Here is a 56,061-nt window from a genome sequence, read left to right on the forward strand (position 1 = left end):
CGACCGAGCGCGCCCCCGAGAGCTGGGCCAGGGCCCGGGCGGCGACCTGCGGCCCCAGCAGCACCTCGCCGTTGGCCACGGCCCGGACGGCCCGTTCGATCTCGGCGGGCGTGGCCGACTTCAGCAGGTAGCCCCGCGCCCCGGCCCGGACGGCCGCGATCACCGACTCGTCGTCCTCGAGCATGGTCACCACGAGGATGCGCAGGTCCGGGCGGCTGCGCAGCAGGTCCCGGGTCGTCTCGATGCCCGAGTCCTCACCCAGGTGCAGGTCCATGAGCACGACGTCCACGGTGTCGTCGATCCGCGCGTGGGCCTCCGCCGCCGAGGCCGCCTGGGTGACGACCTCGATCCCCGGCAGCGTCCCCAGCATCGCCGCCACCCCCAGCCGGAACAGCGGGTGGTCGTCGACGATCGCGACCCGGATGCCCGGGGCGACCTCCCCCGCGGTCACTCCTGCCCGCCCGTGGGGAGGACCGCCACGACGACGGTGCCACCCCCCTCGCGCGGGAACCGGTCGAGGCGGCCGCCCTGCTCCTCCGCGCGTTCGCGCATGGAGCGGGTACCGACCCCGTCCGGGGCCCCGGCGCGGACTCCGCGTCCGTCGTCGGCGACCTCGACGCGCACCCGGTCCGGCCCCACCACGACCTCGACCCCCACCTGCGTCGGCGACCCGTGCCGCACGGCGTTCAGCACGGCCTCGCCGATGATGCCGTAGGCCGCGGTCCGGACCGGGGCGGGCAGGTCGCTCGCCTCCGGGCAGCGGACGCGCACCGCGCAGCCGGGGGAGCTGAGCTTCTCGGCGAGCTCGCGCACGGCGGCCCCCAGGCCGAGATCCTCCAGGGTCGGCGGCAGCAGGGTCCGGGACAGGTTCCGGACGTCGTCGATCCGCAGGTCCAGCTCGTCCTGCAGGGCGTCGAGGATGGCGCCCGCGCCGTCCGGATCGGTCCCGACCAGGTTGCGGGCCCCCTGGATCCCCAGCCGCAGCCCGGCCAGCGACGGCCCCAGACCGTCGTGGATCTCCCGGCGCAGCGCCCGGCGCTCGGCCAGCCGGGCCCGGGTGACCCGGTCCCGTTCGCGTTCCAGGTCGGCCCCCGCGTGCACGAGGGCGAGCGCGGCCGCGAGGATGCCGCCGAGGTCGTCGAGCTGTCGTCGCCCGCGGGCGCCCAGCGACTCGCCGGGTCGGGCGGTCACCCGCAGTTCCCCCACCTCCCGGCCCCCGTGGAGCAGGGGGACGACGAGCGCGGGCCCGGTCGGGTGCCCCTCCCGCACCGGCGCGCGACCCGCGCCGTGCACCTCGACCGACTCCAGCCGCAACCCCTCACGGATGCGGGCGGTCAGGCCGCCGAGCAGGTCCTCGGCCGTCGCGGACCGCGTGAACTGCTCGCCGAGGCGTTGCGAGGCGGCGCGATCGGCGGCCTCGCCGTGGACGAGCCGGGACACCCGGCGGCGCACCCAGGTGCGCGAGGGCTGCACGGTGAGGGCCACGACCGCCGCGGCGAGGACCTGACCCGGCACCGGCGAGGGCTCGGGCAGCAACGCCGTCGTGACGCTGGCGACCAGCACGTAGACGCCGAGCAGGGCCAGGGTCAGCACGCCGGCCGTCACGGTGCGGCTGACCGCCAGGTCGATCCCCCAGAGCCGTTGCCGGAGGACCACCCCGAGCACGGCCGCCGGGAACACCGCCTGCACGGCCAGGTGCAGCAGCGGCACGACGACGGGTGGGATCCACCCGGCCAGGGCGGGCGCGGTCAGCGGCAGGAAGGAGACCGTCATCATCCCGGTGCCCCAGGCCAACCAGACCATCCCGACCCGGTCCTCGGGGATCCCGCGTCGGGACCGGTGGACGGCGTCGGCGGTCGCGGCCGCCCCCACGAGACAGGCGGCGACGGCCCACCAGTACCCGGCGACGTCGCGCAGGAACACCTGGTGGACGGTGGCGCCGACGCTCACCAGCGATCCGGCGACCACCCCGGCGGTGCCGACCCGGCCCAGCGGTCCGTTGCGGACCAGCCAGGGCACCACGGTGAAGAGGGCGAGGATGCCGGGGACCCAGGCCACGCCGAACAGGAACCCCCACGGGGCCACCGACTCCCAGCCCGGGCGGCCGAGGGCCAGCAGCATCGCCCCGCCGCCGACGACCGCCAGCCCGTCCCCGAGCGCGGTGAGGGCCAGGATCCAGGGCACCGGGTGCCGACGGCGGGCGAGCACGATCGCGCCGAGCGCCCCGTAGACGACGGCGACCATCGCGTCGACGAACAGGAAGACCGACTCCCCGCCCAGCGGGACTCCGCTGGCGAGGGCCGCGACCAACCCCACCCCGGCCAGGGTCCAGGCGGTTACGGCGACCACGAGGGCGAGACGCGGGCGGCCCCCGTCGGGTCCCGCCGCCGTCCCTTCCGCGGCGGTGGAACCCTCCGGGGGCGCCTGCTGCACCGGCATCGTCGGAACCTACCGGCGCCGGCCGTCGGCGAGAAGGAAGCCGAGCGAGACCACGAGGAGCCACACCGGACCGGTCATCCCGGCCATGTACTGCAGGGGGGAGAGACCCAGCAGCAGGGTCAGCCCGCCGAGGACGAGGCTGACGACACCGATCCAGACGGGCACGGCGCGGTGCCGGAACGCGGCGAGCGCGAGGCAGACGCCGGTGACACCGGCCCCGACCCACAGCCAGGCGATGGTGCCCGTCCAGTAGCCCATGAAGACCAGGGGAGCCGGGACCACGACCTCCGGGTGCATGAGGGCGAACAGCAGCTCCGTGGTCAGACCGGTGCCGAGCAGGCCGGCCACCGAGACGAGTCCGAGCCCGGAGGCGGCCACCGCGGGCAGCAGGGACCCCTCGGGCAACCGGGACCGCAGGCGTCGCGTCAGACCGGCGGCGACGACGAGCAGGAGCAGGGCGGCGACCAGGTTGGCGACGTGGTGCCCGATCAACCAGAACTTCTGCTCCGCCATCCGTCCGACGATGACGGCGGGGTCGGTCCCCCCGCCGTAGACCGCGTCGAGGTGGCCGGAGACGACGGTGACGGAGGCGACCCCCGCGAGGGCCGCGACGACGCCGGCGGCGGCCCACGAGCGGGACCGGTCGAGCCGGGTCCCGTCGGTGGGGACGGGGGTGGGAGCGGGGGAGGTGATGAGCGAGGACAACGGGGACTCCTGGGTTCGGGACGGGGCGAGGGTTCCGCCCGGCTCCCGGTGGGGAGCCGTGACCGAGCCTGCTGGGCCCGGCGTCCCGAGCGGCAGGGGCGCCGCGCCCGACTTCCCGGGCCCGCGCCCGGGACGTCCGGCCGCCTCAGCGGGGACGGACCGCCGTCCCCAGCTCGGTCGCGGTGATCGAGGTCCCGAAGGGCGGTTCGGTCAACGCCTCGACCCCGGGACCCTCGACGGGCAGGGCGAGGGTGGCCGACCAGCCCTGCGCCCCCCACCGGGTGTCCTCCACGGCGCGATCACCGAACCGGTTGCGCAGCAACGACTCCACCCGTCCACCCGCGGCCGGCGAGGCTTCCAGGGCGAACAACCGCACCTCGTGCCGGGCCACGACCACGGCCTCCTCGAGCGCCGCGCCCACCGCCGCGGAGTAGGCGCGGACCAGTCCGCCGCTGCCCAGCAGGATGCCGCCGAACCAGCGGGTCACGACGGCGAGCACGTCGGTCAGTCCGGACCCGGTGAGCGTGCTCAGCATGGGAGCGCCCGCCGTGCCCGAGGGTTCCCCGTCGTCGGAGGAGCGCACGACCTCCCCGTGCGCGCCGAGGACGAGCGCGCTGCAGTGGTGCCGGGCGTCGTGGAACTCGCGGTGGATCCCGCTCAGCGCGTCGGCGGCGGCCCCCTCGTCGGCGACCGCGCGCAGGTCGCAGACGAACCGGGACCGGTCGACCACGATCTCGCTGCGCACCGGCCCGCCCAGCACCGGCCGGACCGGGGTCACGAGCGACCGCGCGCCCGCCGCCGGCGCACCGCGTGGACGACGGGGGCGACGATCGAGAACAGGATGGCCGTGCCGGCGATGGTGTAGGCGACGGGCCGGATCCAGGGCAGCGAGTGCGCCCCGTAACCGGCCAGGACCAGCAGGGCGCCCCAGCTCAACGCCCCGACCACGTTGGCCGAGGCGAACTTGGCGTAGGGCATCGCGGCCGTGCCGGCGATGATCGGGGTGAAGGCCCGCAGCCAGGGGATGTAGCGGCACGCGACCACGGCGAACCAGCCGTACCGCTCGTAGAACGCCTCGGCCTTGGGCAGGTGCTTGGCCGCCTTGCCCGCCCGACGCACCACCCACGGCCGCCCGAAGCGGCGGCCGGTCCAGTACCCGACCGTGTCCCCGGCGATCGCGGCCAGGGTCACCCCGATCATCAGGACCCACACCGAGACGGGGCTGTCGTCGCGCCCGGCGACGAGACCGGCGGTGAACAGGACGCTGCTGCCGGGGAGCCAGAACCCGATGAGGGTCCCGGTCTCGGCGAAGACGATGCCGAACACCAGGGCGTAGAGGCCCAGCGCGCCCAGACCTTCCAGGTCGGGGTCGGCGAGCTGCGCCAGCCAGTCGGACACCCGGCGATCCTCTCAGGCGCCCAGCGCGGCCAGTCGGCCCCGTTCGTCGTCGCGCAGCCGCCGGGGTCGTCCGGCGGAGAAGTCGTAGGCGACGCACGTGGTGCTCGCCCGGACGTAGGTCCGCAGCTCGCCGACCGCCTCGGCGTCCGGTTCGAGGATCTCGTACCCCACGGTGAAGCTCGCCCCGCCCACCCGCTCGACCCACAGGTCGACCGCGACCGGGGCGATCCGGTAGTCCAGGGGCGCGAGGTAGTCGACGGTGTGGCCGGCCACGACCATGCCGGTGGCGAGCATCGCCGCGCTGCCGTCGGGCGCGGCCAGGCCGAAGGCCCGCACGCGGGCCTCCTCCAGCAACCGCATGATCTGGACGTTGTTGACGTGCTGGTAGGCGTCCATGTCGCCCCAGCGGAGCTCGAGCAGGATGCGTCGGCGGGCCACGGTGCTCGCGGGGTCGTTCAGGACGCGACGTCGTCGGTGGTGCGGGGGGCGACGGGGGCCGCCGGGCCGCCCGTGACCTCGCGCCGGGCCTTGGCCCGCGCCCGCAGCACCTCGACCACGATCGGGATCAATGAGACGCCGACCAGGGCCAGCAGGCCCACCTCGATGTTGTCCCGCACGAGCGCGACCCCGCCGAGCAGGTAGCCGAGGACGGTCACGCCCGTCCCCCAGGCCAGCGCGCCGATGGCCGAGAACGTGAAGAACGTGCGGCGGGGCATCGCACCGGCGCCCGCGGCCACCGTGATGAAGGTCCGCACGATCGGCACGAACCGGGCCAGGATGATCGCCCGCGGGCCGTACTTCTCGAAGAACTCGTGCGTCTTGTCGATGTGCGAGCGACGGAAGAACCGCGAGTCGGGTCGGTCGAAGATCGCCGGACCGGCCTTGCGCCCGATCTCGTACCCGGTCACGTTGCCCACGAAGGCCGCGGTCGAGAGGACCACGCAGCACAGCCACAGCGCGTGCGGCACGATCCCCTGGTGGGAGAACAGCCCCACCGAGAAGAGCAGCGAGTCCCCCGGCAGGAAGAAGCCGATCAGCAGCCCGCACTCGGCGAACACGATCGCGGCCGCGCCCCACAGGGCGGCGTCACCGAGGGTGCTCAGCAGCGAGGTCGGCTCGAGCCACCCGGGCAGGAGGGCGGGGGCGGCGGCGGGCACGGCGGCCGAGAACTCGGCGAGGAACGACACGTGCTTCAGGGTAAGTGCCCCGGGGGTGGCCACAGGCCTCCTTCAGGGTGAAGGTTCGCTGTGAAGCGAGGAGGCTCGGGGTGGGGCGGGCGCGGGATCGCGCGACGATCGGGGCGTGACCGACGAGCTGACCCCGGACGAACTCGACTACCTGCACGACACCTTCGACCGGGCCCGCGAGGGTGACACCGCGGCGCTCGCGGCCCGCGTCGACGCGGGCGTCCCCGTGGACCTGACCACCGCCCAGGGCGACACCCTGCTCATCCTCGCCGCCTACCACCAGCACGAGGACACCGTCCGGGCCCTGCTGGCCCGCTCGGCCGACCACGCCCGGGTCAACGACAAGGGGCAGACGGCGCTGTCCGCCGCGGTGTTCCGGCGGGCCGCCCCCGTCGTCACCGCCCTGCTCGACGCCGGCGCCGACCCGGACCTGGGTCGGCAGTCGGGCCGGGCGGTCGCGGCCTTCTTCGAGCTGCCCGACATGGCCGACCTCATCGAGCGGCACCGCGCCACCCCCGTCGACCCCGACGGCCCGCAGCTGCGGCGCTAACCTGCCCTCCGTGCCGCACTACCGGATCCGTGAGGTCGCCGAGCTGCTCGGCGTCTCCGACGACACCGCCCGCCGCTGGACCGAGTCGGGGGCCCTGCCGGCCGGCCCCGACGACGCGGGCCGCCTCGTCGTGGAGGGGGCCGACCTCGCCGCCTTCGCCGTCGCCCGCACGACCTCGCGCGGCGGACCCGCCGACCCGACCGGGGTGGCCCGGTCGGCCCGCAACCGTTTCGTCGGCCTGGTCACCCGGGTCGTCGCTGACGGGGTGATGGCGCAGGTCGAGATGCAGTGCGGACCGCACCGCGTCGTCTCGCTGATGAGCCGCGAGGCGGCCGAGGAGCTCGACCTCGCCCCCGGTCGCCGGGCCGTGGCCGTCGTCAAGGCCACCACGGTCGTGGTCGAGACCGAGGGTCGGCTCGCGTGAGGCCGGCCTTCGGGTGAGCCGAGCCCGGGTCGAGCGACCCGCCGTCGCGCTGCCCCGCTGGGTCCTGCTGCCGGCCGCGCTCGGGCTGCTGCTGTTCTCGACCCCGTTGGTGGCTGTCCTCGTCCGGGTCCCGTGGCCCCGGGTGGGTCCGCTGCTGACCTCCGCCGCCTCGCTCGACGCGCTGCGACTGTCCCTGCTGACCGCGGGGGCGAGCACCCTGTGCTGCCTGCTGCTCGGCGGGCCGCTGGCCCTGGTGCTGGCCCGTTCCCGGGGGCGCGGACTGCCCCTGCTGCGTGCGGTCGTCCTGCTGCCGTTGGTCCTGCCCCCGGTCGTCGGCGGGCTCGCGCTGCTCTTCACCGTCGGTCGGCAGGGGTTGCTGGGACCGGTGCTGGAGGCGCTCGGCGTCCGGGTCGCCTTCACCACGGTCGCGGTCGTGCTGGCCCAGACGTTCGTGTCGATGCCGTTCCTGGTGCTGAGCCTGGAGGGGGCGCTGCGCAGCGCCGCGCAGGGCTACGAGGAGGTCGCCGCGACGCTCGGGGCCGGGCCCGGCCGTGTCCTGCTGCGGATCACCCTGCCCCTGGTGGCTCCCGGGCTGCTGGCCGGCGCGGTGCTGGCCTTCGCGCGATCCCTGGGGGAGTTCGGCGCCACGCTGATCCTGGCCGGCTCGGTGCAGGGCCGCACCCGCACGCTGCCGCTGGAGATCTACCTGCAGCGCGAGGTCGACCCGGACGCCGCGGTCACCCTGTCGCTGCTGCTGGTCGCCGTCTCGCTCGTCGTGGTCGTCGCCCTCCGGGGGCGCCTCGCCGGGGGCGTGCGATGAGCGGGCCGACGCCGGTGCTGCGGCTGGACGTCCGCCGTGCCGACCGCGACCTCGACGTCCGGCTGAGCCTCGCCCCGGGCGAGGTGGTGGCCCTGCTCGGTCCCAACGGCGCGGGCAAGTCCTCGGTGCTGTCGTTGGTCGCCGGGTTGCTGGCCCCCGGCGGGGGACGGATCGAGCTGGCCGGTGAGCTGGTCGACGACCCCGCGGCCGGCGTGCGGGTCCCGGTGCACCGCCGGCGGGCGGGGCTGCTGGCTCAGGACGCCCGGCTCTTCCCGCACCTCACGCTGCTCGAGAACGTGGCCTTCGGCCCCCGCAGCGCCGGGGTCGGCCGTCGCGAGGCCCACCGGACGGCCCGCCGACGGCTGGCGGAGGTGGGGCTGGACGGGCTCGGCGAGCGCCGCCCCGCCCAGGTCTCCGGGGGGCAGGCCCAACGGGCGGCCGTCGCCCGCGCCCTGGCCGCCGACCCGCGGGTGCTGCTGCTCGACGAACCCCTGGCCGCCCTCGACGTCGCGGCCGCCCCCGAGGTCCGCCACGTCCTGCGCCGGATCCTGCGCGGGGACGAGGGGCGGGCCGGGCTGCTGGTCACCCACGACCCGTTGGACGCCCTGGCCCTGGCCGACCGGGCCGTCGTCCTCGAGGCCGGTCGCGTCGTCGAGGAGGGCCCGGTCACCGAGGTCCTGTCCCGGCCCCGCAGCGGGTTCGGGGCCCGGCTGGCCGGGCTGGACCTGGTGCGCGGCGCCGCAACCGAGGACGGGCTGGTGGCGCCGGACGGGTTCCGCATCGCCGGCCGACGCGACCCGGACTGCCCGCCCGGGGTCGAGGCGGTGGCGATCTTCGCCCCCTCGGCGGTGGCCGTGCACGTCACCGACCCGGGGGGCAGCCCCCGCAACCGGTGGCCGGCGACGGTCGTCGAGCTCGAACCGCGCGGCGACGTCGTGCGCGTGCGCACCCGGGTCCTCGGCCACGACGTCCTGGCCGACGTCACCCCGGCCGCGGCGGCCGCCCTGGACCTCGTCCCGGGCGCGGAGGTGGTCGTCGTCGTCAAGGCGACCGCGGTCGGGGTGCACGCGGTCGGAGGTGACAGGGCGGGTGCGTCAGGATCGGGGACGTGAACGACGAGGAACCGACGGCCGCCACCACCCCGGAACGGGTGGTCGGGGTCGGGCCGTGGGTGGGCCCCTGGCCCGAGGATCCCCGCTACGACCCCGAGCTCCTGCGCGAGGGGGACCGCCGCAACGTCGAGGACCGGTTTCGCTACTTCAGCAACGCGGCCGTCGTCGCCGAGCTGGACACCCGTCGCAACCCGTTGCACGTGGCCGTCGAGAACTGGCAGCACGACCTCAACATCGGTTCGGTCGTCCGGACCGCGAACGCCGTGAACGTCGCCGGGGTGCACATCGTGGGGCAGCGGCGGTGGAACCGTCGCGGCGCGATGGTGACCGACCGCTACCTCGACGTGAGCCACCACGAGGACGTGGCCGCCCTGGTCGCCTGGGCCGGTGCGCGCAAACTTCCGGTGGTGGGCATCGACAACGTCGAGGGGTCGGTCCCGCTGGAGACCTACGACCTGCCCCGGGAGTGCGTGATGCTCTTCGGCCAGGAGGGTCCGGGGCTCTCCGAGGAGGCGGTCGCGGCCTGCGTCGCGGTCCTCGCCATCTCCCAGTTCGGTTCGACCCGTTCGATCAACGTGGGTGCGGCCGCCGCCGTCGCCATGCACGCCTGGGTCCGTCGGCACGTCTTCGACCAGCGGGTCGACGGATCCTGACGACCTCCCCCCACCTCCGGAACCTCCCACCACCCTCCGCCTGTCCCGACCGGCCCCCCACCCCTCCGTGATCAAGGAATCAGGCGCCGCCGGATTCCTTGATCACGGAGGGGTGGGTGCGATCGGGGTGGGGTCCCCGCGGTGTAGCCGCCGTCGGCGAGGCCGGCCCAGCGCTCGAACAGGTTGCGGTGCGGGCGGTTGCGGGTGACTGCGGCGTTCAGGCCGTACAGGGCGAGGAAGGGGAGGGTGCCGAGCAGCGCGTACTGGTCGGCGTGCCGCAGTTCGTGCCGCCGGCGTCGGTCCCCGCCCAGGTCGCCGTACAACCAGGCGTTGCCCACGGTCGTCCCCCCGCGCCCGAAGGTCCGCGGCGGCATCCCCGAGCACTCGACGAACAGGTCGGGACCGAGCGTGAAGGTGGCGCCGTGACGACGGGCCCAGAGCACCGCGAGCGTCGTGACCGGCAGGTTCCGCCAGGCGCGGAAGACGGTCCAGGCGGTCCCCATCGCCGCAGCGTAGGAGAATCGTCGCCATGATCGGCAGGACGCCCCGACCGCGGCGCGGTCCCCTGCCGTCGGAGGTGGGCGCCGCCGTGGTGGGCCGGCTGATGCTGGCCGGGGGAGCGGGCGGTCTCGTGGTCGGCGGGCTGACCGGGGCGGCCGCCATCACGTTCTCGGATCCCGGTGTCGCCGGGTTGCGGCAGATCGCCACCATCTACGGGGCCGCCGCCGGCACGCTCGCGGGGATCGCGCTGGCCCTGGTCGTGGCCCTGCTGCTGCACATGGCGGCGCGGTTCCGGCAGCTCGGCCCCACCGGGCGGTACCGGCTGGTGACGGTCCCGGTCGGGGCGGTGGCGGTGCTCGGGTCCTACGCCGTCGTGACGATCACCGACCGACCCGTTCAGCGGGTCCTCGTGGCTGCGGCGATCGGGCTGCTGGCCGCCGGCCTGGCCCGCCTCGCCGCCCCCTGGTGCCTGTCCCCCGAGCAGGCACCAGGGCGCTGAGCGAGCGTACGTCCGTCAGGACGCTCAGGGCAGGACGAGGACCTGGCCGACGTGGATGCGCGAGGGGTCGTTGCCGATGACGGCCCGGTTCGCGTCGTGCAGGGCGCGGAAGCCGCCCGGGACCCGGTTGTTGACCGCGATCCGGTACAGCGTGTCGCCCGGGGCGACGGTGACGGTCCGGGCCGCAGGGGCGGGGGCCGGAGCGGGGGCGGCGAGCTCGACCGGCGCGGGGGCCGGGGCCGGCGCGGGCGCGGGGGCCGGGGCCGGGGCCAGCAGGCGCTGCTCGGCGCCGACCGGGTCGGCCGCACCGCGGAGGCCCAGCTTGCGCGAGCAGGACGGCCACGCGTTCCAGCCCTGCCGGGCGAGCGTGCGCTCGGCCACGACGATCTGCTGCTCGCGGGTGGCGAGGTCGGCGCGGGGCGCGTACTGCCCGCCGCCGAACGCGAGCCAGGTGCTGCGGCTGAACTGCACGCCGCCGTAGTAGCCGTTGCCGGTGTTGATGTGCCAGTTGCCGGTGGACTCGCACTGGGCCAGGCGGTCCCACTCGGAGACCGGGGCGGCGGAGGCCGAGCCGGAGGTGGCGACGAGGGCGGCGGAGGCGGTACCGGTGGCGGCGGCCACGAGCACGACCTTGCGCAGCAGACGCGCGGACCGACGGGCAGGCTGGATCGGGGCAGCAGACATCGAGGTGACCTCCAACGCCTACGAGGTGAGCTGTCGGGTTCGGGTCGAAGGTGGATTGACCCGGCCGCCCGCAGGCGGCTTCACCCCGAGGACCGGGCACCGCGGAGGTGCTGGTCCGGAGAACGTGTGGGTCCCCCGCTCCTGCCCGCGTGAAGCGCAGTTCCGGTCGAGGTGGGCAGGACTCGGCGTGTCCGCGACCGTGCCCCCGGTGGCCCGGGAGCGGACCGACCGTAACAAGCCCGAGCGTTCACGTACACCGTTTCGTGACCCACCCGTCACCGGGGGCGTCCGGACGGGGACCGGACGTGGTGCGCTGCCGCCGATCCGAGCCTCGGGGTGTGACCAGGGTCACCGCCCCGGGCAGTCGCTCAGGAGTCGGCGAGGAGCTTCGCGACGGCGTCGGCGATGCGCGGGGTGAAGTCGCCCGCCCGTTCCCCGGGCAACCCGTGCAGCGGCTGGCCGAAGGTGACCTGCACCCGGGGCCGTCCCGGGGCGGGCCAGTTGCGCTTCTTGGGCGGCATGGCCTCGTGGGTCCCGCGCAGCGCGACCGGGACGACCGGCACCCCGGCCTCCAGGGCCAGGTAGGCCGCGCCCTTCTTGAACGGGCGCAGCGACCCGTCGTAGCTGCGCCCTCCCTCGGGGAAGATCACCAGGCTCCACCCGTCGGCCAGCAGTCGGGAGGACGCGTTGGCCCCGGGCGCGCCCCGGCGGTCCAGCGGGAAGGTGCCGATGACGAGCCCCGAGGGGGCCGCCCGCCACCACACGTCGAAGAAGTAGTCCGCGGCCGCGGCGACGGCGATCTTCTTGCGCCGCTTGGCTCCCAGGGCCGTCAGCAGCACGGGGGTGTCGAGGTGGGAGGAGTGGTTGGAGACGATGACGGCGGGTCCGCCGAGCTGGTCCAGCACCTCGACGCCCGTGACCCGGACGTCCAGCTCCGCCTTCATCAACGGCGTGAGCAGGACCCGCTGCAGCACCGAACGGACCGCGGTCGCCGGGCCGGAGCGCACCCAGTCGTTGCGGTGCACCCGACGCGGGTGACGGGCGGGGTGCTGGCTCACTGGTCCTCCTGGGGGGCCGGTTTCTGGCGGGGCCGAGGGGGCGGGTCAGTCCGTCCCGACCAGCACCTGCTGCGGCAGGCGCAGGCGCCGCGTCGGCGAGGACACGGCCCAGTCCGCCACCGGCCAGCGTGCGGCCCGGGCGGCCCGGAACAGCGGCACGTCGGGCGAGACGGCGGTGGGGTTGCCGACCGCCCTGAGCAGCGGGAGGTCGGAGTGGGAGTCGGCGTAGGCGTAGCTCGCCGCGAGGTTGGCCCCGTTGACCTCCGCGTAGCGCCGCAGCCAGGCGGCCCGGGACTCCCCGACCAGGGGCGGGGAGGTGAGGAAGCCGGTCGCGCGACGGGTGCCGTCGGGCGCGTCCTCCTCCTCCAGCTCGGTGCAGACGATCTCGTCGAACAGCGCGGCCAGCGGACGGGTGACCGGGCGCACGTCGCCGGTCATCAGGATGGTGCGGTGCCCGGCGTCGCGGTGGGCCTGGATGCGCTTGAGCGCGTCGGAGGAGGTCTCCCGCAGCATCCGGGGGGCCCATACGTCGTCGATGAACGATTCGAGACGACCGAGGTCGGTGTCGGCGTACCCGCGGAACAGCGAGCGCAGGAAGCTCCCGCGGTCGCGACGTTCGGCGGCGATCCAGCCCGGCAGGTTGCGCATGATCCGGCTGAACTCCTGCACCCGGGCGGGGGCGTTCAGCGCCGAGAGCCGCAGGGTGAGGTAGGTGTCGACGACGGTGCCGGGCAGCAGCGTCCCCGCGAGGTCGAAGACGGCCAGGACGGGCGCGTCGGCGGGGTCCACCGGGGTCAGCGCGCGCGGGCCGGTGCTCTCCAGCTGCTTGCGCCGGCGACGGATCTCCTCGTACTTGCGCATCTGCCCGGTGACCGAGGGGCAGTGGGTCTTCTCGAAGTACTGCTCCCAGTCGATGACCGAGGTGTCGAACCCGAACAGCTCGACGTCGGCCGGGTCCAGGGAACGGTGCAGCGCCAGGGTGTTGTCGTCGGTGAACCGCAGCTCGGCCTCGGTGTAGGCCTTGTACAGGTCCATGTAGCGCCGGGCGAAGTCCACCCGGCCGCGCGCGGTGTCGATCTTGCGCGCCGCCTCGCGGACCCGCTCCGAGCGGGGGGCGAAGGCCAGCAGCCGGTCGGCGACGGTGGTCAGCCGCTCGCCCATGGCGACCTTGCGCTCGACCTTGTCGACCCCGGGGAAGTCCCAGGTGGGCAGGATCTCGGGCGAGGAGTCGAAGGGGAAGTCGGTGAAGTACGAGCGCACGTGCTCGTAGAGCCCGCGGAACGTGACCGGGTTGCGGGCCCCGGAGGAGACGTGGAAGTAGCGCGGCTCCGAGAGCGGCGGCGGGGTCGCGGCGACGGCGATGATCGCGTTGACCACGTGGTCGATCGGGACGATGTCGACCACCGAGTCCGGCGCGGCCGGGAACTCGGTCAGCTCCCCGCGGCCGTAGGCCAGGATGATCGGCTCGGCCATCTTGAAGCCTTCGATCCAGCCCGGGTAGGGGTGCACGAGGCTGGACTCGATGATGCTGGGTCGCACGATCGAGGTCGGCACGACGGGGGCCGCGACCTCCTCGACGTAGCGCTCGCCCATCGCCTTGGTGAACGTGTAGCAGTCGGTCCAGCCCAGGGTCCGGCCGCGCTCCTTGCCCGCGGCCTTCTGCTGGTCGCGCACCCAGGTGGCGCGCCGTTCCTCGGCCCCGGCGGCCACCGACAGCGGTCCGGCCCGGCCGTGGTCGCGCTCGGCCTCGCGCAGGAAGCGGCGCAGCATCGCCTCGGTGCGCGAGTCCTCCTCGATGCGCTCGGCGACCCGGGCACCGGCGGCCGCCTCGGAGCGCCAGTCGACGGTGTGGTCGACGGCCCGCTCGGGGACCGACCCGCGGCGGCGACCGCCGACGTAGGCGGTCGAGACGTGCACGTAGTGCGGGGTGCGCTCCCCGCGCGCGTTCACCTCGAGCAGGCGCTCCACCAGGCGGCGGGTGCCGTGCACGTTGGTCTCGAACGCCTCCTGGATGAGGGGGTCGAACGAGACGTCGCCCGCGCAGTGCACGACGACGTCGATGTCGTCGGGCAGCTCGGGCACGTCGGCGAGGTCGCCCTCGATCACCTCGACGCGGGAGGGGACGAGGTCCTCCACCGACCCGGCGGCCCGGAAGATCGGCTTGCGCAGCAGCCCGCGCATCCGGTCCTCCCCGCTCTGACCGGGCTTCGGGCGCACGAGGGCCAGGACGCGGGTGCCGGGCAGGTCGACGAGGAGCCGCTGCAGCAGGGCCTCTCCGACGAAGCCGGTCACCCCCGTGAGCAGGAGTCGCTTGCCGTCGAGGGAGTCCACCAGTCGCACCCGCGAATCCAACCACGATTCGATCCCGGCCCCTTCACGCGCCCGAAACGTGACCGTGACCCGGGCGCGTTGCCCCCGCCCCGCCATGAGTCTCCTGTGATGATTCCGTGCAGGTCGTCGCGGCGACCCCCCACGAACCGGTGACCGCGAGGAGGCGGAGCATGAGCACGAGTGTCACGAACCCGGACGTCGCACCCCGATCACGGACCCGGACGGCGGTGGTCTGGACCCTGGTGGCCCTGGTCGGCGCCGTCTGCTGGACGTTCCTGGCGCTGGCCCGCGGCGAGGAGGTCAACGCGCTGTGGATCCTCTTCGCCGCCCTGGCCTCCTACGCCATCGCCTACCGCTTCTACGCGCGCTTCATCACCTACCGCGTGCTGCGCGCCGACGACTCCCGGGCCACCCCGGCCGAGCGTCTGCACAACGGCGTCGACTTCGAGGTCACCGACCGCCGGGTGCTCTTCGGCCACCACTTCGCCGCGATCGCCGGGGCGGGACCGCTCGTCGGGCCGGTGCTCGCCGCCCAGATGGGCTACCTGCCCGGCACGATCTGGATCGTCGTGGGCGTGATCTTCGCCGGGGCGGTGCAGGACCTCGTCGTCCTGTTCTTCTCGATGCGACGCAACGGCAAGAGCCTCGGGCAGATGGTCCGCGAGGAGATCGGTCTCGTCGGCGGCGTCGCCGCGCTCATCGCGGTGTTCGCCATCATGATCATCATCCTGGCGGTCCTCTCCCTCATCGTCGTGAACGCGCTGGCCGAGTCGCCGTGGGGCGTGTTCTCGATCGCGCTGACCATCCCCATCGCCCTGTTCATGGGCGTCTACCTGCGCTACCTGCGTCCCGGCCGGGTCCTCGAGGCCACCGGCATCGGGGTCGTGCTGCTGCTGGCCGCGATCGTCGGCGGCGGCTACGTCGACCAGCTCGGCATCGCCGACTCGCTGACCCTGACCAAGGAGACGCTGGTCGTCGCGCTGGTCGTCTACGGGTTCGTCGCCTCGGTGCTGCCGGTCTGGTTGCTGCTGACCCCGCGCGACTACCTCTCGACCTTCATGAAGGTCGGCGTCATCGTGCTGCTCGCGCTCAGCCTGCTCATCGCCCGTCCGGTGCTGGCCAACGACGCGGTGACGAGTTTCGCCCGCGAGGGCAACGGGCCGGTGTTCGCCGGGGAACTGTTCCCGTTCGTCTTCATCACCATCGCCTGCGGGGCGCTCTCGGGGTTCCACGCGCTCATCTCCTCGGGGACGACCCCGAAGATGCTCGCCAAGGAGCGCCAGGTCCGGCTGATCGGCTACGGCGGGATGCTCATGGAGAGCTTCGTCGCGATCAGCGCGCTCATCGCCGCCTCGGTCATCGACCAGGGGATCTACTACGCGATGAACTCCCCGGCGGGGGCGACGGGCGGTGAACCGGGATCGGCCGCCCAGTTCGTCGCCGGTCTCGGGTTCGCGGTCAGCCCGGAGACGCTCTCCGGTGCGGCGCAGGCGGTCGGGGAGGAGAGCATCATCTCCCGCACGGGGGGTGCCCCGGCTCTCGCCCTCGGCATCTCGCAGATCTTCCACGAGGCCTTCGGGGGGAACCTGCAGGCGTTCTGGTACCACTTCGCGATCATGTTCGAGGCGCTGTTCATCCTCACCGCCGTCGACGCCGGGACCCGGGTGGGCCGGTTCATGCTGCAGGACACCGTCGGCAACGTCTGGAAGAAGTTCGGCGACCTGTCCTGGCGTCCCGGCAACGTCATGGCCAGCGCCGCCGTCGTGGCCGCCTGGGGGTACTTCCTCTACGTCGGGGTCACCGACCCTCTCGGCGGGATCAACCAGCTGTTCCCGTTGTTCGGCATCGCCAACCAGCTGCTCGCGGCGATCGCCCTGACGCTGGCGACCACCCTGCTGATCAAGCACGGCAAGCTGAAGTACGCCTGGGTCCCGGGGATCCCGCTCGTCTGGGACCTGGTGGTCACGATGACCGCCAGCTACCAGAAGGTGTTCTCCGACGTCCCGGCCATCGGGTACTTCGCCCAGGCCTCCCGCTACCGCGACGCCCTGGCCGCCGACGAGCTGCTGGCGCCGGCGCGGACCCCGGAGCAGATGCAGCAGATCATCACGAACTCCACGACCAACGGGGTGCTGCAGTCGGTCTTCGCCCTGCTGGTGCTGGTCGTGGTGGCCAACGCCGCGGTGGTCATCGTCAAGGCCGTCCGGGCCGGGTCCCTGCCGACCACCGAGGTCCCGGCCGAACCCTCGGCGCTCGCCGAACCCGCCGGGTTGTTCGCCACCGCCGAGGAGAAGCAGATGATCGCCGACCTCGACCGGGCTCGTCCGACGGGCGCCCAGCAGTGAGGGTCCTGGCCGGCATCCGGTGGTACCTGCGGGAGATCGGCGGGACGGCCCGGTGGGAGGAGTACCTCCGCGAGTGCGGGCGGCACGGCCACGAACCGGTGTCCCGTCGGGAGTTCGAACGGCGGCGGACCGACGCCCGCGCGGCCGTCCCCGGCGGACGCTGCTGCTGAGGCCGAGCTGAACGTGAGGGGTCGACAACGGTGCGTGCCCAGGGTGAGAGTGGCGGCATGGATCGCTACCGCGTGAACGTCCTGGGCCACCGCACCCGTGCCGGCTCGCCCGAAGGGTCCCCGGTCGTCAGCAGCACCGTCGTCCGGGCCGGGGACGCCGAGGAGGCCCGCCGCCGGGTGGTCGGCGAGATCGTGGCCGGCAGCGGCCGCACGGTGCTCGACCACGTCTCGGTGGAGCGGCTCCGGTTCGGCCGCGGCGCCGAGCGGATGTTCCTGGCCCGGGCGTCCTGAGGCCCGAGGAGCTCGGGCGGGAGGAGTTCGAGGAGGCGGTCGCCGACGCCCTCGACGAGATCCCGCCCGAGCTGGCCCGGGTCATGGACAACGTCGTGGTCCTGGTCGAGGACGACCCCCCGGCCGACCTCCCCGGTGACCTGCTCGGGCTGTACGAGGGGACCCCGCTCACCGAGCGGTTCGACGGGTGGGCGGCGATGGCGCTGCCGGACCGCATCACCGTCTTCCGCCACCCCACCCTCGCGATCTGCGCCGACCGGGCCGAGGTGGTCGCCGAGGTGCGGACGACCGTCGTGCACGAGATCGCCCACCACTTCGGCATCGACGACGAGCGGCTGCACGCGCTCGGATGGGGGTGACGGTCTGGCTGAGGTTAGGCTAACCTCCGCTGCATGATCACCACCATGCCCCGCCGTGCCCTGCTGGGCGCCCTCCCCTCCCTGGCCGGACTGGCGGTCCTCGCCGGGTGCGGGGACGCCGGGTCCGGGGCGGCCACGGCCGACGCGACGGCCGCGGTCGGCGGGGGCGGCGGGGCGGGGCCGACCGACGCGTTCCCGGTCACCGTGGAGCACCAGTACGGCCGCACGGTGGTCCCGTCCGAGCCGCGACGGGTGGTCTCGGTGGGCCTGACCGAGCAGGACGTCCTGCTCGAGCTCGGGGTCGTCCCCGTGGGGGTCACCGAGTGGTACGCCGAGCAGCCCTCCGCCGTCTGGCCGTGGGCCCGCGGGCTCCTCGGCGAGGCCCGCCCCACGGTCCTGTCCCAGGAGGACGGGTTCTCGTTCGAGGCCGTCGCCGCACTCGCCCCCGACCTGATCGTCGGGACCAACGCGGGGATGGACGAGCAGGACTGGGCGACGTTCTCGGCCATCGCCCCCACCGTCACCAGTCTCACCGGCTCCGACCGGTACTCCGCCCCCTGGCGCGACCAGACCCGTCAGATCGCGCGTGCCCTCGGTCGCTCGGCGGCGGGGGAGGCGTTGATCGCGGGCGTGGAGGAGCACTACGCCGCCGCCCGGGCCGCCAACCCCGGCTTCGCCGGCCGCACGGCGACCTTCACCCAGGGCGCCCCGTGGGACAACAACCTCTACGTCTACCCCGACGGCGTGAACACCGACTTCCTGACCGAGCTCGGGTTCCGCATCACCCCGGGTCTGGAGGCCTACGCGGAGCAGGAGGGGCAGCAGGCCCTGATCTCCGGTGAACGCACCGACCTCCTCGACGCCGACGTGGTCGTGGTGGCCGCCGAGAGCGCCGAGAACATCCCCGTCCTGCTCGACTTCGGGACGATGCGGACCCTCGACGCGGTCCGGGGCGGGCGGACCGTGTTCGCCGACGACGTCCTCTCGGGAGCGGTGTACTTCCTGACCCCGTTGTCGCAGAAGTACGTCGTGGACCGCCTCGTCCCGCACCTGGCCGCCGCGCTGGCGGGGGACTCACCGCAGGCCGTGGTCGGCTGAGCGGGCCCGCCCTCAGACCAGGTCGACCAGGTCGCCGATCCCGTCGACCACCCGGTGCGGTCGGAACGGGAAACGGTCGACCTGCTCGGCCCGGGTGGAACCGGTGAGGACGAGGAAGGTGCGCAACCCGGCCTCGATGCCGGCGACGACGTCGGTGTCCATGCGGTCGCCGATCATGGCCGTGGTCTCCGAGTGCGCCTCGATCCGGTTCATGGCCGAGCGGAACATCATCGGGTTGGGCTTGCCGACGAAGTACGGCTCGGCGCCCGTCGCCCGGGTGATGAGCGCGGCCACGGAACCGGTGGCGGGCAGGGAACCCTCCGCCGAGGGTCCGGTGGCGTCGGGGTTGGTGGCGATGAACCGCGCCCCCTTCTCGACCAGGCGGATCGCCTTGGTGATGGCCTCGAAGGAGTAGGTGCGGGTCTCGCCGAGCACCACGTAGTCGGGATCGGTGTCGGTCATGATGAAGCCGGCCTCGTGCAGCGCCGTGGTCAGCCCGGACTCCCCGATCACGTAGGCGGACCCCTGCGGGAGCTGGCGGGACAGGAAGTCGGCCGTGGCCAGGGCCGAGGTCCAGATGCACTCCTCGGGCACGGTGATGCCGCTGCGGGACAACCGCGCCGCGAGGTCGCGCGGGGTGAAGATCGAGTTGTTGGTGAGCACCAGGAACCGGCGGCTCGCGTCGACCAGCCGCTGCAGGAACTCGGCCGCCCCGGGCAGGGCGTGGTTCTCGTGGACGAGGACGCCGTCCATGTCGGTCAGCCAGCACTCGATCTCGTGCCGCTGGGGGGAGTCGTCGCTCATGGGGGTTCCTCTCAGTCCGGCAGGCCCGCGAGGACCGCCGCGGATCCGGACAGGCCGAGGCGGGTCGCCCCGGCCTCGAGCATGGCCAGGGCCGCCTCGGTGGTGCGGATGCCGCCGCTGGCCTTGATCCCGAGCCGGCCGCCGACGGTCTCGGCCATCAACCGGACCGCGTGCTCGCTGGCCCCGCCCGCGGGGTGGAAGCCGGTGGAGGTCTTGACGAAGTCGGCCCCCGCCTCCTCGGCGGCCCGGCAGACCGCGACCAGCACGTCGTCGGGCAGGGCCGCCGACTCGACGATCACCTTGAGCACCGTCGGGGCGGGGGCGGCCGCCCGGACCGCGGCGACGTCGGCGCGCACGGCGTCGGTCTCCCCGGCCAGCGCGGCCCCGACGTCGATGACCATGTCGACCTCGTCGGCGCCGTCCTCGACCGCCCGGGCCGCCTCGGCCGCCTTGACCGCGGAGGCGTGCTTGCCCGAGGGGAACCCCGCGACGGTCGCGACGACCAGCCCCTCCCCGGCCACGGGCAGCATCGAGGGGGAGACGCAGACGGCCAGGACGCCCAGCGTGCGGGCCTCCTCGAGCAGCCCCTCGACGTCGGCGGCGGTGGCCTCGGGCTTCAGCAGGGTGTGGTCCACGAGGCGGGCGACGTCGGCCCGGGTCCAGGTCTTCGACTCAGCGCTCACGGGTCCCGAGTCTGCCACCGCCACCGCGGGACGCCCGCCGGTCGCCCGTGGGTCGGCCCGTGTCCGACCTGGCGCGTAGGCTCCCCGCGTGGCCATCCTGACCCGAGCATCGACGACGTCCACCCCGCCCAGCGGCACCTCGACGCGGCGGCTGACCGGGTGGGGGCGCACGGCGCCGACCACGGCGACGGTGCTCTCCACCCCCGACGTCGACCTCATCGCCGAGGCGGTGCGCACCGCCGGACCGCGCGGGGTCATCGCCCGCGGCCTCGGGCGCAGCTACGGCGACCCGGCGCAGAACGCCGGCGGCCTGGTCGTGGACATGAGCGCCCTGAACCGCATCCACCACATCGACGTCGACGGGGCCTGGGCCGACGTCGACGCCGGGGTGTCCCTGGACAAGCTGCTGCGCGCGGCCGTCGCCCTCGGGCTCTGGGTCCCGGTCCTTCCCGGCACCCGGCAGGTCACGGTCGGCGGGGCGATCGGCGCCGACATCCACGGGGGCAACCACCACACCCAGGGCACCTTCACCCGGCACGTGCTGTCGATGGACCTGCTGACCGCCGACGGCCAGGTCCGGACCCTGACCCCGGACGGCCCCGAGCGCGAGCTGTTCCTGGCGACCACCGGGGGCATGGGCCTGACCGGCATCGTGCTGCGGGCCAAGATCCGCCTCGACCGGGTCGAGACGTCCTACTTCATCGCCGACGTCGAGCAGACCCCGGACTTCGACGACATGCTCGAACGCCTGCAGCACAACGACGAGAACTACACGTACTCCAAGACGTGGTTCGACTCGGTCACCAAGGGCGAGCACATGGGCCGCGGCTTCCTGCTGCGGGGTTCCTCGGCCAAGCTGTCCGACCTGCCGCCGGAGCTGCGCAAGGACCCACTGAAGTTCGAGGCCCCGCAGCTCGCCACGTTCCCCGACGTCTTCCCGCCCGGGATGCTGAACAAGCTGACCGCGAAGGCGTTGAACGAGTTCTACTACCGCAAGTCCAAGACCAAATCCGGTGTGGTGCAGAACATCACGCAGTTCTACCACCTGCTCGACCTGTTCGCGGAGTGGAACCGGGCCTACGGTCCGCGGGGTTTCCTGCAGTACCAGTTCGTGGTGCCCTTCGAGCGCACCGACCTGCTGCGGACCAGCATGGAGGCCATCGTCGAGTCGGGGCACATCTCGGCTCTGAACGTGCTCAAGCGGTTCGGGGACGCGAACGACGCCCCGCTGTCGTTCCCCCGCAAGGGGTGGACGCTGGCCGTCGACCTGCCGGTCAAGCCGGGCCTGGACAAGCTGTGCGACACCCTCGACGAGATGGTGCTCGACGCGGGTGGCCGGCTCTACCTGGCCAAGGACTCCCGGACGACCGCGGACCGGTTCGCCGCCATGTACCCGCGTCTGCCGGAGTGGCGTCGGGTGCGCGACGAGGTCGACCCGGAGCGCATCTTCGCCTCCGACCAGTCGCGCCGACTGCGGCTCGTCACCGGCTGAGTCGCGCCTGCGCCCGGTCGTCGGTCCGGTTCCCCGAGAAGGGGAACCGGGCCGACTTCAGTTGCAGGGCAGGGTTCTCGACGCAGCGCCACGAGACCAGGGCGACCCCCGCCGCCGCGACCAGCACGCCGAGCACCACCAGTGGGGTCGGCAGCTCGGCGAACGGGGTGCTGAGCAGGAGCACCGCCACGGGCCAGTGGTAGATGTACATGCCGTAGGAGAGGTCGTCGCGGGGCTGCCGGCGCAGCGGCAGCGCGACCATCGCCCACAGCAGCAGGTAGGCCGCTGCCGGGGCGCCCAGCACCCGGTAGTCGTCGAAGAGCAGCAGGCTCGCCAGGAGGACGCCGAGCGCGGTGAGGGCCACCCCTGCCCGGACGGGGACCCGGTCGGCGTAGAGGTGCCCGAGCACCCCGAGCAGGAACACGAAGACCAGGCGGAGCAGGTTCTCCTGCCCGACCACCTCGTAGCCCGCCGCGTTGGCGACGGTCGCCGCCCACACCGCGAGGGTCAGGACCAGGACCAGCGCGCGCCGGCGCCGCAGGACGCCGACCACCGCGAGGCCCAGGACCAGCGCGTAGCAGCAGGCCTCGTAGAAGAGGGTCCAGAGCGCCCCGTTCATCACGCCGTCGCCGGGGGTGCCGGGCGGCATCGTGATCTCGAACTGTCGGACGAGCAGAGCGGCGTTGTCGGTGACGAAGGTGATCGCCGGTGCCGGGCCGTCGAGCACGGAACGGGCCGGTGCCCCGTTGAGCACGGCGAGGGCGGGCGCCACGACGAGCGCGGTGAGGACCAGGCAGAGGTAGAAGGCGGGCGCGATCCGTAGGAACCGGTGCCAGACGTAGCGCGGGGCCGACAGCCGCAGGGCGCTGGCTGCGACGAGGAATCCGCTGGCGACGAAGAACGCGTCGACGGCCAGGGCGCCGAGCTGCGTAGAGCCGAGCGAGGGCTGGTGCCCGGTGCTCAGCTGGAGCGTGTGGGTGACGGCCACCACGGCTGCGAGCAGCAGTCGCAACCACCCGAGGCTGTTGTGCTTCGGGTCGAAAGCGCCACCGAGAGTGGTCTTCTGCCGGAGACCGAGACTCTCGGGGCGAGGGGACTGGAGAATGGCCACGCGCCGAACCCTAACCTCACGTAAGGGTAGAGTCGACCGCGGTCTGAGACGCTCTCTCAGTCTTCTCTTGGCCTCGCGGCCCCCCGCCCGACCGAACGGACCCCGTCGTGCCCGCTGCTACCCGATGGACCCCCGCCGTCCTGCGCCGAGAGGCGTTGGCCGGCCTCGTCGTCGCGCTGGCGCTCATCCCGGAGGCCATCTCCTTCTCGATCATCGCCGGGGTCGACCCGCGGCTCGGGCTGTTCGCCTCGGTGACGATGGCCATCTCGATCTCGATCGTCGGTGGCCGTCCGGCGATGATCTCGGCCGCCACCGGGGCGGTCGCGCTCGTCGTCGCCCCGGTCGCGCGGGAGCACGGGGTGGACTACCTGATCGCGACCGTGCTGCTGGCGGGGATCTTCCAGGTCGTGCTCGGGCTGCTCGGGGTCGCCCGCCTGATGAAGTTCGTCCCGCGCAGCGTCATGACCGGGTTCGTGAACGCCCTGGCCATCCTCATCGCCTCGGCCCAGCTGCCGTACCTGACCGGGGTGACCTGGACGGTGTACCCGGCCGTGGCCCTCGGGGTGCTCGTGATCATCTTCTTCCCCCGGGTGACCACCGCCGTTCCGGCCCCGCTCGTCGCGGTCGCGGTCGTGGCCGCGTTCGGGCTCGCCCTCGGGCTGGACCTGCCCGACGTCGGGGACCAGGGCGAGCTGCCGACCAGCCTGCCCGTGCCGGGACTGCCCGACGTGCCCCTGACCTGGGCCACCCTGCAGATCATCGCCCCGTACGCGCTGGGGATGGCCGTGGTCGGCCTGCTCGAGTCGTTGCTGACCGCCTCCCTGGTCGACGAGATCACCGACACCCGCTCGGACAAGGTCCGGGAGTCCTGGGGCCAGGGCGTCGCCAACCTGGTGACCGGGGTCTTCGGCGGCATGGGCGGGTGCGCGGTGATCGGGCAGACCATGATCAACGTCCGCATCTCCGGGGCCCGCACCCGGCTGTCCACGTTCCTGGCCGGGGCCTTCCTGCTGGCCCTCGTCCTGGGCCTGGGCGACGTGGTCGCCGCGATCCCCATGGCGGCCCTCGTGGCCATCATGATCATGGTCTCGTTCGGGGCGTTCGACTGGCACTCGGTGAAGCCCGCGACGCTGCGGCGCATGCCCCGCAGCGAGACCACCGTGATGCTGGTGACGGTGGTCGCCACGTTGCTGACCCACAACCTGGCGATCGGGGTGGGGGTCGGGGTCATCACCGCCGCCGTCCTGTTCGCCCGCCGGGTCGCCACCCTGGTCGAGGTCGTCGGCGGGCCTGTCGTGGACGGCCGGCGCACCTACACCGTGCGGGGCGAGTTGTTCTTCGCCTCCTCTAACGACCTGGTCTCGCAGTTCGACTACGTAGACGACCCCGCCGAGGTCGTCCTCGACCTTAGCGAGTCCCACGTGTGGGACGCCTCCACGGTCGCCGCCCTGGACGCGGTGGAGACGAAGTACGCCGCCCGGGGCAAGCGTGTCGAGATCGTCGGTCTGAACACCGCGAGCGCGGCCATGCGCGACCGGCTCGCCGGCCACTTCGGCCCCTGACCCCCGCGGCGGTCACCGCGCGTGACCCGAGGTCGGGCCCTTCCGCGAGCGCTGGCGATGGACCGCCGTCGTCCACAGCACCGCAGCGTGACGAGCCGCCGCGGCGGCAGGCTTCGACCCCGTGGAGGCGGTCGAGGCGGTCACCGTGTGCGGCGGTGCCGCACGCTGGTCGCGGTTGGTCGCGCTGGCCTCCGCGTGGCAGGTGAGGCGGGCCGTCCAGGCCGGGGAACTGACCCGACCGCAGCCCGGCCTGCTCGCCCTCCCCGGCTGCGGCCCGGAGGTCCTGGCCGGGACCGCGGTGGCCGGGGTGCTCTCCTGCCACTCGGCGGCCGCCGCCTGGGAGCTGGACCTGATCGACCCGCCGGGCCGGGTGCACGTCACCGCCCCGCGGGGCTCGCGCCGGGACTGGCCGTCGGCCACCGTCCATCGGCGCGCGCGGGGCGGTCTCGACGGGCGGACGACGGTCCTCGACACCGTCCTGGACTGCTTCCGCTGCCTGCCGCGACGGACGGCGCTGGTGCCCGCGGACAGCGCGCTGCGCACCGGGGCCCTCACGGTCGACGAGCTCCGGTCCGCGGCGGACGCCCTCAACCGCCGGGACCCGGCGAGAGGCCTGGCCCCTCTGGTCGACCCCGGCAGCGGTTCGGCGCTGGAGAGCGTGGCCCGCCTCGACCTCCTCGACGCGGGGTACCCGGTGCGGACCCAGCAGGTGCAGCAGCCGGCCGGACGGGTGGACCTCCTGCTGGGCGGGTGGCTGGTGGTGGAGGTGGACGGGTACGCGTTCCACGCCGGCCCGGCGCAGTTCGCCGAGGACCGTCGCCGGGACGCGGAGCTGCTGGCGGGGGGCTTCTCGGTGCTGCGGTTCACCTTCGACCAGGTGCTGCGGCAACGGGACTGGTACCTCGGGCGGATCGCCTCGATGTGGGAACGGGGCGCTCGCGGTAGCGTCCGGCCATGCCGTACTTCGTGGTGACCTACGCCTACTCCGCCGACACCGCCCGCCGGGACGAGGTGCGCCCCGCGCACCGCGACTTCCTGGGCACGGTGGGGTCGCTGGTGCTCTCCGGGCCCACCGACGACGACGGTGCGGTCCTGATCTTCGAGGACGCCGACGCGGCGGCCGTCGAGGCCACCCTGGACGCGGACCCCTTCGTCGCCGAGGGTCTGGTCGAGCAGCGCACCGTCCGGGGGTGGACCCCGGTCAAGGGACGCCTGCTCGACGCCCTCTGACCACCGGGGCCGGACCCGGTCAGACGAGGGCCGGTTCGACGACCCGGGGTTGGCGGGGCAGTCGACCGAGGTCGGCCCAGCTGTCGGCGAGGACCCGGGCGACGGCCCGCATCTGCTCCGGCGGCAACGTGTGCGGGACGCGCAGGTGGGCCTCGAAGGCGCCGTCGAGGCCGAAGCGGGGGCCGGGGGAGAGCAGCAGACCCCGGGTCCGCGCGCTCACGACGAGGGCGCTGGACACCGGGGCGCCGAGCCCGATCCACGTCATCAGCCCGCCGGCGACCCGGGGGACCGACCACTCCGGCAGGAGCTCGCGGACCGCGGTGACGAAGGCGTCGCAGGACTCCCGCAGGGCGGGCCGCCGGGTCTCGACGATCTCGTCCAACCGCGGCAGCAGGCGCGTGGCGATCAGCTGGTCGAGGACGGAGGTGCCGAGGTCCACGACCGGCCGGGCGCCGAGGAGCTGCCGGACCGTGGCGACGTCCGCCCGGATCCAGCCGATCCGGACCCCGGCCCAGACCGACTTCGACAGCGACCCGATGTGGACCACGTCGCCGCGCGGGTCCACGACCCCGAACGGGGCCGGTGGTGCGGTGGGGTGGTGGGCGAGGTCGGACATGGTCTCGTCGATGAGCAGGCGGGTGCCGTACCGACGGGCGAGGTCGGCCACCCGTCGTCGTTGCGTCCCGGGCATGACCGCGGCGGTCGGGTTCTGGAAGTCCGGGACGAGGTAGGCCGCGCGGGGCCGGGCCCGGTCGAAGGCGTCCTCGAGGGCGTCGGCGTCCCACCCGTCGACGGAGACGGGCAGGCCCAGCGGTCGTCCGCCCGCGCGCCGCAACGCCTCCCCCGCGTGCGGGTACCCGGGGGACTCGACGAGCACCCGGTCACCGGGGGCGACGAGGGCGTGGGTGAGCAACCCGATGGCGTGCTGGGCCCCCGAGGTGACCAGGACCTGGTCGGGGTCGGTGGGCAGTCCCCGCCGCGTGTAGCGCTCGGCGACCGCCGCGCGGAGGGCGGGCAGTCCCTGCGGCTCGTACCCGTTCCCGCCGAGCAGGGCGGGCAGGTCCTCCACCGCGGCCGCGGCGACCGTGGCGACCTCGGGGGTCCCGGGGCGGGTCGCGTTGCGCAGGTCGAGCAGGTCCCCGGGGGCACCGGGACCAAGGGTGGGGACCGCCCCGCGGGGCAGCACGACCGATCCGGAGCCGCGCACGGAGTCGATCACCGCGCGCTCCCGCAGCACGCCGTAGGTCGCGCTGATCGTCGTGCGGCTCACGCCGAGGGCGGCGGCCAGGTCCCGTTCGGCCGGCAGTCGAGCCCCCACCGGCACGCGGCCGTCCTGGGCGAGCAGGGCGATCCGGTCGGCGAGGACCGAGTAGGCGGGGCGGGACGGGTCCACCGCGGCCCGCCACGAGTCCAGCATCGACCCGAGGGCGCGGGCACTGACGGTCTGCACCACGCCACTCTAGGCGGATTGGCCCTTCCGCCGCGACGTTCTGAAGGGCCAATCTGAGGATGTGACCAGTCCAGTCCCCTCGCACGCCGTCCGTCTGCCGCAGCTGCTCGTGGGTCTCATCCTCTACGGCGTGGCCATCGCGTTCTTCGTCCGCGCCGACGTGGGCCTGGAACCGTGGACGGTCTTCGCCCAGGGTGTCTCGCTGCAGACGGGTCTCGGCATCGGCTGGGTCACCAACCTCGTGGGCGCCGCCGTGCTCCTGCTGTGGATCCCGTTGCGACAGCGTCCGGGGGTCGGCACGGTGCTCAACGTCGCCCTGGTCGGGACGAGCATCGAGATCGGTCTGGCCGTCCTGCCGGTGGTCGACCCGCTCGCGGTCCGGATCGGGTTCGGCGTCTTCGGGATGCTGCTGCTGGCCGTCGCCAGCGGCCTGTACCTGGGTGCGCACTACGGACCCGGGCCGCGCGACGGACTGATGACCGGCCTGCACCGGCGGACCGGCCGACCGGTCTGGATGCTGCGGGCGGGCATCGAGCTGACCGTCCTCGCCGTCGGGTGGCTGCTGGGCGGCAGCGTCGGTCCGGGGACCGTCGTCTTCGCCCTGGGGATCGGGCCGCTCGTCGGGGTGGCGCTGCCGATCTTCGACGTCACCGCGCGCCGCGAGCGGGCCCGGGTGTCGGCGACACTGGGGGTGTGACCGTCACGGACCCTCGCACCGGCCCGACCCGCCCCGACCCGGCCGCCGACCTCCCGGCCGCCGACCTCCCGGCGGCCGAGATCGGTCGCCGCCTGGCCGCCGCGCTCGGCGGCGGCGACGACGTGGTCGACGTGTCGTCGGCCCGGCGGGCCGCGTACACCACCGACGCCTCGAACTACCGCGTCGTGCCGACCGCGGTGGTGTTCCCCCGCAGCGCCGAGGACGTCGAGGCGGCCTTCGCCACGTGCCGGGAGCTGGGGGTGCCGTTCACGAGTCGCGGGGCCGGGACCTCGGTGGCGGGCAACGCGGTCGGGACCGGCGTGGTCCTGGACTTCTCGCGGCACCTGAACCGGGTGCTCGAGATCGACCCCGAGGCCCGCACCGCCCTGGTGCAACCCGGGGTGATCCTCGACGACCTGCAGCGGCAGACCGCCCCGCACGGGCTGCGCTTCGGGCCCGACCCCTCCACCCACGCCCGCTGCACCCTCGGCGGGATGATCGGCAACGACGCCTGCGGCTCGCACGCGCTCGCCTACGGGCGCACGTCGCACAACGTCATCGGTCTCGACGTCCTGGACGGGCACGGTCGGCGGTTCTCCACCGACGCCCCGCCCGCCGAGCTGGTCGCCGGCCTGGAAGGGGTTGCCGCCCAGCACCTGGCCCTGATCCGCACCACGTTCGGCACCTTCGGGCGGCAGGTGTCGGGATACGCGCTGGAACATCTGCTCCCCGAGACCGGGGGTCCCCGCGGGACGGCGCTGGCGCGGCTGCTCGCCGGGTCGGAGGGGACGTTGGCGACCTCGTTGGCGGCCCGGGTCCGGCTGGTCCGGCAGGCGCCCTCGACCACCTTCGTCGTCCTCGGTTACGCCGACATGGCGGCCGCGGCCGACGCCACCCCGGCCCTGCTCACCCACTCCCCGCTGGCCGTGGAGGGCATCGACCGCCGGCTGGCCGACGTCGTCGTGCGCCGGGGCGGGTCCGTCGAGGGTCTGCCGCGCGGCAACGGCTGGCTCTTCGTCGAGATGGGCGGGGAGACCCCGGAGGAGTCGCTGGCCGCCGCGCGGGGGATGGTGGCCGACTCCGACGCCCTGGACTCGGTGGTCATCCCCACCGCCGCCGAGGCCCGCAAGCTCTGGCGCATCCGCGAGGACGGGGCCGGGTTGGCCGGGCGGACCCCGGACGGGCGACCGGCCTGGCCCGGGTGGGAGGACGCGGCCGTCCCCCCGGCCCGCCTCGGGGCCTACCTGCGCGAGTTCGAGACCCTGATGGGTTCCCACGGGGTGGACGGGTTGGCCTACGGCCACTTCGGCGACGGCTGCATCCACGTGCGCATCGACTTCCCGCTGTACGAGGACGGCGGCGGGGCGCGGACCCGGGAGTTCCTCGAGGACGCTGCCCGCCTGGTCGCCTCCCACGGGGGTTCGTTGTCCGGGGAGCACGGCGACGGCCGTGCCCGCGGCGGGTTGCTGCCGCTGATGTACCCCGACGACGCCATCCGGGCCTTCGAGCAGGTGAAGCGCGTCTTCGACCCGGCCGACCTGCTGAACCCCGGGGTCATCGTCCGCCCCGCCGCCGTCGACGCCGACCTCCGGGTCCCGCACGCCCGGCCCGCCCACGTGCTGGGGATGCCCCGGCGTTCCCCGGAACTGGCCTTCGCCTACTCCCAGGACGAGGGCGACCTCACCCGCGCGGTGCACCGCTGCGTCGGGGTCGGCAAGTGCCGCGCGGACTCCGGCGGCGTGATGTGCCCGAGCTACCTCGCCACCGGGGACGAGAAGGACTCGACCCGGGGCCGGGCGCGGCTCCTGCAGGAGATGGCCAACGGCACGCTGGTGACCGACGGCTGGCGCTCGCAGGAGGTCCGCGACGTCCTCGACCTCTGCCTGTCCTGCAAGGGGTGCACGCACGACTGCCCTGCGGGCGTGGACATGCCGACCTACAAGGCGGAGTTCTTCGACAAGTTCTACAAGGGCCGGTTGCGGCCGATGAACCACTACCTCCTGGGCTGGCTGCCCCGCTGGTCGCGCCTCGCGGCCCTGGCCCCGCGCGTCGTGAACGCCCTGACCGGCGTCCGGGCCCTGGCCCGGGTGGCCAAGGCCGTCGGCGGGGTCGACCAGCGCCGCCCGCTGCCGGCCTTCGCCGAGCAGACGTTCCGGCAGTGGTTCGACGCCCGCGTCCGCTCCGGCGAGGCCGCCACGGGCGGGGAACCTGTCCTGCTGTGGGCCGACTCGTTCACCAACGCGTTCTCCCCCGAGGTGGGCCGGGCGGCGGTGGCCCTGCTGGAGCACCTGGGTTTCACCGTCTCCCTCACCGAGAAGCAGGTGTGCTGCGGGCTGACCTGGGTCTCCACCGGTCAGCTCGACGGGGCCAAGCGGCAGCTGCGGGCCTCCCTCGACGCCCTCGGGGACTCCGAGGTCCCGGTCGTCGGGCTGGAGCCCAGCTGCACCGCCCTGCTGCGCGAGGACGCCTCGGAACTGCTCCCCGACGACCCGCGGGCCCGCGCCCTGCACCGCCGCGTCCGCACGGTCGCCGAACTGCTGGCCGAACGGCGACCGGAGTGGATCCCGCCGCAGGTGGGTGCCGGGGCCGTCGTCCAGCCGCACTGCCACCAGCACGCCGTCATGGGGTTCGGCCCGGACGCGGCCCTGCTGGCCAAGGCCGGGGTCGAGGCCGAGGTCCTCGCCGGGTGCTGCGGGCTGGCGGGCAACTTCGGGGCCGAGGCCGGGCACTTCGACGTCTCGGTCAAGGTCGCCGAGCACCGGTTCCTGCCCGCCCTGCGGGGGCGGGGGGACCGGGTCGTCGTGGCCGACGGGTACTCCTGCCGGACCCAGGCCGACAACCTGGCCCAGGTGCGTCCGAAGCACCTGGTCGAGCTCCTCGCCGAGGCTCTCCCCGAGGGCGCCGCCGGCGACTGAGGGCCGGACGCCCGTCCGGGGGACCAGGGGAGAGAAAATCGCGGTTTAACTCTTGTCAACACGGGTTTACCTGCGCCAGACTCCTCCCGCTCCCCCCGTCCGTCGTGCTCCGACCGGGCGGGGGTTCCGGACCCCGACCAGGAGGGCGCAACGATGCACCACCTCTCCAGCCAGCTCTGGCGCCGCAAACCCGTCGCCCCCGGCGGCGGGCACTCCGGCGCGGGGGAGGGCCTGGCCCGCAACCTCAGCACCTTCCAGCTCACCATGTTCGGCGTCGGCGCCACCGTCGGCACCGGCGTCTTCTTCGTCATGCACGAGGCGGTGCCGGACGCCGGACCCGCCGTCATCCTGAGTTTCCTGCTGGCCGGGTTCGCGGCCGGGCTGTCCGCTCTCTGCTACGCGGAGATGGCCTCGGCCGTCCCCGTATCGGGCTCCACCTACTCCTACGCCTACGCCACGATGGGCGAGGTGGTCGCGGTGGGCGTCGCGGCCTGCCTGCTGCTGGAGTACGGCGTCTCCACCGCGGCCGTCGCGGTCGGCTGGAGCGACTACCTGAACCTGCTGGTGAGCAACGTCTTCGGCTTCGGGATCCCCGAGGTCCTCACCGGTGGGCCCTTCGAGGGTGGGGTCGTGAACCTCCCGGCCGTCGTGCTGGTCGGGCTCTGCACCCTGCTGCTGCTGCGCGGGGTGAGCGAGTCGGCCACCGTCAACGCCGTCATGGTCCTCGTGAAACTCGCCGTGCTGCTGCTCTTCGCCGCCGTCGCGTTCACCGCGTTCAGCGCCGACAACTTCGCCGACTTCGCCCCCAACGGGGCCCACGGGGTCACCGCCGCGGCCGGCACGATCTTCTTCACGTTCATCGGGCTGGACGCCGTCTCGACCGCCGGCGACGAGGTCAAGGACCCGCAGAAGACGTTGCCGCGCGCCATCATCGCCGCGCTGCTCATCGTCGTGACGATCTACCTGCTGGTGGCCGTGGCCGCGCTCGGGACCCAGCCGTGGACCGCGTTCTCCGACCCCGACCAGGCCGAGGCGGGGCTGGCCCGCATCCTGGAGAACGTCACCGGCGCGACCTGGCCCGGGACCCTGCTCGCCGTCGGCGCGGTCATCTCCATCTTCTCGGTGACCCTGGTCGTGATGTACGGCCAGACCCGCATCCTCTTCGCCATCGGTCGCGACGGTCTGGCCCCGCGCTCGCTGGCGACCGTGCACCCGCGCAGCCGCGTCCCGGTCCGGGCCGTCGTCACCGTCGCGATCGCGGTCGCGCTGCTGGCCGGTTTCCTCCCCCTGGACGCGCTCTGGGACCTGGTCTCGATCGGCACGCTCGTCGCGTTCATCACCGTCTCCGTGGGGGTGATCGTGCTGCGCCGCTCGCGACCCGACCTGCCCCGCGGGTTCCGGGTCCCGGGTTACCCCGTGGTCCCGGTCCTCTCGGTGATCGCCTGCCTCTACATCCTCTCCGGGCTGCACTGGACCACCTACGCGTGGTTCGTGGCCTGGCTCGCGGTGGTCCTCGGCTTCTACCTCGTCTGGGGTCGCCACCACGCCGTGCTGAACCGGCCGGCCGAGGCCGACCCGGCGACCGCGGGGGCGGGAGACGTCCGATGACCGTCGTCGTCGGGCACCTCCCGGAGCGGGGCGGTCGGGCCGCGCTGCACCTCGGGGTCGCCCTGGCCCGCGCGCTGGGCACCTCCCTCACCGTCGCCACCGTCGTCCGGACCGGACGGCACCCGGCCGAGGACAGCCCCGCGCTGGAGCGGCGCCGGACCCTCGTCGCCGAGGTGGAGGAGGCCGCGCGGGCCGCGGTCGCCGACCTCGCCGCCGACGTCCCGGTCGTCGTCCGGGTCCTGGCCGACCGTTCCACCAGTCGTGCGCTCGGCGCGGTCGCCGCCGAGACGGGCGCCCGGGTGCTGGTCCTGGGCTCCTCCGCCGAGGGGCACGTGGGACAGATCGTGGTCGGTTCCACCGCCGACAAGCTGCTGCACTCCGCGGCGCTGCCCGTGGCGCTGGCCCCGCGAGGTTTCCGGGCACCGCGCGGGGCACCCGACCGGACGCGGCCGGCCCGGATCACGGTGGCCACGACCGGCGAGGACGAGGCCGCGCTCGTCCGGGCCCGCGACCTGGCCGAGGGGCTGGGCGTCGAGCTGCGGGTCCTCGTCCTGGCCGTCCGGCACCGCCCCGTCCTCACCTCCCAGGCCGGGTTCGACGCCGAGGCCCCCGTGGTCGCCGCGTGGACCGAGGAGGCGCTGGGCGCCGTGGCCGAGCTGCGCGAACGGGGCGTCCTGCCCGCCGGCGCCCGGACCGAGGTCGGGACGGGCCCGGGGTGGCGGGAGGCGCTCGACGCGGTCGAGTGGACCGCCGACGACCTGCTCGTCCTGGGCACCCCGCCGGAAGGACCCGTCGCCCGGGTCTTCCTCGGATCGCGCGCCACCAAGATCCTGCGGCACGCCCCCGTGCCCGTCCTCGTCCTGCCGGGCTGACCAGCCCCTGCCCGCCCGCCCACCGATTCCAAGGAAAGTGGACCCGTGACGCTCCCCCCGCACCCCGAGGAGACCTCCGACGAGCTCACCATGCTCGTCCCGGACTTCCCGTTCCCCTACGACGACCTGCTGGCCTCCCCGGCCGGTCTCGGCAGCGTCCCGGCGGACCGCCACGGCACCGAGGTCGCCGTCGTCGGGGCCGGGATGTCCGGTCTGGTCACCGCTTACGAACTCATGAAGCTCGGGCTGCGGCCGGTCATCTACGAGGCCCAGGAGATCGGTGGGCGGCTGCGCTCGCAGCAGTTCCCCGGGGTCGAGGGGGCGATCGCCGACCTGGGGGGGATGCGGTTCCCCGCCTCCAGCAAGGCCTTCCAGCACTACCTGGACCTCCTCGACGTCGAGACCGCGCCGTTCCCGAACCCGCTCGCCCCGGGGACCCCGAGCACCGTCATCGAGCTGGGGGGCCGCAAGCACTACGCCGAGACGGCCGACGACCTGCCCGACCTGTTCGCCGAGGTGTCGCGGGCCTGGAACGCGGCCCTGGACGAGGGCGCCGAGAACGAGGCCATGACGGCCGCGATCCGGCGCCGCGACCTCGCCGCGATCAAGGAGATCTGGAACCGCAGCGTCCCGCGCCTGGACGAGCAGTCGTTCTACTCCTTCGTCGCCGCCTCCGAGGCGTTCTCGGCGCTGCCCTTCGCCCACCGCGAGATCTTCGGGCAGGTGGGTTTCGGCACCGGGGGCTGGGACACCGACTTCCCGAACTCCATCCTGGAGATCCTGCGCGTCGTGCACACCGCCGCCGACGACCAGCACCGCCGCATCCTCGGTGGGGCGCAGTCGGTCCCGCTGCGGTTGTGGCGCCAGCCGGTCTATGGCGTCCCGTACCACGCCGACGGCACGTCGCTGGAGTCCCTGCACGGCGGGGCGACCCGGCCCGGGGTCCGCCGGATCCGGCGCGGCGAGGACGGCCGGTTCCAGGTGCTGGACCGGTGGGGGACCGAGCGGAGTTTCGAGTCCGTCGTCGTCACCTGCCAGTCCTGGTTGCTCTCTGCCGGTATCGACACCGACGAGGACCTGTTCAGCCACGACCTGTGGATGGCCATGGAGCGCTCGCACTACATGCAGGCGTCCAAGACGTTCGTGCTGGTCGACCGTCCGTTCTGGCGCGACGTCGACGCCGACGGCCGGCACGTCATGTCGACCACGCTGACCGACCGGATGACCCGGGGAACCTATTTGCTCGACGGCGGGACGGGGGCGGACGACCCGGACGCCGCCGACGCCCCCGCCATGATCTGCTTGTCCTACACCTGGAACGACGACGCCCTGAAGTGGCTGGTCATGCCGCCGGAGGAGCGGGTCCGACTGATGCTGCACTCCCTGCAGAAGATCTACCCCGACGTCGACATCGCGTCGCACGTCCTGGGGGAGCCCATCACCGTCTCCTGGGAGGCGGAGAAGAACTTCATGGGGGCGTTCCGCGGGAACCTGCCCGGGCACTACCGCTACCAGCGCCGGCTGTTCACGCACTTCGTGCAGGACGACCTGCCGGCCGAGCACCGCGGGATCTTCCTCGCCGGGGACGACATCTCCTGGACGCCGGGCTGGGTCGAGGGTGCCGTGACCACCGGGCTGAACGCGGTCTGGGGCGTCGTGAACCACCTCGGCGGATCCTCCGCCTCGGACAACCCCGGCCCGGGGGACCGTTTCGAAGAGCTGCAGCCCGTCCGGTTGCCGGAATGAGCACCGCCCCGGGTGGCCTGCGGGTCGCTGTGCTGCAGGCCACCGGGGTCGTGGGCGACGCGGCCGCGAACCTGGCCCGGGTGCGTTCCGCGGCCCGGGAGGCGGCCGGGGCCGGGGCCGACCTGCTGCTGACCCCGGAACTGTTCGTCAGCGGGTACGCCCCGGCCCGCGTGGGTGACGACGACGGTGCCGCGCACCGCCGCGCCGTCGCGGGGATCGCCCGGGAGACCGGGATCGCCGTGGTCGCCTCGACCGTGGAGCGCGACGGGGACGCCCGCCACATCTGCGCGAGTCTCGTCGACGCCGCGGGGGAGGAGGTCACCCGATACCGCAAGAGCTTCCTGTTCGGCGCCGAGGAGGAGGCGGTCTTCATCCCCGGGGGGGCCGCCCCCGAGGTCGTCGCGCTGAACGGGGTGACCGTGGCGCTGGGGATCTGCTTCGACGTCGAGTTCCCGGAGTTCACCCGTCCGCTGGCCCGGCGGGGGGTCCAGCTGCTGCTGGTCCCGACCGCGGTCCCCGGGCCCGGGTCCGGGCAGTTCTCCGACCCCCACCGCGTCCCGGAGCTGCTCGTCCCGGCGCGGGCCCTGGAGAACGGGTTGACGCTCGCCTACGCCAACCACCACGGACCGGAGTTCACCGGGTCGAGCTCGATCACCGACCCGTTCGGGGCACCGCTCGCCCGCGCCCCCCGGGACGCCCCCGCCCTGCTGCTGGCCGACGTGGCGGCGGCCGACAGCGACCGGGCCCGCGCCGAGGTGCCCTACCTGGACCTGTCCGCGGGGCGCACACTGGGGTGATGAGCGACGACGAGGTCCGCGACGGGGTCGCCCTCAAGCACCTCGACGGGGAGTTGTTCGACGGGGCCGGGGCCACCAAGCGCGACCTCGTCGACCACGTCGACCGGTTCGCGCCGTGGCTGCTGGCGGAACTCACCGGTCGTCCGCTGACCGTCACCCGGGTGCGCCCCGGGCAGCGTCCGTTCGTGCAGAAGAACCTCCCGGCCTCGGCCCCGGACTGGATCCCGGTCCGGGAGGTGTGGAGCGAGGCCTCGCAGCGCACGGTGCGCTACCCGCTGGTGGAGGACCGCCGCACCCTGCTCTGGTTGGCCGGGCAACGCGCCGTGGAACTGCACCCCACGATGCTGGACGGTTCCGGGGCGGTCGACCGTCTGGTCCTCGACCTGGACCCGCCGGCCGACGCGCCCTTCGCCGCGGTCGTCGCGGCCGCCCGCGTGGTCCGGCAGGTCCTCGAGGACGTGGGGGTCGGGTCGGCGGTGAAGACGAGCGGGTCGAAAGGCGTGCACGTCGTGGTCCCCGTGCGACCGCTGCCCGTCGAGGACGCTGCCGGGGCCACCCGCGCCCTGGCGGTGCGCGTCGAACAGCTCGCGCCGGACGTGGCGACCACCGCCTACCTGGTCGAGGACCGCGGGGGCCGCGTGTACCTCGACCCGACGCGGGCCGGGAACGCCACCTTGGCCTGCTGCTGGAGCCCGCGGGCCCGTCCCGGCGTTCCCGTGTCGTTCCCGGTCGGCTGGGACCGCCTGGGGGAGAACGTCCCCGGTGACTTCACCCTCGCCACGGTGGGCGCGGCGGTCGGTCCGGACGATCCGTGGCGGGCCATGCTGCCGGCGCCGCAGGAGGTTCCCGGGGTGCTCGTGGACGAGGGGCGCGGCATCCCGGCCCCGAGGGTCGCGGCCATGCACGAAGGACGCCGACGGGCCCGGGCCCGCCGGCAGGGGAGCTGACCGCCCGCGGGTCAGTGCGCGTCGAGGTGCCGGAGCAGCGCGGTGCCCAGGTCCGGCAGGACGTCGGAACTCAAGGCGTGGCCCATCCCCGCGATCCGGACGAGGGTGGACGAACCGATGACGGCCCGGAGGTTCTCCGCGTGCGGGGGAGGGTTGATCGGATCGAGCGGAGCCTCGACCACCAGCGTCGGGACCCGGTTCCCGGCGAGTTCCGCGCCGCGTTCCAGACCGCCCTGGTCGGCGGTCGCGTGCGCGGTCGGCTGCCGGGTCTCCCCGCTGTGCCGCATGACGCGCTCCTCCAGGGCGCGGAACTCGGCGGGGTCGAAGGGACCGGTGCCACGCAGGATCCGCCAGTGCTCGACGCGCCAGTCGAGTTCCGCCTCCACGTCGCGGTCGGCGCCCATGGTCGCCCAGAACTCCAGGAGTTCCGCGGAGGGGCCGGGGAGGTCCGAGGTCCCGGACGGGTCGGCCAGACCGTCGCCCAGGGCCGCCGTGGCCAGCACGGTGGCCGAGAGCAGGCGCTGGGGGTGGTCGAGCAGCAGGAGTTGGACCAGGACGCCGCCGAGGGACATCCCGACGACGTGCGCGCGGTCGACGCCCAGCGCGTCGAGAATCCCGATCGCGTCCGCGGCCAGGTCGCGCAGGGAGTAGGCACCCTCGGACCGGGAGGAGCGGCCGGTGTCCCGGTGGTCGTAGCGGACGACGTGGTACCGAGCGGCCAGACGCTCCACGAGCGGGTCCGGCCACACCAGGCCGGGGGCGTTGGCCCCCATGACGAGCAGGACCGTCGGGTGGTCGGGTTCGCCGAACTGCTCCACCCAGAGACGGACCCCGGTCCCGATCCGGACGTGACGGCCGTTCAGCGGGTCAGCCATGCGTCCAGGATCGGACCCGGGGTCCGGGTCGTCCACCGGTTTCTCAGCTGGGGGAGGGGTCCGCCGAGGCGGCGGCCTCGCGCAGTGCCGGGATGATCTCCGCCTCGGCCGCCGCCAGGAAGTCCGCCTGGTGCTCCCCACCGATCTGGACGAGGGCGAGATCGGTGAAACCGGCCTCGAAGAACTCCGAGGCCGCCTCGACGATGGCCTCGACGGAGTTCCCGCACGGGATCTGCCCGGCCACGTCCTCGGGACGCACGAACTGGCTCGCCCCGGAGAAGCCCGCCGTGGTGGGCAGGTCGGCGTTCACCTTCCATCCCCCGGCGAACCAGCGGAACTGCTCGTGCGCCCGGGCGATGGCGGTGTCCCGGTCGCGGTCCCAGGAGACCGGCAGCTGCCCCACGCGCCGGCTCGGCGCCTGCCCCGGCTCGCGAGCCGCGTCCCAGGCGGGACCCAGCGACGCGTCCGGTTCCACGGCGACGAGGTGGTCGGCCAGCGGGGAGAACCGCGCGCAGGACTTCTCCCCGGACACGGCGACCGCGATCGGGACGCGTCGCTCGGGCAGGTCCCACAGGCGGGCCGAATCGACCCGGAAATGCTCGCCGGAGTAGGTGAGGAGACCCCCGTCGAAGAGCGCCGAGATGATCTCCAGGGATTCGACCAGCATCTCCTGGCGTTCCTCGACGGCCGGCCACCCGTGCCCGACCACGTGCTCGTTCAGGTTCTCCCCGGACCCCAGGCCCAGGGTGAACCGGCCCTCGGACAGCAGCGCGACGGTCGCCGCCTTCTGCGCCACCACGGCGGGGTGGTAGCGCATGGTCGGGCAGGTCACGTAGGTCATCAGCTCGACGCGCTCGGTCGCCTGGGCGACCGCGCCGAGCACCGACCAGGCGTAGGGGGCGTGCCCCTGCGACGTCAGCCACGGCGAGTAGTGGTCGGAGAAGACCAGCAGGTCGAAACCGGCCGCCTCGGCGGCGACGGCGTCGCGGACCAGCCAGCGCGGGTCCGACTGCTCGCTCATGCAGGTGTAGCCGACGCCGACGTCCCCGTCGCGGAGCCCCATCAGGCGGCCTGGTCGGAGAGCGCCGCCAGCAGTGCGGAGTTGAAGGCCTCGAGGTCACCGGGGTTACGGCTGGTGATCAGCGGGCCGGGGCCGCTGGTGTCGACCACGACCTCCTCGTCCACCCAGTCCGCACCGGCGTTGCGCAGGTCGGTCTGCAGCGAGGGCCACGACGTCATCCGACGGCCGCGCAGGACGTCGGCCTCCACCAGCGTCCACGGGGCGTGGCAGATGGCGGCGACCGGCTTGGACGACGCGGCGAACTGCTTCACGAACTCGACGGCGGCCCGCTCGGTGCGCAACGCGTCGGGGTTGGCGACCCCGCCGGGGAGGACGAGCCCGTCGTACTCGCCGACGGTGGCGTCCCCGACGACCTGGTCCACGTCGAAGGTGTCGGCCTTGTCCAGGTGGTTGAACGCCTGGACCGAGCCGGCCTCGGGGGCGAGGAGGACCGGCTGCCCGCCCGCGTCCTGGACCGCCTTCCACGGCTCCGTCAGTTCGACCTGCTCGATGCCCTCGGCGGCCACGAGGAACGCGATCTTCTTGCCTTGCAAGCTGGTGCTCGTCATGGGTCCACGCTGGCACCGGCCCCGCGGCCCGGCATCCCGAGGACCGCGGCGCTCCCGGGTGCGGGCCCTCTCCCCGCGGGCGAAGGGGCGTGGAAGGATCGGCCCCGCCACGCTGCTCGATCATCAGCTGCCGACGAGGAGAGCTCCATGCCCATCGCCACCCCCGAGGTCTACACCGAGATGCTGGACCGCGCGAAGGCCGGATCCTTCGCCTACCCGGCCATCAACGTCTCGTCGTCCCAGACCCTCACCGCCGCGATCCGCGGCTTCGCCGAGGCCGAGAGCGACGGCATCGTGCAGGTGTCCACCGGCGGTGCGGAGTACCTGTCCGGCTCGACCGTGAAGGACATGGTCCTCGGGTCGCAGGCGCTGGCTGAATTCGCCCACCACGTCGCCAAGGGCTACGGCGTGAACATCGCGCTGCACACCGACCACTGCCCCAAGGACAAGCTGGACGGCTTCGTCCGTCCGCTGCTCGCCATCTCCGAGGAGCGGGTCAAGAACGGGCGCGACCCGCTGTTCAACTCCCACATGTGGGACGGGTCCGCCGTGCCCCTGGAGGAGAACCTGGCCATCGCCCAGGAGCTGCTGGCCCGGACCTCGGCCGCCAAGATCGTCCTCGAGGTCGAGATCGGCGTCGTCGGCGGCGAGGAGGACGGTGTCGCGCACGAGATCAACGACAAGCTCTACACGACCGTCGAGGACGCGCTGGCCACGGTCGAGGCCCTGGGTGCGGGGGAGAAGGGCCGGTACATGACGGCGCTGACCTTCGGCAACGTCCACGGCGTCTACAAGCCCGGCAACGTGAAGCTCCGCCCGGAGATCCTCAAGGAGATCCAGGAGACCGTGGGCGCCCGGATCGGCAAGGAGCAGCCCTTCGACCTGGTCTTCCACGGCGGGTCGGGGTCGCTGCCCGAGGAGATCTCGGCCGCCGTCGACTTCGGCGTGATCAAGATGAACATCGACACCGACACCCAGTACGCCTTCACCCGCCCCGTGGTCGCCCACATGTTCGGCAACTACGACGGCGTGCTCAAGGTGGACGGCGAGGTCGGCAACAAGAAGGCGTACGACCCCCGGGCCTGGGGCAAGTCGGCCGAGGCCGGCATGGCCGCCCGCGTGGTCGAGGCCGCCCAGCAGCTGCGCTCCGCCGGGACCGCCATCAAGTGATCCCGCCGCCGACCGGCCCGCGGGCCGGTCGGCACCGCGCCACGACGGCCCGGTCCCTCTCGCCGGAGGGGCCGGGCCGTCGCGGTGCGTCGGGGGAGGCTCAGGCGGGCCGGGGCTCGTCGTCGTCGGTCGGCGTCTCGTCCTCGACCACGTCCAGCAGCTGGATGATGTTCGTCGTCTCGATGAGGAATTTCACCACCGCCGGGGGCCGGATCAGCGTCACCCGCCGTCCGCGCGAGCGGGAGGCGAGCCGGGCCAGGAACGCCAGCCCGGTGGAGTCCATGAACGTGACGTGGTGGGCGTCGACCTGCAGCGGGCGTCCGGAGGTCAGGGCGTCCTCGGCCGCCTCCAGCAGCTCGGGGCCCAGTTCGGCGTCGATCTCGCCCGTCAGGACGACACGGGTGGCGCGCGGTTCGTACAGCACGTGGACGGATCCGGGGTCGACGGAGCGAACCTCCGGGATGCGCGCCTCGTTCTGCGGCGTGTCGCTGCTCACTGCTCTTTTCCTCCGCAGTCCTCCGTGACCAGCACGGACACCGCCGTCAACCGTCCGGCTGGCTGCAGACAGGTGATCGAGCGGTACCTCATCAGTCGCACGGTAGCCGCCGCGGCGGTCCGTCGGACCACCGGTGACCCGATCACCCCGCCGGATGACCTCGCCCCCGTGCCCGCCACGTCCCCGATCACCCTCGACGCGCGGGCCCGGTGGCCCCTGTGCATGCTAGCGACCACGCTGTGATCGCCCCGGACCGCCCGTGGCCGACCCGACCACCCGCCCCGAAGGAGCCGCAGATGTCCGACCGGCCGCCCGTCCTGGGCGACGGGCAGGCACCGGCGGCGCTGCTCCTGGTGCGCCCCGAGGTCCGCGCCTCGGGTCTGCCCGGACTCTCGGCCACCGTCCTCGCCGCCGATGCCCAGGCCCTGCACTGGTCGGGGGGTGCGCGGTTGCCGCGCGACCTCGACGAGTGGCTGGCCGCCGCGGGCATCGAGGGCCCCGGCGCGGGGCCGGACCCGTGGACCGACGTGGTCCTCGGACGGGCCGTGCCCGGGCGCCCGCTGCCGGGGGGACGCTGGCTGTTCGCGACCCCGACGGGTGCGGGTGAGGTCCTGGTCGAGGTTTCCCAGCTGCTCGGTCCCGGCCAGACGCTGCTGCCCGACCCCGGGCTGGTCCTGCACCGCCGGACCACCGGGCCGGGGACGACCCGGTCGGCCACGACGGGGGACTTCACCGTGGTGTGGGCCTCGGGCGCCTTCTCCCGGGCCACCGGGGTCGCGCCGAAGGACGTGGCGGGGCGGGGGCTGCGCGAGCTGGTCCACGAACGGGCCGCACCGACCTTCTGGCAGGACGCCGACCGGCAGGTGGGCCGCGGTGAACCCGTCGCCACCCGGGTCCTCGACAGCCGCGACGACGGCGGGACCTTCCTGCACCGCGTGCAGATCGTGCCCCTCCTCGACGCCGCCGGGGAGGTGTCCCACCTGGTCTCCCGGCACGCCGACGTCACCGCGACGGTGCTGGCCGAGGAACGGCTGCGGGGCGCGCAGGTCGCGGCCGACGCGGCCGGACGGCGGTTGGACGTCGTGGCCCGGCTGGACGACGCCGCGGCGCGCTCGACCCCCGAGGCGTTCACCGCGATCGCGACCGTGCTGCTCGACGCCGGGCTGGCGAGCGAGGCGCTCGTCGTGCTCACCGGGGAGGGCCCCTTCGTCCCCGCGGGCAGCGCCGGCGAGGTCGTCGCCGCGGTCGGCCCCACCTGGGCGGGCCTGCACGGGCGTTCCCTCGGCCACCGTCCCGACGGCGTCGAGCGCGTCGGCGAGCGCCCGGACGACGCGTCCCGCCCGGTGCCCGCGCCCCTTCCTGCGCGCGCGGGGGAGCCCGGCAGCCCCCCGGCGCGCACGCTGGAGCTGCTGGAGGAGGTCGGGTCGCACGCCGCCGGCCCCCCGTGGGTGGTGGCGGCGGGCTCGGGTGACGACGCGGTCGGGCTGCTCGTGGTCCGACCCACCCCCAGCCGGCCAGAGCACCCGGACCGGCGCCGGCCGGGCCCCGAGCTCGCCCCCCATGACGCGTCCGTGCTGGTGGCGGCCGCGCGGCGGGTGGGGGCGGTCGCCGAGCGCGCCCGGTGGCAGGCCCGCGAGACGAGCCTGGCCCAGACCCTGCAGCGCAGCCTGCTCCCGCAGCCCGTCCGGGTCGAGGGCCTGGAGGTGTGGAGCCACGTCGCCGCCGAGGTGGAACCGGCGCGGGTCGGTGGCGACTGGTGCGACGTCGTGCAGACCTCGCCGGACCACGTCGCCGTCGTGGTCGGCGACGTCGTCGGGCACGACGCCGAGGCGGCTGCGGCCATGGGCCGGATGCGCACCGTCGTCCGCTCCTCCCTCGCCGACCTCGACGACCCGGGTGCGGTCCTCGCCCGCGTCGACCAGCACAGCTCCCGGCTCGGGCTGGGCCGACCCGCGTCGCTGGTGCTCGCGAGCCTGCACCGCCTCGACGACGGCGACTGGGAGCTGTCGTGGTCCAGCGCCGGGCACCTGCCCCCGCTGCTGCGCCGGGCCTCCGGTCACGTCGAGGTGCTCTCGGAGGGCACCGGGACGCTGGTCGGGGTGGGATCGGGCCGCCCGCGGCCCACCCGGCACCGGGCCCTGTTCCCCGGGGACACCCTGGTCTTCTTCACCGACGGCCTGATCGAGACGCGCGGGCGCGAGGTGCACGACGGCCTGGCCGCGCTCATCAAGGCGGTCTCGGACTCCTTCGCCGACGCCGCGGCCGGGGTCGGGGAGGAGCTGCTCGACATCCTCGGCGCCGCCCCCGAGGACGACACGGCGGTGGTCGTGGTCCGGGTCCCCGCCAAGCCCCGGCCGGGCTCGCCCGACGGCGCCGCGCCCGTCCCGCGCCGCCGACGCTGGTTGCTGCGGGCCGACCCCTCCTCGATCGGCAAGGCACGGCACGCGACGCTGCGGGCCTGCGCGGCCTGGGAGCTCGAGGTCGGCCTGCAGGCCGAGATGGTCGTCTCCGAGCTCGTCGCCAACGCCGTCCTGCACGGGTGGGGCGACGTCGGTCTGCGCCTCTTCGACCTCGACGACCGGCTGCGGATCGAGGTCGAGGACGACAGCCCCGAGCATCCCCGCCTCGTCGACGCCCGTCCCGAGGGGACCGGTGGGCACGGGATGCGGGTCGTGGCCTCGCTGGGGGACTGGGGGACCACCCGGACCGCGCGCGGCAAGATCGTCTGGGTCGAGATCCCCCTGGCCCGCCCACCCGCACCGGCGTGCACCTGACCGTCCATCGGCGGGCCCGCCCGCTCGCGTCACCGCAACCACCCGAGAGAGAGGAACGCCCGTGAGTCACAACCTGCTCCCCGGCCCCCCGCCCACGCTGCTGCCCGCGGATCCCGAGGTCGAGGCCGCGGTCCGCGGGGGTACCCCGCCGACGCAGGTCGCCGCCGCATTCCCGGCGGCGTCGTTGCCCTGGGCGCTGCTCGCGGAGGAGGCGCTGGCCTCCGAGCAGGTCGTCGCCGCCTACGCGTACGCCCGCACCGGGTACCACCGCGGTCTCGACGCGCTGCGGCGGGCCGGTTGGCGCGGCCACGGCCCGGTGCCGTGGTCGCACGAGCCCAACCAGGGGTTCCTGCGGGCCCTCTCCGTCCTCGGTCTCGCCGCCGCCGCCATCGGGGAGCAGGCCGAGGACGAGCGCATCGCCACGTTCCTCGACGACTGCGACCCGGCCGCGCGCGCCGCCCTGCGCCCGTGACCGGCCCCGTCCTCGTCGTCGGCGCGGGCATCTCCGGTCTCGCCTGCGCGCGCGTGCTCACCGACGCGGGCCTCGACGTGCGGGTGCTCGACCGCGGTCACCTGCCGGGGGGCCGGCTCATGGGTCGGCGGGTGGAGTCGCTGGTCGACGGGGAGACCCGGGAACGGGTCGTCGACATCGGCGCCTCCTACTTCACCGCCCAGGACCCGGACTTCGCCGAGCTCGTGGCCGGGTGGAAGCACCGCGGTCTGGCGCGCGAGTGGACCGACTCCATCGCCGTGATCGGCGGCCGGGCCGTCGACGGGGCGCGGCTCGGTGACGAGCGCCGACAGGGGCCGGTGCGGTGGGCGGCGACCCGGGGGTTGCGCTCGCTGGCGGCCGACCTGGTCGCCCCGCCGGACCGCGAGCCGTTGACGCTCGAACGCGAGCACGACGTGCCCGGGGTCGCGGTGGGCCCCGACGGTCCGTCGGTGGAGGGTGTCGAGGCGGCCGCGGTGGTGCTGGCCATGCCCGACCCGCAGGCCGCCGACCTGCTGCCCCGCATGGTCGCGACCCGCCTCGACGTCTCGGCCCGGTGGAACTGGCGGCCGTGCGTCTCGGTCTACGCGGGGTGGTCGGAGGCCTGGTGGCCGGAGTTCGGGGCCGCCTTCGTCAACGACAACCCCCAGCTGGTGTTCGTGGCCGACGACGGTGACCGTCGCGGCGACGGGGCCCCCGTCCTCACCGCCCACGTGGCCCCCGACGAGTCCGCGGCCCACCTCGACGACCCCCGTGCGGTCGTGCCCGCCACGCTGGCCGAGCTGGGTCCCCTGCTGGCCGGCATCGTCACGCCGCGCCCGGACTGGGCCCGGGCGCACCGCTGGTCGCTGGCCGAGCCGTTGCGCCAGCACGCCGACGCGCTCTTCGGCTGGGACGAGGAGTCGCGGATCGGGGTCTGCGGCGACGCGTGGGGCGAACGGTCCAAGGTCGAGACGGCCTGGGTGTCGGGCCACCGGCTCGGGCGCCATCTGCTCGGGCAGCTGGCGGTAGGCTGACCGGCGGTCTGCGGCGACCCTTCGAGGACGGGTGCCCGGGCCCAGGACCAGCATCTGCACCAGCACCGTGACTTACGAGGGGGACACGTCATGCCCGCGATCGTGCTCGTCGGCGCCCAGTGGGGAGACGAGGGCAAGGGCAAGGCGACCGATGCGCTCGGTGCCCGCGTCGACTACGTGGTCAAGTTCAACGGCGGCAACAACGCCGGCCACACGGTCGTGGTGGGCGACGAGAAGTACGCCCTGCACCTGCTGCCCTCGGGGATCCTGACCCCCGGCGTGACGCCCGTGATCGGCAACGGCGTGGTGGTCGACCTCGGCGTCCTCTGGCAGGAGATCGACGCCCTGTCCGCGCGCGGGGTGGACTGCTCGAAACTCCTCGTCTCGGCCTCGGCCCACGTCATCGCGCCCTACCACCAGGTGCTGGACAAGGTGACCGAGCGCTTCCTCGGCAAGCGCAAGATCGGGACCACCGGCCGCGGGATCGGTCCGGCCTACGCCGACAAGATCAACCGGGTGGGTGTCCGCATCCAGGACCTGTTCGACGAGAGCATCCTGCGGCAGAAGGTCGAGGGGGCCCTCGACCAGAAGAACCACCTGCTGGTCAAGGTCTACAACCGACGGGCCGTCGCGGTCGAGGAGGTCGTCGAGACCCTCCTCGGGTACGCGGAACGGCTGCGCCCCATGGTCGCCGACGTCAGCCTGGAACTGTCCCGGGCGCTCGACCGCGACGAGATCGTCCTGTTCGAGGGCGGGCAGGCCACCCTGCTCGACATCGACCACGGGACCTACCCCTTCGTCACGTCCTCGAACGCGACCGCGGCCGGGGCCTGCACCGGCGCCGGCATCCCCCCGAACCGGATCGACCGCATCGTGGCCGTCGTGAAGGCCTACACCACGCGGGTCGGCGAGGGCCCCTTCCCGACCGAACTGCTCGACGCCGACGGGGAGAAACTGCGCCAGGACGGCGGGGAGTTCGGGACCACCACGGGTCGCCCGCGACGCACCGGGTGGTACGACGCGGTCATCTCCCGCTACGCGGCCCGCATCAACGGGGTCACCGACTTCGTGCTCACGAAGCTCGACACCCTCACCGGGTGGGAGCGGATCCCGGTGTGCGTCGCCTACGACGTCGACGGGGTCCGGCACGAGGAGATGCCCATGTCGCAGAGCGACTTCCACCACGCCCGACCCGTGTACGAGTTCTTCGACGGATGGACCGAGGACATCAGCGGCGTGCGGTCGTTCGCGGACCTGCCGAAGAACGCGCAGTCCTACGTGGAGGCTCTCGAGGCGATGTCCGGGGCCCGGATCTCCGCGGTCGGGGTGGGCCCCGACCGCGAGCAGACGGTCGTCCGGCACGACCTGCTCTCCTGAGATGCCGCCCGGGCTGACGTTCGGCGTCGCCCCGGTGCGGGAGCTCGACCCGGAGCTGCTGTACGCGATCCTCCGGTTGCGCGTCGACGTGTTCGTCGTGGAGCAGGAGTGCGCCTACCCCGAGCTCGACGGTCGCGACCTCGAACCCGGCGCGCTGCAGTTCTGGGCGTCGGACGACGACGGGGTCGTGGCCACGCTGCGCCTGCTGGTGGACGAGGCCGGTGGCGGTGCTCCCGTCCGGCGCATCGGCCGGGTCGCCACGGCCCGCCGGGCGCGGGGCGGAGGGCTCGCGGCCGCGCTGATGGAACGGGCGTTGGACCGGTCCGCCGACGCCGAGGTGGTGCTCGACGCGCAGGCGCACCTGGCCGGGTGGTACGCCCGGTTCGGTTTCGCGCCCGACGGCCCCGAGTTCGTCGAGGACGGCATCCCGCACGTCCCGATGCGACGGAGGGGTTCCGCTGTGCAGATCCTGTGAGTAGGTTCATCCTCACGCAGCGGAGACGGGCCCTCACCCGGGTTCGTCCGGAAACTTCGGAGGATGCTCGTGCGCACGAAGGTTCTGCTGTCCACGGTCGCGTTGACCGCGGGCATGCTGGCCGTCCCGGTGACCCCGGCGTCGGCCGTCGACAACATCAACAGCTACCAGCTGACCAAGGCCGTGACCGTCAACGGCATCCTCGGGCACGCCCGGGCCCTGCAACGCATCGCGAACGCCAACGACGGCAACCGCGCGGCGGGGACCCCCGGTTACGAGGCGTCGGCCCGGTACGTGGAGCGCGTGCTGGTCCGGGCCGGGTACGACGTCACGTGGCAGCCGTTCGAGTTCGCCTACGAGGAGGAGACGACCCCGACGTCCTTCGTCCAGACCGCACCGGCCGAAGAGGACTACGCCGCGATCCGGATGACCTACTCCGGCAACGGTTCCGTCACCGGTTCGGTCGAGGAGATCGACCCGGCCCCGTTCCCCTCGACCAGTGGCTGCGAGGCCTCCGACTTCGCCGGGTTCACCGCCGGGGCCATCGCCCTCGTCCACCGCGGGACCTGCCCGTTCGCCCAGAAGGCCGTCAACGCCGAGGCCGCCGGGGCGGCAGGGGTGGTCGTCGCGAACGCCGGTGAGGCCGACCCGGAGACTCCGTTGAACGGAACGCTCGGCGAGGCCGGGATCGTCGACATCCCGGTCGTGGGGGTGAGCCAGGCGGCCGGTGAGCAGATCGCCGCGGCCGCCGACGGCGGTGAGTTCTCCCTCAACGTCGACGTCCTCGCCGAGCAGCGCACGACCTGGAACATCCTGGCCGACTCCCCGACCGGGGACCCGGCCCGGACGGTCGTCGTGGGCGCCCACCTCGACAGCGTCGGCGAGGGGGCGGGGATCAACGACAACGGCAGCGGGACCGCGACGATCCTGGAGATCGCCGAGGAGATGTCGGAACTCGGGGTGCAGAACCGCCAGCGCATCCGGTTCGCGTTCTGGGGGGCCGAGGAACTGGGTCTGCTCGGGGCCGAGCACTACGTCGCGAACCTCAGCGACACCGAGCTCGACCAGACCTACGCGAACCTGAACTTCGACATGCTCGGTTCGAAGAACTACGTCCCGTTCGTCTACGACGGTGACGGTTCGGCGTTCGGCACCGCCGGCCCGCCCGGATCCGACGCCATCGAGACCGTCTTCACCGACTACCTGCAGAAGCGGGCCGGCGGCTCGGTCGAGACCGCGTTCGACGGACGGTCGGACTACGGGCCCTTCATCGCGGCCGGGATCCCGGCCGGTGGCCTGTTCAGCGGGGCCGAGGAGATCAAGACCGAGGAGCAGGCCGCGACGTTCGGCGGGACCGCGGGGGAGGCGTACGACGACTGCTACCACACGCCGTGCGACGACATCTCCTCGCTGAACACCGACGCCCTGGCCGAGCTCGGCGACGCGGCGGCGCACGCCACCTACGTCATGGCCCGCACGCGGACCGGTCTGTTCCCGGACCTCAGCCGTCGCGGTGAGGCGCGTCCGCTGGCCACGACCACCCTGGAGGGTGCGGCCTGACCCCACCCCCACCCCCGTGATCAAGGAATTCCCGGTCCGGGATTCCTTGGTCACGGGGTGAGGGGCGGGGGGCCTCCCGGGTCGGACGCTCCCGGTCGGCGTGCGTCGTCAGGCGGGCGGGGCGGTACGGATCCGCAACCCGTCGAGGTAGGTCTGCACGTTGGCCCGCACCTGGGTGACGGTGTCACCGCCGAACTTCTCCAGGACGGCGTCGGCCAGCACGAGCGCCACCATGGCCTCGGCCACGACCCCGGCGGCGGGGACCGCGCACACGTCGGAGCGCTGCGCGATGGCCTGCGCGACCCCGCCCGAGGCGGTGTCGACGGTGTCGAGAGCGCGCGGGACGGTCGAGATGGGCTTCATGGCCGCGCGCACCCGGAGGGTCTCGCCGTTGGTCATGCCCCCCTCGATGCCCCCGGCGCGGTCGGTGCGACGGCGGACGGTCAGGCCGTCGGCGCCGTCCCCCGCGTCCGTCCGCTCGATCTCGTCGTGGGCGGCCGAGCCGCGACGGCGGGCGGTCTCGAAGCCGTCGCCGACCTCGACGCCCTTGATGGCCTGGATGCCCATGAGGGCCGCGGCCAGGCGGGCGTCGAGCTTGCGGTCCCAGTGCACGTAGGAGCCGAGCCCCGGCGGCAGGCCGTGGACGACGACCTCGACCACGCCGCCCAGGGTGTCGCCCTCCTGGTGGGCCGCGTCGACCTCGGCGACCATCGCCGCCGAGGTGGCGGGGTCGGTGCAGCGCACCGGGTCGGCGTCGATCCGGTCGCGCTCGCCCCGGCCGGGGACCACCCCGTCGGGGGCGGTCACCGTGCCCAGAGAGACGACGTGGGAGACGACGTCGGCCTCGACGGTCTGCTCCAGGAAGCGTCGGGCGACCTCCCCGAGCGCCACCCGGGTCGCGGTCTCGCGGGCCGAGGCCCGCTCCAGGACCGGTCGGGCGTCGTCGAAGTCGTACTTCTGCATGCCGGTGAGGTCGGCGTGCCCCGGACGGGGCCGGGTCAGCGGGGCCGAGCGGCCGCGAGCGGGCAGGCGGCCGGGTTCGTCGTAACGGCGTCCGTCCTCGTCCGCCGGGTCGGCGGCCATGACGTCCTTCCAGCGCGGCCACTCGGAGTTGCCGATGCGCAGCGCGATCGGCCCGCCCTGGGTCAGTCCGTGGCGGATGCCGCCGATGATCTCCAGCTCGTCCTGCTCGAAGCTCATCCGGGCTCCGCGCCCGTGCCCCAGCCGTCGGCGGGCGAGGGCGTCGCGGATCTCCTTGCTGCTCACCGCCACCCCGGCGGGCAGCCCTTCGAGGATCCCGGCCAGGGCGGGTCCGTGGGATTCGCCTGAGGTCAACCAGCGCAGCACGCCCCCGATTCTGCCGTACCGGCGGAGGCGGTCCGGCGGTCAGGTCGCGAGGTCGGTGAGCAGCGGGTCGACCCGGTAGGGCACGAGCTCGCGCATCGCGAGCGAGGTCCGGGTGCGCACGACCCCCGGGATGGACAGCAGCTCCTGCCCGACCCGGTAGAGGTCGTCGGCGTCGCGGGCGACCACGCGGCACATCAGGTCGCCGTCGCCGGTGATCCCGTGGACCTCGAGGACCTCCGGGGTGTCCCGCAGGCGGTTGAGGGTGTCCTCCTGCTTGCCCTGGGTGATCTCGATCATCACGAACGCCGAGACGGTGAACCCCAGGGCGGCGGGGGCCAGGCGGCGGGAGAAGCGGTGCAGGATCCCGTCGGCCTCGAGGCGCTCGAGGTGCGACTGCACGGTGCCCCGGGCGAGGTTGAGCTGCCGGGACAGCCCCAGCACGGTGGCTCGCGGGTCCTCGTCCAGCGCGAGCAGGATCCGGGCATCGATGCTGTCGAGACGGCGCACGAGCGACATCTTGTCGCATCCGACCGCCTGCTGACCGCGCAATGTGCCCAAGTGTCGGGCGAAGTGGGCCCCGGGCGGTCAGAAGTGGGCCCCGGGCGGTCAGAGGACCGCGCGGACCGCCTGCTCGAAGCCCTCGACGTGCACCCGGGCCAGCTCCGCGGCCTCGTCGGCGCGGCCGTCCACGACCGCCTCCAGCAGCGCCACGTGCTCGCCCACGTGCCCGCCGAAGGTGGGCAACCGGTCCAGGACGAGGCACCAGATGCGGGTGGCCAGGTTGTCCAGACGGACCAGGACGTCCTCGAGGTGCTGGTTGCCGCTGGCCCGGTAGATGGCCCGGTGCACGGACACGTCGTGACGCATGAGTTCGCGGGCGTCCAGCGCGGTCGGGTCGAGGGCGGCCACCGTTCGGGCCAGGTCGGCCAGCTCGCGGCGCTCGGCCAGCCCGGCGCGGGTGGCGGCCCCGGCGGCGGCGACCGGCTCCAGCGTGCGACGGACCTCGGAGATCATGCCGAGGTCGGTCATGTCCACCGGGGTCGCGAAGGTCCCGCGGCGCGGGTAGGCGACGATCAGCCGGTCGGTCTCGAGGCGCTTCATGGCCTCCCGCACGGGGGTCCGACCGATGCCGAGGTCGCGCGCGATGGTCTCGTCGTGCAGGGGTTCACCGGGACGGATGTCCAGCACGAGCAGGGCGTCGCGCAGGTGCGTGTACGCCATGTCGGCGTACGAGCCGGTCACGGGGGAGGCGGCGGAGACGGACACCCCCCTAACATATCAGTCATCGTTCAATAGGTCACCAGAATTCCGCGGCCCGCCGACGAATCGTCGGGCGACCACCTCGATACTGGGACGTATGGCCGTCACCCCGGGAGACCCTGCCGTCGCCCGGTCGGGCCCCGTGCAGTCGGTCGACCGGGCCGTCTCGATCCTGGAGCTGCTGGCCGAGCTCGGCGAGGCCGGCGTGACCGAGCTGGCCGCGGCCCTGGACGTGCACAAGTCGACCGCCTCGCGCCTCGTCGCCGCACTGGAGGCCCACGGTCTGGTGGAGCAGGTGGCCGAGCGGGGTCGGTACCGGCTCGGGCTCGCCGTCGTCCGGCTGGCCGGTGCCGTGACGACCCAGCTCGACGTGACCCGACGCAGCCGGCCGGCCGCCGAGGGGCTGGCCCGCCGCTCTGGCGAGACGGTGAACATCGCCGTCGCCGACTCGGGGGCGGTCGTCAACGTCGACCAGGTCCGCGGGTCCGCCTCGGTCATCACGCACAACTGGGTGGGGGAGCGGACGCCGCTGCACGCGACGTCCAGCGGCAAGGTCCTCATGGCCTTCCGCCCCGAGGTGGGGGCCGCCGTGCTGGCCGGACCGCTGCCCGGTTTCACCGGACGGACCCAGGTGGACGGGGCGCGCCTCGCCGAGGAGCTCGCGGTGGTCCGCGACCGCGGTTGGGCCATCACCTCGGAGGAGCTGGAGATCGGTCTCACGGCGGTCGCGGCCCCCGTGCGCGGCCCTCGCGGCGACGTCGTCGCGGCGCTCAGCGTGTCCGGCCCGGCCTACCGCCTCGACGGCGCCCGGGTGGACGAGCTGGTGCCCGAGGTGGTGGCCGCCGCCGCGGAGGCGTCGGCCGCGCTGGGATGGCGCTCCCGGACCGTCTGAGGCCGGGGGATCGCCGGGGGATCGCCGGGCGATCGCCGGGGGTTGACGGCGGCGACCGGCGGGTCTAGCGTCATCCGCAATTGATATACCAGTCATCGCGCTGAGATCGACGGGACGGTGTCCCGGTCGGTGCCAGGGGTGATCGGTAGAGCAGGGCCGGCCGACGGTGGCCGGGCGTCCGGTAGTCCCGTCTGGAGGGAACGCGATGACCACGGTGGATGCGTTGGCGACCGACCCGGGGGCGGCGTACGCGCCGCCGCCCCGCACGCCGGGGGCCGATCTGCCCGAGCACCCCGACTTCCTGTGGCGCAACCCCGACCCGAAGCCCTCCTACGACGTCGTGATCGTCGGCGGTGGCGGTCACGGTCTCGCGACCGCGCACTACCTGGCCAAGAACCACGGCATCACCAACGTGGCGGTGCTGGAGAAGGGCTGGCTGGCCGGCGGCAACATGGCCCGGAACACCACCCTCATCCGGTCCAACTACCTCTGGGACGAGTCGGCGGGGATCTACGAGCACTCCCTCAAGCTGTGGGAGGGCCTCGAGGAGGACCTCGGCTACCCGATCCTGTTCTCCCAGCGCGGGGTGCTCAACCTCGCCCACACGCTGCAGGACGTCCGGGACTCGGTCCGCCGCGTCGAGGCGAACCGCCTCAACGGGGTCGACGCGGAATGGCTGGAGCCGGACGAGGTCCGCAAGGTCTGCCCGATCGTCAACACCTCGGCCGAGATCCGTTACCCCGTCCTCGGGGCGACGTACCAGCCGCGCGCCGGGATCGCCAAGCACGACTACGTGGCCTGGGGTTTCGCCCGTCGTTGCGACGAGGCCGGCGTGGACATCATCCAGAACTGCGAGGTGACGGGTTTCGTCACCGACGGGAACAAGGTGACCGGGGTCCGGACGACCCGCGGCGACATCGCCTGCGGCCAGGTCGCCCTGACCGCGGCCGGGTCGACCTCGACGCTGACCGACCAGCTCGGTCTCCCGGTCCCGGTCCAGTCGCACCCGTTGCAGGCCCTGGTCTCCGAACTGCTGGAGCCGGTCCACCCGACCATCGTCATGTCCAACGCGGTGCACGTGTACGTGTCCCAGGCCCACAAGGGCGAACTGGTCATGGGAGCCGGGGTCGACTCCTACAACGGGTACGGCCAGCGCGGCGCGTTCCACATCATCGAGCGCCAGATGGCCGCCGCGGTGGAACTCTTCCCGGTCTTCGCCCGGGCGCACCTGCTGCGCACCTGGGGCGGCATCGTCGACGTCACGGCGGACGCGTCGCCGATCGTCGGCAAGACCCCGTTCGACAACGTGTACCTGAACTGCGGTTGGGGCACCGGTGGTTTCAAGGCCACCCCGGGGGTCGGGTGGTGCCTCGCGCACACCATCGCCCACGACGAGGCGCACCCGCTGAACGCCCCGTTCACCCTCGAGCGGTTCGTGACCGGCCGTCTCGTCGACGAGCACGGCGCCGCCGGCGTGGCTCACTGAGGCCTGGAGGAATTCGATGCAGCTGATCTCGTGCCCGTGGTGCGGTCCTCGCGAGGAGACCGAGTTCCACTACGGCGGCCAGGCCTTCGTGGAGTACCCCGCGCGTCCGGCCGACCTCGACGACGTGGAGTGGGCGCACTTCCTGTTCTTCCGGGCGAACCCCCGCGGGGAGTTCGCCGAGCGTTGGTCGCACTCGGCCGGCTGCCGACGTTGGTTCAACGCGGTGCGCGACACCGTCAGCTACCAGTTCGCCGGTACCTACAAGCCCGGTGACCCCACCCCGAAGCAGCAGCAGAAGAACGGAGCCGTGCAGTGACCCCCGAGAGCCTCGAGAGCGTCGAGACCCGCGCCGGGGCGTTCCGCACCCCCGAGGGGGGTCGCATCGACCGCAGCCGGACCCTGGAGTTCACCTACGCCGGTCAGAGCTTCACCGGCCACCCCGGTGACACGCTCGCGTCGGCGCTGCTCGCCCAGGGCCGGCACCAGATCGGGACGAGCGTGAAGCTCGGTCGCCCGCGCGGCGTCGGGGCGGCCTGGGCCGAGTGCCCGACCAGCCTCGTGCAGATCGAGGAACCGTTCCCCGAGCCGATGCTGCTGGCCAGCACCACGGAACTGTTCGACGGCCTGAACGCCGGGGGCGTCCCCGGTCAGGGGCGTCTCGCCGAGATCGGCGACTCCGCCCGTTACGACTCCCGCCACCTGCACGTGGACGTCGCCGTCGTCGGCGCCGGTCCCGCGGGTCTGCAGGCCGCGCTGACCGCGGCCCGCACCGGGGCCCGCGTCGTGCTCATCGACGAGCAGAGCGAGCCCGGTGGATCGCTGCTGGGCGAGCCGGGTACGGCCGCCTCGGCCCACGCCCCCGTCATCGACGGGGTGCCGGCCTTGGACTGGGTGGCCGCCGCCGTCGCCGAGCTCGCCGCGCTCCCGGACGTGACGCTGCTGCAGCGCACCACGGCCTTCGGCGTCTACGACGACGGGTTCCTCCTCGCCGTCGAGCGCCGCACGGACCACCTCGGCCTCGAGGCGCCGCGCAACGTGTCCCGTCAGCGCGTGCACCGCGTGCGCGCCGGCCACGTCGTGGTCGCCGCCGGGTCGCACGAGCGGCCCGTCGTGTTCGCCGACAACGACCGTCCCGGCACCATGCTCGCCGGTGCCGCGCGCACCTTCCTGCACCGCTACGGCGTCCTCGCCGGTTCGCGTGCCGTGGTGTTCACCACCAACGACTCCGCCTACCTGGCCGCGGTGGACCTCGCCGACGCGGGCGTCGAGATCGCCTGCGTGGTCGACGCCCGTCCCGAGGTGCCCGCCTACTGGAGCGACCAGCTCGCCCAGCGCAGGATCGAGGTGCGTCGCGGTGCGGCCGTCGTCGGCACCACCGGCACCCAGCGGGTCGCCGGGGCCCTGGTGGCCGACCTCCTGGGGGGCGACCAGCTCGGCCCGCAGAGCGAGGTCGCCTGCGACCTGCTCCTGGTCAGCGGCGGTTGGAACCCGGCCGTGCACCTCTACAGCCAGGCCCGCGGCAAGCTCGCCTACGACGCGACCCGCGGGGCGTTCCTGCCCTCCGAACCGCTGTCCGGGTTGACCAGCACGGGGGCCGCGGCCGGCGCCCTGGACCTGGCCACCACGCTCGAGGACGCGACCGCCGCGGCCCGTCGCGCCCTCACCGCGGTCGGGTTCGACCTGGCCGCCGGCGCGCCCGCCCCCACCGCCGGCCCCGGGGTGCCCGTGCAGCCCGCCGCCGTGCTGTGGAAGGTCCCGGACCCGGACGGGACCGGCAAGCGGCAGTTCGTCGACGTCCAGCGCGACGCGACCGTGGCCGACATCGCCCGCGCCGTCGGGGCCGGCATCCGCTCCGTCGAGCACGTCAAGCGCTACACGACCATCGGGACCGCCCACGACCAGGGCAAGACCTCCGGGATCGTGGCCTCGGGCATCCTCGCCGGGATGCTGGGCAGCGCCGAGGGCATGGTCGGGACCACGACGTTCCGCCCGCCCTACACGCCGGTGGCGTTCGCGACGCTCGCCGGCCGCGACCGCGGTCAGCTCTTCGACCCGGTGCGCACCACCGCGATCCACTCCCGTCACGTCGCCGCGGGCGCCGTCTGGGAGGACGTCGGGCAGTGGAAGCGGCCGCGGCACTTCCCGCTGGCCGGGGAGGACATGGAGACCGCCGTCCTGCGCGAGTGCGACGCGGCGCGCACCGGTGTGGGCATCCTCGACGGGTCCACGCTGGGCAAGATCGACGTGCAGGGGCCGGACGCGGGCATCTTCCTCGACCGCGTGTACACGAACATGATGAGCACCCTCAAGCCCGGCAAGATCCGCTACGGCGCGATGTGCGGGGTCGACGGGATGATCATCGACGACGGGGTCGCCCTGCGCCTCGACGAGGACCGCTACATGGTCATGACCACCACCGGTGGGGCCGCGCGCGTCCTCGACTGGATGGAGGAGTGGCTGCAGACCGAGTGGCCGGACCTGCGCGTGCACCTGGCCTCGGTCACCGAGCAGTACGCCGCGTTCCCGGTCGTCGGTCCGCGCTCGCGCGACGTGATCGGCGCGGTGTTCCCCGACGTGGACGTCTCGGCCGAGGCGTTCGAGTTCATGACGTTCGTGGACACCGTGCTGGGCGGGGTGCCCGTCCGGTTGGCGCGCATCTCGTTCTCCGGGGAACTG

55 protein-coding genes and 1 riboswitch (2 of these 56 only partly in view) are annotated in these 56,061 nt (G+C 73.8%); of the genes, 33 read left to right on the plus strand and 22 right to left on the minus strand.

What is annotated here, in order from left to right:
* The 7 genes from ACFFKU_RS02995 to ACFFKU_RS03025 form a co-directional block, all read right to left on the minus strand.
* Nucleotides 1–451, minus strand: partial view of a response regulator transcription factor gene (locus tag ACFFKU_RS02995; protein ID WP_380135483.1) — the 5' portion only. Its footprint begins 212 nt before the window's first position; 451 of the gene's 663 nt are visible here — the first part of the coding sequence; the start codon lies at nt 449–451; the stop codon falls past the left edge of the window.
* Nucleotides 448–2,439, minus strand: coding sequence for an ATP-binding protein (locus ACFFKU_RS03000; RefSeq protein WP_380135486.1), 1,992 nt, complete (start codon nt 2,437–2,439; stop codon nt 448–450). Before ACFFKU_RS03000 ends, ACFFKU_RS02995 begins: the two co-directional genes overlap by 4 nt.
* Nucleotides 2,440–2,448: 9 nt before the next feature.
* Nucleotides 2,449–3,144: a hypothetical protein gene (locus ACFFKU_RS03005; protein ID WP_380135488.1), complete on the minus strand. Its 696-nt coding sequence runs from the start codon at nt 3,142–3,144 to the stop codon at nt 2,449–2,451.
* Nucleotides 3,145–3,289: 145 nt separating this feature from the next.
* Complete coding sequence (locus tag ACFFKU_RS03010) at nt 3,290–3,922, minus strand: IMPACT family protein (RefSeq protein ID WP_380135491.1); 633 nt, start codon at nt 3,920–3,922, stop codon at nt 3,290–3,292.
* Nucleotides 3,919–4,542, minus strand: coding sequence for a DedA family protein (locus ACFFKU_RS03015; protein WP_380135492.1), 624 nt, complete (start codon nt 4,540–4,542; stop codon nt 3,919–3,921). The genes ACFFKU_RS03010 and ACFFKU_RS03015 overlap by 4 nt, the downstream gene beginning before the upstream one ends.
* Nucleotides 4,543–4,554: 12 nt before the next feature.
* Complete coding sequence (locus tag ACFFKU_RS03020; RefSeq protein ID WP_380135495.1) at nt 4,555–4,980, minus strand: acyl-CoA thioesterase; 426 nt, start codon at nt 4,978–4,980, stop codon at nt 4,555–4,557.
* A gap of 17 nt (nt 4,981–4,997) precedes the next feature.
* Nucleotides 4,998–5,729, minus strand: coding sequence for a DedA family protein (locus ACFFKU_RS03025; RefSeq protein WP_380135496.1), 732 nt, complete (start codon nt 5,727–5,729; stop codon nt 4,998–5,000).
* 115 nt (nt 5,730–5,844) lie between these two features.
* On the opposite strand from ACFFKU_RS03025, the gene ACFFKU_RS03030 reads away from it, so the two are divergent.
* From ACFFKU_RS03030 to ACFFKU_RS03050, 5 genes are read left to right on the plus strand one after another with little or no spacing between them, the layout of a single operon-like run.
* The gene (locus ACFFKU_RS03030; RefSeq protein ID WP_380135498.1) at nt 5,845–6,279 is read left to right on the plus strand and encodes an ankyrin repeat domain-containing protein; all 435 of its coding nucleotides are present in this window, start codon (nt 5,845–5,847) and stop codon (nt 6,277–6,279) included.
* Nucleotides 6,280–6,289: 10 nt separating this feature from the next.
* The gene (locus ACFFKU_RS03035; RefSeq protein WP_380135500.1) at nt 6,290–6,703 is read left to right on the plus strand and encodes a TOBE domain-containing protein; all 414 of its coding nucleotides are present in this window, start codon (nt 6,290–6,292) and stop codon (nt 6,701–6,703) included.
* A 13-nt stretch (nt 6,704–6,716) separates the two neighbouring features.
* On the plus strand, nt 6,717–7,523 hold the full coding sequence (locus tag ACFFKU_RS03040) for an ABC transporter permease (RefSeq protein WP_380135502.1): 807 nt from the start codon (nt 6,717–6,719) through the stop codon (nt 7,521–7,523).
* A complete protein-coding gene (locus ACFFKU_RS03045) occupies nt 7,520–8,635 on the plus strand; it encodes a sulfate/molybdate ABC transporter ATP-binding protein (RefSeq protein ID WP_380135504.1) in 1,116 nt (371 codons plus the stop codon). Before ACFFKU_RS03040 ends, ACFFKU_RS03045 begins: the two co-directional genes overlap by 4 nt.
* The gene (locus tag ACFFKU_RS03050) at nt 8,632–9,288 is read left to right on the plus strand and encodes a TrmH family RNA methyltransferase (protein WP_380135505.1); all 657 of its coding nucleotides are present in this window, start codon (nt 8,632–8,634) and stop codon (nt 9,286–9,288) included. Before ACFFKU_RS03045 ends, ACFFKU_RS03050 begins: the two co-directional genes overlap by 4 nt.
* Before the next feature lie 71 nt (nt 9,289–9,359).
* Here ACFFKU_RS03050 and ACFFKU_RS03055 read toward each other — a convergent pair whose 3' ends face one another.
* Complete coding sequence (locus tag ACFFKU_RS03055) at nt 9,360–9,791, minus strand: hypothetical protein (RefSeq protein ID WP_380135507.1); 432 nt, start codon at nt 9,789–9,791, stop codon at nt 9,360–9,362.
* A 26-nt stretch (nt 9,792–9,817) separates the two neighbouring features.
* Between ACFFKU_RS03055 and ACFFKU_RS03060 the strand changes: the two genes are divergently transcribed.
* Nucleotides 9,818–10,288, plus strand: coding sequence for a hypothetical protein (locus ACFFKU_RS03060; RefSeq protein ID WP_380135508.1), 471 nt, complete (start codon nt 9,818–9,820; stop codon nt 10,286–10,288).
* A gap of 24 nt (nt 10,289–10,312) precedes the next feature.
* Here ACFFKU_RS03060 and ACFFKU_RS03065 read toward each other — a convergent pair whose 3' ends face one another.
* From ACFFKU_RS03065 to ACFFKU_RS03075, 3 genes are all read right to left on the minus strand, one after another.
* Nucleotides 10,313–10,972 carry a transglycosylase family protein gene (locus ACFFKU_RS03065; RefSeq protein WP_380135510.1) on the minus strand — a complete coding sequence of 220 codons (660 nt, stop codon included), beginning with the start codon at nt 10,970–10,972 and terminating at the stop codon, nt 10,313–10,315.
* A riboswitch (cyclic di-AMP (ydaO/yuaA leader) is annotated at nt 10,973–11,139 on the minus strand. It lies immediately after the preceding gene.
* A 201-nt stretch (nt 11,140–11,340) separates the two neighbouring features.
* The gene (locus ACFFKU_RS03070) at nt 11,341–12,030 is read right to left on the minus strand and encodes a lysophospholipid acyltransferase family protein (protein ID WP_380135513.1); all 690 of its coding nucleotides are present in this window, start codon (nt 12,028–12,030) and stop codon (nt 11,341–11,343) included.
* 45 nt (nt 12,031–12,075) lie between these two features.
* A complete protein-coding gene (locus ACFFKU_RS03075; protein WP_380135514.1) occupies nt 12,076–14,361 on the minus strand; it encodes an SDR family oxidoreductase in 2,286 nt (761 codons plus the stop codon).
* A 170-nt stretch (nt 14,362–14,531) separates the two neighbouring features.
* On the opposite strand from ACFFKU_RS03075, the gene ACFFKU_RS03080 reads away from it, so the two are divergent.
* Genes ACFFKU_RS03080 through ACFFKU_RS03100 form a run of 5 tightly spaced genes read left to right on the plus strand, consistent with a single transcriptional unit; the run spans nt 14,532 to nt 18,624 of the window.
* On the plus strand, nt 14,532–16,706 hold the full coding sequence (locus tag ACFFKU_RS03080) for a carbon starvation CstA family protein (RefSeq protein ID WP_380135516.1): 2,175 nt from the start codon (nt 14,532–14,534) through the stop codon (nt 16,704–16,706).
* The gene (locus tag ACFFKU_RS03085; protein WP_380135519.1) at nt 16,703–16,876 is read left to right on the plus strand and encodes a YbdD/YjiX family protein; all 174 of its coding nucleotides are present in this window, start codon (nt 16,703–16,705) and stop codon (nt 16,874–16,876) included. Before ACFFKU_RS03080 ends, ACFFKU_RS03085 begins: the two co-directional genes overlap by 4 nt.
* Before the next feature lie 57 nt (nt 16,877–16,933).
* Nucleotides 16,934–17,167 carry a hypothetical protein gene (locus ACFFKU_RS03090; RefSeq protein WP_380135522.1) on the plus strand — a complete coding sequence of 78 codons (234 nt, stop codon included), beginning with the start codon at nt 16,934–16,936 and terminating at the stop codon, nt 17,165–17,167.
* Nucleotides 17,164–17,526: a metallopeptidase family protein gene (locus tag ACFFKU_RS03095; protein ID WP_380136102.1), complete on the plus strand. Its 363-nt coding sequence runs from the start codon at nt 17,164–17,166 to the stop codon at nt 17,524–17,526. Before ACFFKU_RS03090 ends, ACFFKU_RS03095 begins: the two co-directional genes overlap by 4 nt.
* Nucleotides 17,527–17,559: 33 nt before the next feature.
* Complete coding sequence (locus ACFFKU_RS03100) at nt 17,560–18,624, plus strand: ABC transporter substrate-binding protein (protein ID WP_380135525.1); 1,065 nt, start codon at nt 17,560–17,562, stop codon at nt 18,622–18,624.
* Between the two features lie 12 nt (nt 18,625–18,636).
* Here the strand turns inward: ACFFKU_RS03100 and ACFFKU_RS03105 are convergent, their stop codons facing one another.
* Together ACFFKU_RS03105 and deoC are read right to left on the minus strand one after the other, a co-directional pair.
* A complete protein-coding gene (locus ACFFKU_RS03105) occupies nt 18,637–19,428 on the minus strand; it encodes an HAD-IIA family hydrolase (protein WP_380135528.1) in 792 nt (263 codons plus the stop codon).
* 11 nt (nt 19,429–19,439) lie between these two features.
* Nucleotides 19,440–20,111, minus strand: a complete 672-nt coding sequence (deoC, locus tag ACFFKU_RS03110; RefSeq protein WP_380135530.1) for a deoxyribose-phosphate aldolase — start codon at nt 20,109–20,111, stop codon at nt 19,440–19,442.
* Between the two features lie 97 nt (nt 20,112–20,208).
* On the opposite strand from deoC, the gene dprE1 reads away from it, so the two are divergent.
* Nucleotides 20,209–21,603 carry a decaprenylphosphoryl-beta-D-ribose oxidase gene (gene dprE1, locus ACFFKU_RS03115; RefSeq protein ID WP_380136103.1) on the plus strand — a complete coding sequence of 465 codons (1,395 nt, stop codon included), beginning with the start codon at nt 20,209–20,211 and terminating at the stop codon, nt 21,601–21,603.
* Here dprE1 and ACFFKU_RS03120 read toward each other — a convergent pair.
* The gene (locus ACFFKU_RS03120; RefSeq protein WP_380135533.1) at nt 21,593–22,714 is read right to left on the minus strand and encodes an acyltransferase family protein; all 1,122 of its coding nucleotides are present in this window, start codon (nt 22,712–22,714) and stop codon (nt 21,593–21,595) included. The two genes, dprE1 and ACFFKU_RS03120, sit on opposite strands and share 11 nt — an antisense overlap.
* 107 nt (nt 22,715–22,821) lie before the next feature.
* Here ACFFKU_RS03120 and ACFFKU_RS03125 point away from each other — a divergent pair, with 107 nt between their 5' ends.
* The 3 genes from ACFFKU_RS03125 (at nt 22,822) to ACFFKU_RS03135 (ending at nt 25,506) form a co-directional block, all read left to right on the plus strand.
* Nucleotides 22,822–24,276, plus strand: coding sequence for a SulP family inorganic anion transporter (locus tag ACFFKU_RS03125; protein ID WP_380135535.1), 1,455 nt, complete (start codon nt 22,822–22,824; stop codon nt 24,274–24,276).
* A 121-nt stretch (nt 24,277–24,397) separates the two neighbouring features.
* Nucleotides 24,398–25,249 carry a DUF559 domain-containing protein gene (locus tag ACFFKU_RS03130; protein ID WP_380135538.1) on the plus strand — a complete coding sequence of 284 codons (852 nt, stop codon included), beginning with the start codon at nt 24,398–24,400 and terminating at the stop codon, nt 25,247–25,249.
* Nucleotides 25,231–25,506, plus strand: a complete 276-nt coding sequence (locus tag ACFFKU_RS03135) for a YciI family protein (RefSeq protein ID WP_380135540.1) — start codon at nt 25,231–25,233, stop codon at nt 25,504–25,506. Before ACFFKU_RS03130 ends, ACFFKU_RS03135 begins: the two co-directional genes overlap by 19 nt.
* 19 nt (nt 25,507–25,525) lie before the next feature.
* Here the strand turns inward: ACFFKU_RS03135 and yczR are convergent, their stop codons facing one another.
* The gene (yczR, locus tag ACFFKU_RS03140) at nt 25,526–26,956 is read right to left on the minus strand and encodes a MocR-like transcription factor YczR (RefSeq protein WP_380135541.1); all 1,431 of its coding nucleotides are present in this window, start codon (nt 26,954–26,956) and stop codon (nt 25,526–25,528) included.
* A gap of 61 nt (nt 26,957–27,017) precedes the next feature.
* Here yczR and yczE point away from each other — a divergent pair, with 61 nt between their 5' ends.
* The 7 genes from yczE to ligD all read left to right on the plus strand — a co-directional run bounded on the left by yczE (nt 27,018) and on the right by ligD (nt 36,538).
* Nucleotides 27,018–27,653 (plus strand): membrane protein YczE, encoded by a 636-nt coding sequence (yczE, locus tag ACFFKU_RS03145; RefSeq protein WP_380135544.1) that lies wholly within the window; start codon nt 27,018–27,020, stop codon nt 27,651–27,653.
* Complete coding sequence (locus ACFFKU_RS03150; protein WP_380135546.1) at nt 27,650–30,568, plus strand: FAD-binding and (Fe-S)-binding domain-containing protein; 2,919 nt, start codon at nt 27,650–27,652, stop codon at nt 30,566–30,568. Before yczE ends, ACFFKU_RS03150 begins: the two co-directional genes overlap by 4 nt.
* 153 nt (nt 30,569–30,721) lie before the next feature.
* Nucleotides 30,722–32,176, plus strand: coding sequence for an amino acid permease (locus ACFFKU_RS03155; RefSeq protein ID WP_380135549.1), 1,455 nt, complete (start codon nt 30,722–30,724; stop codon nt 32,174–32,176).
* The gene (locus tag ACFFKU_RS03160; protein WP_380135552.1) at nt 32,173–33,048 is read left to right on the plus strand and encodes a universal stress protein; all 876 of its coding nucleotides are present in this window, start codon (nt 32,173–32,175) and stop codon (nt 33,046–33,048) included. The genes ACFFKU_RS03155 and ACFFKU_RS03160 overlap by 4 nt, the downstream gene beginning before the upstream one ends.
* A 90-nt stretch (nt 33,049–33,138) precedes the next feature.
* Nucleotides 33,139–34,794, plus strand: a complete 1,656-nt coding sequence (locus tag ACFFKU_RS03165; protein WP_380136104.1) for a flavin monoamine oxidase family protein — start codon at nt 33,139–33,141, stop codon at nt 34,792–34,794.
* Entirely contained in the window at nt 34,791–35,591 is an 801-nt protein-coding gene (locus ACFFKU_RS03170; RefSeq protein WP_380135555.1) for a nitrilase-related carbon-nitrogen hydrolase, read from the plus strand. Before ACFFKU_RS03165 ends, ACFFKU_RS03170 begins: the two co-directional genes overlap by 4 nt.
* Complete coding sequence (gene ligD / locus ACFFKU_RS03175; RefSeq protein ID WP_380135558.1) at nt 35,591–36,538, plus strand: non-homologous end-joining DNA ligase LigD; 948 nt, start codon at nt 35,591–35,593, stop codon at nt 36,536–36,538. The genes ACFFKU_RS03170 and ligD overlap by 1 nt, the downstream gene beginning before the upstream one ends.
* Before the next feature lie 11 nt (nt 36,539–36,549).
* On the opposite strand, the gene ACFFKU_RS03180 is transcribed toward ligD, so the two are convergent.
* From ACFFKU_RS03180 to ACFFKU_RS03190, 3 genes are read right to left on the minus strand one after another with little or no spacing between them, the layout of a single operon-like run.
* Nucleotides 36,550–37,413 (minus strand): alpha/beta fold hydrolase, encoded by an 864-nt coding sequence (locus ACFFKU_RS03180; RefSeq protein WP_380135559.1) that lies wholly within the window; start codon nt 37,411–37,413, stop codon nt 36,550–36,552.
* A 43-nt stretch (nt 37,414–37,456) separates the two neighbouring features.
* Nucleotides 37,457–38,476, minus strand: a complete 1,020-nt coding sequence (locus tag ACFFKU_RS03185) for a TIGR03557 family F420-dependent LLM class oxidoreductase (protein ID WP_380135561.1) — start codon at nt 38,474–38,476, stop codon at nt 37,457–37,459.
* Entirely contained in the window at nt 38,476–39,042 is a 567-nt protein-coding gene (locus tag ACFFKU_RS03190) for a type 1 glutamine amidotransferase domain-containing protein (protein ID WP_380135563.1), read from the minus strand. Before ACFFKU_RS03190 ends, ACFFKU_RS03185 begins: the two co-directional genes overlap by 1 nt.
* A gap of 147 nt (nt 39,043–39,189) precedes the next feature.
* Here ACFFKU_RS03190 and fbaA point away from each other — a divergent pair, with 147 nt between their 5' ends.
* Complete coding sequence (fbaA, locus tag ACFFKU_RS03195) at nt 39,190–40,212, plus strand: class II fructose-bisphosphate aldolase (RefSeq protein ID WP_380135566.1); 1,023 nt, start codon at nt 39,190–39,192, stop codon at nt 40,210–40,212.
* A gap of 100 nt (nt 40,213–40,312) precedes the next feature.
* Here fbaA and ACFFKU_RS03200 read toward each other — a convergent pair whose 3' ends face one another.
* Complete coding sequence (locus ACFFKU_RS03200) at nt 40,313–40,708, minus strand: STAS domain-containing protein (protein ID WP_380135569.1); 396 nt, start codon at nt 40,706–40,708, stop codon at nt 40,313–40,315.
* A 296-nt stretch (nt 40,709–41,004) separates the two neighbouring features.
* On the opposite strand from ACFFKU_RS03200, the gene ACFFKU_RS03205 reads away from it, so the two are divergent.
* The 6 genes from ACFFKU_RS03205 to ACFFKU_RS03230 all read left to right on the plus strand — a co-directional run bounded on the left by ACFFKU_RS03205 (nt 41,005) and on the right by ACFFKU_RS03230 (nt 48,400).
* Nucleotides 41,005–43,482 (plus strand): ATP-binding SpoIIE family protein phosphatase, encoded by a 2,478-nt coding sequence (locus ACFFKU_RS03205; protein ID WP_380135570.1) that lies wholly within the window; start codon nt 41,005–41,007, stop codon nt 43,480–43,482.
* A 61-nt stretch (nt 43,483–43,543) separates the two neighbouring features.
* Entirely contained in the window at nt 43,544–43,954 is a 411-nt protein-coding gene (locus ACFFKU_RS03210) for a DUF3151 domain-containing protein (RefSeq protein ID WP_380135573.1), read from the plus strand.
* Nucleotides 43,951–44,988 (plus strand): NAD(P)/FAD-dependent oxidoreductase, encoded by a 1,038-nt coding sequence (locus ACFFKU_RS03215; protein WP_380135576.1) that lies wholly within the window; start codon nt 43,951–43,953, stop codon nt 44,986–44,988. The genes ACFFKU_RS03210 and ACFFKU_RS03215 overlap by 4 nt, the downstream gene beginning before the upstream one ends.
* Nucleotides 44,989–45,078: 90 nt before the next feature.
* A complete protein-coding gene (locus tag ACFFKU_RS03220; RefSeq protein ID WP_380135577.1) occupies nt 45,079–46,365 on the plus strand; it encodes an adenylosuccinate synthase in 1,287 nt (428 codons plus the stop codon).
* A gap of 1 nt (nt 46,366) precedes the next feature.
* Nucleotides 46,367–46,840 (plus strand): GNAT family N-acetyltransferase, encoded by a 474-nt coding sequence (locus ACFFKU_RS03225; protein ID WP_380135580.1) that lies wholly within the window; start codon nt 46,367–46,369, stop codon nt 46,838–46,840.
* A 63-nt stretch (nt 46,841–46,903) separates the two neighbouring features.
* Nucleotides 46,904–48,400 (plus strand): M20/M25/M40 family metallo-hydrolase, encoded by a 1,497-nt coding sequence (locus tag ACFFKU_RS03230; RefSeq protein ID WP_380135582.1) that lies wholly within the window; start codon nt 46,904–46,906, stop codon nt 48,398–48,400.
* 108 nt (nt 48,401–48,508) lie between these two features.
* Here the strand turns inward: ACFFKU_RS03230 and aroC are convergent, their stop codons facing one another.
* From aroC to ACFFKU_RS03245, 3 genes are all read right to left on the minus strand, one after another.
* Nucleotides 48,509–49,747, minus strand: coding sequence for a chorismate synthase (gene aroC, locus ACFFKU_RS03235; RefSeq protein WP_380135585.1), 1,239 nt, complete (start codon nt 49,745–49,747; stop codon nt 48,509–48,511).
* 39 nt (nt 49,748–49,786) lie between these two features.
* Complete coding sequence (locus ACFFKU_RS03240) at nt 49,787–50,263, minus strand: Lrp/AsnC family transcriptional regulator (RefSeq protein ID WP_380135588.1); 477 nt, start codon at nt 50,261–50,263, stop codon at nt 49,787–49,789.
* A 90-nt stretch (nt 50,264–50,353) separates the two neighbouring features.
* Nucleotides 50,354–50,968, minus strand: coding sequence for a GntR family transcriptional regulator (locus ACFFKU_RS03245; RefSeq protein ID WP_380136105.1), 615 nt, complete (start codon nt 50,966–50,968; stop codon nt 50,354–50,356).
* 136 nt (nt 50,969–51,104) lie between these two features.
* On the opposite strand from ACFFKU_RS03245, the gene ACFFKU_RS03250 reads away from it, so the two are divergent.
* The 4 genes from ACFFKU_RS03250 to ACFFKU_RS03265 all read left to right on the plus strand — a co-directional run.
* Entirely contained in the window at nt 51,105–51,899 is a 795-nt protein-coding gene (locus tag ACFFKU_RS03250) for an IclR family transcriptional regulator (protein WP_380135591.1), read from the plus strand.
* A gap of 205 nt (nt 51,900–52,104) precedes the next feature.
* Nucleotides 52,105–53,385 carry a sarcosine oxidase subunit beta family protein gene (locus ACFFKU_RS03255; RefSeq protein ID WP_380135593.1) on the plus strand — a complete coding sequence of 427 codons (1,281 nt, stop codon included), beginning with the start codon at nt 52,105–52,107 and terminating at the stop codon, nt 53,383–53,385.
* 16 nt (nt 53,386–53,401) lie between these two features.
* Complete coding sequence (locus ACFFKU_RS03260; protein WP_380135595.1) at nt 53,402–53,701, plus strand: sarcosine oxidase subunit delta; 300 nt, start codon at nt 53,402–53,404, stop codon at nt 53,699–53,701.
* Nucleotides 53,698–56,061, plus strand: the 5' portion of a protein-coding gene (locus tag ACFFKU_RS03265; RefSeq protein ID WP_380135598.1) for a 2Fe-2S iron-sulfur cluster-binding protein. The gene runs 564 nt beyond the window's last position; 2,364 of the gene's 2,928 nt are visible here — the first part of the coding sequence; it begins with the start codon at nt 53,698–53,700; its stop codon lies beyond the right edge, outside the window. The genes ACFFKU_RS03260 and ACFFKU_RS03265 overlap by 4 nt, the downstream gene beginning before the upstream one ends.

Source organism: Kineococcus gynurae, from assembly GCF_042433995.1.
GTDB lineage: Bacteria > Actinomycetota > Actinomycetes > Actinomycetales > Kineococcaceae > Kineococcus > Kineococcus gynurae.

Coding starts and splice junctions, on each gene's coding strand:
- ACFFKU_RS03000 (WP_380135486.1), bottom strand. CDS start 2,439: ATGCCGGTGCAGCAGGCGCCCCCGGAGGGTTCCACCGCCGCGGAAGGG.
- ACFFKU_RS03045 (WP_380135504.1), top strand. CDS start 7,520: ATGAGCGGGCCGACGCCGGTGCTGCGGCTGGACGTCCGCCGTGCCGAC.
- ACFFKU_RS03055 (WP_380135507.1), bottom strand. CDS start 9,791: ATGGGGACCGCCTGGACCGTCTTCCGCGCCTGGCGGAACCTGCCGGTC.
- ACFFKU_RS03060 (WP_380135508.1), top strand. CDS start 9,818: ATGATCGGCAGGACGCCCCGACCGCGGCGCGGTCCCCTGCCGTCGGAG.
- ACFFKU_RS03065 (WP_380135510.1), bottom strand. CDS start 10,972: ATGTCTGCTGCCCCGATCCAGCCTGCCCGTCGGTCCGCGCGTCTGCTG.
- ACFFKU_RS03080 (WP_380135516.1), top strand. CDS start 14,532: ATGAGCACGAGTGTCACGAACCCGGACGTCGCACCCCGATCACGGACC.
- ACFFKU_RS03090 (WP_380135522.1), top strand. CDS start 16,934: ATGGATCGCTACCGCGTGAACGTCCTGGGCCACCGCACCCGTGCCGGC.
- ACFFKU_RS03100 (WP_380135525.1), top strand. CDS start 17,560: ATGATCACCACCATGCCCCGCCGTGCCCTGCTGGGCGCCCTCCCCTCC.
- ACFFKU_RS03105 (WP_380135528.1), bottom strand. CDS start 19,428: ATGAGCGACGACTCCCCCCAGCGGCACGAGATCGAGTGCTGGCTGACC.
- ACFFKU_RS03135 (WP_380135540.1), top strand. CDS start 25,231: ATGCCGTACTTCGTGGTGACCTACGCCTACTCCGCCGACACCGCCCGC.
- ACFFKU_RS03155 (WP_380135549.1), top strand. CDS start 30,722: ATGCACCACCTCTCCAGCCAGCTCTGGCGCCGCAAACCCGTCGCCCCC.
- ACFFKU_RS03160 (WP_380135552.1), top strand. CDS start 32,173: ATGACCGTCGTCGTCGGGCACCTCCCGGAGCGGGGCGGTCGGGCCGCG.
- ACFFKU_RS03165 (WP_380136104.1), top strand. CDS start 33,139: ATGCTCGTCCCGGACTTCCCGTTCCCCTACGACGACCTGCTGGCCTCC.
- ACFFKU_RS03170 (WP_380135555.1), top strand. CDS start 34,791: ATGAGCACCGCCCCGGGTGGCCTGCGGGTCGCTGTGCTGCAGGCCACC.
- ligD (WP_380135558.1), top strand. CDS start 35,591: ATGAGCGACGACGAGGTCCGCGACGGGGTCGCCCTCAAGCACCTCGAC.
- ACFFKU_RS03180 (WP_380135559.1), bottom strand. CDS start 37,413: ATGGCTGACCCGCTGAACGGCCGTCACGTCCGGATCGGGACCGGGGTC.
- ACFFKU_RS03185 (WP_380135561.1), bottom strand. CDS start 38,476: ATGGGGCTCCGCGACGGGGACGTCGGCGTCGGCTACACCTGCATGAGC.
- ACFFKU_RS03190 (WP_380135563.1), bottom strand. CDS start 39,042: ATGACGAGCACCAGCTTGCAAGGCAAGAAGATCGCGTTCCTCGTGGCC.
- fbaA (WP_380135566.1), top strand. CDS start 39,190: ATGCCCATCGCCACCCCCGAGGTCTACACCGAGATGCTGGACCGCGCG.
- ACFFKU_RS03205 (WP_380135570.1), top strand. CDS start 41,005: ATGTCCGACCGGCCGCCCGTCCTGGGCGACGGGCAGGCACCGGCGGCG.
- ACFFKU_RS03220 (WP_380135577.1), top strand. CDS start 45,079: ATGCCCGCGATCGTGCTCGTCGGCGCCCAGTGGGGAGACGAGGGCAAG.
- ACFFKU_RS03225 (WP_380135580.1), top strand. CDS start 46,367: ATGCCGCCCGGGCTGACGTTCGGCGTCGCCCCGGTGCGGGAGCTCGAC.
- ACFFKU_RS03230 (WP_380135582.1), top strand. CDS start 46,904: ATGCTCGTGCGCACGAAGGTTCTGCTGTCCACGGTCGCGTTGACCGCG.
- ACFFKU_RS03240 (WP_380135588.1), bottom strand. CDS start 50,263: ATGTCGCTCGTGCGCCGTCTCGACAGCATCGATGCCCGGATCCTGCTC.
- ACFFKU_RS03245 (WP_380136105.1), bottom strand. CDS start 50,968: ATGGCGTACACGCACCTGCGCGACGCCCTGCTCGTGCTGGACATCCGT.
- ACFFKU_RS03250 (WP_380135591.1), top strand. CDS start 51,105: ATGGCCGTCACCCCGGGAGACCCTGCCGTCGCCCGGTCGGGCCCCGTG.
- ACFFKU_RS03255 (WP_380135593.1), top strand. CDS start 52,105: ATGACCACGGTGGATGCGTTGGCGACCGACCCGGGGGCGGCGTACGCG.
- ACFFKU_RS03260 (WP_380135595.1), top strand. CDS start 53,402: ATGCAGCTGATCTCGTGCCCGTGGTGCGGTCCTCGCGAGGAGACCGAG.